Source organism: Streptomyces sp. NPDC057280, from assembly GCF_042668605.1.
Taxonomy (GTDB): Bacteria; Actinomycetota; Actinomycetes; order Streptomycetales; family Streptomycetaceae; genus Streptomyces.
In genome coordinates, this window is the sequence record NZ_JBHUYR010000004.1 from 304,649 (window position 1) to 360,893 (window position 56,245).

Consider the following 56,245-nt stretch of genomic DNA (forward strand, 5'->3'; position numbering starts at 1 on the left):
TCTACCAGGCCGTCACCATCGCGAGCATCGTCCAGGCGGAGGCCGCCGCCAAGGCCGACATGGGCAAGGTGGCCCGGGTCATCTTCAACCGCCTGGAGCGCGGGATGCCACTCCAGATGGACTCCACCATCAACTACGCGCTCAACCGCTCCACGCTGAGGACGACCGACGCCGACACCCGGATCGACAGCCCCTACAACTCGTACCAGCGCATGGGCCTGCCGCCGACCCCGATCGACAACCCCGGCGAGGAGGCGATGCGCGCCGCGATCACCCCGACGCCGGGCGACTGGCTCTACTTCGTCACGGTGAAGCCCGGGGACACCCGCTTCACCGCCGACTACCAGGAGCACCTGCGCAACGTGGCCGAGTTCAACGCCCGCCAGAAGAAGAGCGCGCAGCCCGCGAAATGACGTCCCGGGACGTCAGGCGGCGACCGGCTCCCCGGCCAGCAGCCGCCTGATGTCCCGCACGGCCGCCCGCCCCGCGCGGTTGGCGCCGACGGTGCTGGCCGAGGGGCCGTAGCCGACGAGGTGGATCCGCGGGTCGGCGACCGCGCGCGTGCCCTCGACGCGGATGCCGCCGCCCGGCTCGCGCAGCTTCAGCGGCGCCAGATGGTCGATGGAGGCGCGGAAGCCGGTCGCCCACAGGATCACGTCGGCGTCGATGTGCCGGCCGTCGTTCCAGGCCACCCCGTCCGGGGTGATCCGGTCGAACATCGGCTGCCGGTCCAGGACGCCGTCGGCGACGGCCTGCCGGATCTGGTCGTTGAGCGGCAGCCCGGTCACCGACACCACGCTCTTCGGCGGCAGCCCCTGCCGCACCCGCTCCTCGACCATCGCCACCGCCTCCCGGCCGATCTCCTCGGTGAACGGCCCCTGGCGGAAGACGGGCGGCCGCCGGGTCACCCAGGTGGTGGCGGCCGCGTACGGGGCGATCTCCATCAGGTGCTGCGTGCCGGACGCGCCGCCGCCCACGACCACCACCCGCAGCCCCGCGAACTCCTCGGGCCCCGGGTACTGCGCGGTGTGCAACTGCCGCCCCCGGAAGGTCTCCTGGCCCGGATAGCGCGGCCAGAAGGGCCGGTCCCAGGTGCCGGTCGCGTTGATCAGCGCCCGCGTCGCCCAGGTGCCGGCCGAGGTCTCGACGAGCAGCCGCCCGCCCTCGCCCTCCCGTACCGCGCGCACGTCCACGGGCCGGCGCACCCGCAGGTCGAAGGTCCGCTCGTAGGCCTCGAAATACTCGGAGATCACCTCGGAGGACGGCCGCGCGGGATCGGCGTCCGTCAGGTCCTTCCCCGGCAGCGCGTGCATCCCGTGCACCTTGCCGTACGTCAGCGACGGCCACCGGAACTGCCAGGCGCCGCCCGGGCCGGGGGAGTGGTCCAGCACGACGAAGTCGCGCTCGGGCTCGAAACCGGTCCGGCGCAGGTGATAGGCGCTGGACAGGCCGGCCTGACCAGCGCCTATGACGACGACCTCAGTGTTGTTCACCTTTCTACCAACCGGACCGGGGCCCGGGATCTTCCCTGACTAGCCCTCGCCGCGCGCCGGCGTGGTCGACGGCGGCAGACCGGCGTTGAACCGGGTGTCCACGAAGTCGGCGAAGTCGACCTTCTTCGGGATCAGCTTCAGCTGGGTGAACGTGTCGGCGATCTCCTGCTCGGAGGCGATCAGCGGCTTGTCGACGGCGACCGAGATGCGGGTGGAGTTGGTCCGCTTCACCGAGGCCAGCGCGACCTCGTAGGGCAGCCCGGTGTCCTTCGCCCAGACCTTCGCCCACTCCTCCTGGTGGTCGTGCACCCAGGTCGTGGCCCGCCGCAGCCGGTCCAGATAGTCCTTGATCGCGGCGGCCTTCTTCTTGTCCTCGAGCGCGGAGGGCGCCGCCACCTGGAAGGTGAGCCCGTTGGTGACCCCGTCGCCGGTCGTCAGGATCCGCCCCTGCTTCGCCTGGAGCACCTGTGAGGTGTACGGGTCCCACACCGCCCACGCGTCGACCTTGCCGGACGTGAACGCCGCCAGCGCGTCGGCCGGCTGGAGGTACTTGACCTTCACATCGCCCAGGCTCAGCCCCGCCGCCCTCAGGGACGCGACCAGCTGGTAGTTGGCCGACGAACCCTGCGCCACCGCAATGGACTTGCCCTTGAGCTGCTCGGGCTCCGTCAGCTTCGAGCCGTTCGGTACGAGGATGGCGTCGCCCTTGGACGTGCCGTGGAAGGCGGACACGACCGTGATCTTCGAGCCTGCCCCCGCCGCGAACACCGGCGGGGTGTTGCCGACTCCGCCGATGTCGACGGCCTTGGCGTTGACGGCCTCCAGCAGCGGCGGCCCCGAGGTGAACGTGGACCACTTGATCTTGTAGTCGAGGCCCTTGAGCTCTCCGGCGGCCCGCAGGATCGCCTCCGAACCGCCCTTCTGGTCACCGACGTTGAGGGTGAGCGACCCCTTGCCGTCGGTGTCGGAACCGGCGGAGGCGCTGCCGCCGCAGGCGGTGAGCAGGAGGGCGAGCGGGAGGAGCAGGGCGGCGGGGACGAGGCGTCGTCGCATGGCGGTTCCGTTCTGGGGGTGGGGTGGTTCAGGCGGCTTCGGCGGCGGTGTCGACGCCGAGCCGTTCCAGCAGGCCGGCGCGGAGTTCGGCGAAGCGGGGGTCGGTGATGTCGCGGGGGCGGTCGAGGTCGACGGTCTGCTCGTGGGCGATGACCCCGTCGTCCATCACCAGGACGCGGTCGGCGAGCAGGACGGCCTCCTCGACGTCGTGCGTGACGAGCAGGACCGCGCAGCCGCGCCGCTGCCACAACTCGCCCACCAGGCGCTGCGCCTTGATGCGGGTGAGGGCGTCGAGCGCGCCGAACGGCTCGTCGAGCAGCAGGAGATCGGGCTCGCGGACCAACGCCCGGGCCAGGGAGGCGCGTTGGGCCTCGCCGCCGGAGAGGGTCTTGGGCCAGGCGTCCGCGCGGTGGCCGAGGCCGACCTCCTCCAGCGCCTGGTCGGCGACGGGGCGTCCCGGCTTGCCGGGCAGGCCCAGCAGGACGTTGCGCCACACCTTCTTCCACGGCATCAGCCGGGGCGACTGGAACGCCACGGCCTTGCGGCGCGGCACCAGCACGGTGCCCTCGATGTCGCGGTCGAGACCGGCGAGGATGCGCAGCAGGGTGGACTTGCCGCAGCCGCTGCGGCCGAGGAGAGCCACGAACTCTCCCTGGCGGACGTCGAGTCGGAGGTCGTCGATGACGGTGCGGCCGTCGAAGGAGCGGGTCAGCCCCTCGACGCGCACCGCCCGGGTGGTCCGCCGGGTGGTCACCGGCCGGTGAACGTCGGTCGCCATTGCAGCAGCAGCCTTTCGAGGGAGCGGACGACGAAGTCGGCCAGCAGGCCGAGGAAGGCGTAGACGATCAGGCAGACCACGATGACGTCGGTCCGCAGGAAGTCCCGTGCCTGCACCATGAGGAACCCGATCCCGGAGTCCGCGTTGACCTGCTCGGCGAAGACCAGCGCGAGCCAGGCGATGCCGAGGGAGTACCGCAGTCCGGTCAGGGCACCGGGCAGGGCGCCCGGCAGTACGACGTGCCGCACCAGCCCCCACCTGGACAGCCCCAACGACTCACCGGCCTCGATGAGTTGGGAGTCCACGCCGCGGATGCCGGCGTAGACGTTGAGGTAGAGCGGGAAGGTCACGCCGAGCGTGATGATGGCGACCTTCGGCGCCTCGCCGATGCCGAACCAGATGATGAACAGCGGGATGAGACCGACGAACGGCACGGTCCGCAGCATCTGGACGGGCGCGTCCACCAGATCCTCGCCGATCCTGAACAGGCCCGAGACCAGGGCGAGTCCGGTGCCGACGAGCGTGCCGAGGAGCAGCCCCGCGGCGACCCGCTGGAGCGAGGTGCCCATGGCGGAGGTCAGCGAGCCGTCGGCGATCAGATCGCTCCCTACCTGGGCGATCCGGCCCGGCGAGGCCAGCACGTCGGAGGTCAGCACGCCGGTTGCGCTGAGGACCTGCCACAGCAGGACCAGGACCACGGGGCCGGTGGTGCGGCGCAGCCAGCGGGGGATGCGGGTACGGCGGGAGGAGGCGGGGACGAGGGGTTCGAGCTCCAACGAGCCGTCCTTGCCGGGTATATCGGAAATATCCGGCTCGGGAGCGCTGGGTGGGGCATGGCTGATGCTCATGAGTGCTCCACGGAGTGGGAGAGCGGGGTGCGCCGGAGCGCCGCCGCGTCAGAAACGCGGACGGACAGGAGGTGACGCGGATGCGAGAAGCGGGGAAGAGGCGGTGAAGGGCGTCAGCGGCCGCGGCGACACGCGGCGGAGGCCACCCGCAGCAGGTCGATGTGACCGCGCGTGGTGAGCAGAACTGAACGCAACATGCCGCCGAACGTAGCCAGATGGCGTGGCCATGGTCAATGGCGTCTCGCGGAATGGACCTGCCGTATCGCAGGGCGGGCGGCGGATCCCCCCGGCGGCCGGACGGATGGGTGACGATGGCGGTATGTCAGATGCGTTCACCACCCGAGTACTGAACATCACCTCCGGATCGACCGAGCGCGTGGTCGACCTCACCGGCGACTGCGCCGCCTTCCTGCGCGAGGCCGCCGCCGGCCGGGACGGCCTCCTCAACCTCTTCGTCCCGCACGCCACCGCGGGAATCGCGATCATCGAGACGGGCGCCGGCAGCGACGACGACCTGCTCTCCGCCCTGCACACCCTCCTTCCCGCCGACGACCGCTGGCAGCACCGGCACGGCAGCCCGGGCCACGGCCGTGACCACGTCCTGCCGGCCTTCGTGCCGCCGCACGCGACGCTGCCGGTGATCGACGGGCGGCTCGAGCTCGGGACGTGGCAGTCGGTGTGCCTGGTCGACACGAACAAGGACAACCCGCAGCGCAAGGTGCGCCTCACGTTCCTCGCGGGTTCCTGAGGCGGCCGGAACCAGGAGACCGGCGGTGACATCGTCCGCTACAGTCTAGGTAGACCTACCTACCTAGTTTGGATCCTGTGATGAGTGAGACCGACGCGGGCGCCGCCGGGAAGCCGCGGCGGCGCCCTGCCCGGGAACGGCTGCTGGCGGCCGCGGCCCGCCGGTTCTACGCCGACGGCGTGGCCGCGACCGGCATCGACACGATCACCGCCGACGCCGGTGTGGCCAAGATGAGCCTGTACAACAACTTCTCCTCCAAGGCCGAACTGGTCCGCGCCTATCTGGACGCCCGGCACGAGGAATGGCTCGGGCTCTACCGGGCGCGTCTGGAACGGGCCGAGGGGCCGCGCGACGGCGTGCTGGCGGTCTTCGACGCCTACGCCGACCACGCCGCGTTCGCCTACGAGCACGGCTTCCGCGGCTGCGGTCTGCTCAACGCCGCTGCCGAACTCCCGGCCGGGGATGAGGGCCGAGCCGTGGTCCGCGCCCACAAGGAGCAGGTCGAGCGGCTGATCGCCGGGCATCTGGAGCAGCTGCTGCCCGATCGTCCCGGCACCGCCCATGCCACGGCCGAGCACCTGTCCTTCCTGCTGGAGGGCGCGATGGCCCGCGCCGGCCTGGAAGGCGACGGCGAGCGCCTCCGGCACGCCCGCGCCCTCGCGGCGACCCTCCTGGACCGGCTGTGAGGGGCACCGCACACGGCGGTTCCGCCATGACGGGAACCCTGTGCGTGCTCGCGGCCTCCGTGCTGTGGGGGACGACCGGCACGGCCGCCACCCTGGCCCCGGAGGCCGGCCCGCTCGCCATCGGCGCTGTCGCGATGGGCCTCGGCGGACTCCTCCAGGCCCTCGTCGCCGCACCGCGGATCGCCCGCGACGCCGGCCGGCTGCGTGCGCGGCGCGGCATAGTGCTGCTCGGCGCCGTCTCGGTCGCGGTCTATCCGCTCGCCTTCTACAGCTCGATGCACCTGGCCGGAGTCGCCGTCGGCACCGTCGTCTCCATCGGCACCGCCCCGCTGGCCTCGGCCGTCATCGAACGCGTCCTGGACCGCCGCCGACTGACCCGGCGCTGGCTGCTCGCCGCCGCCCTCGGCCTGCTCGGCACCGTCCTGCTGTGCGTCGCCGAGGCCGCCCACGCCGACGGCGACACCGGCGCTCGGTCCATGGCGGCCACGTTGCTCGGCGTCGGCCTGGGCCTGGTCGCCGCCACGACGTACGCCCTGTACTCCTGGGCGGCGCACCGGCTCATCACCGGCGGCATCCCCTCCCGCGCGGCGATGGGCGCCGTGTTCGGAATCGGCGGGCTGCTCCTCATACCCGTCCTGTTGGCGACGGGAGGCCCGCTCGTCAGCTCCTGGTCCCATGTCGCGGTCGGTGCCTACATGGCCGTCGTTCCCATGTTCGCCGGGTACGTACTGTTCGGCTGGGGGCTGGCGCACGTCCCGGCGAGCACCGCCACGACCCTGTCCCTGCTCGAACCGGCGGTCGCGGCCGTGCTCGCCGTCCTGGTCGTCGGCGAACGCCTCCCGGCCGCCGGCTGGGCCGGGATCGTGCTCGTCGTCGCCTGCCTCGCCGTCCTCACCGCCCCGGCGCCGGCCGTCCGCCGCCGATCCGGCGGGGAAGCGGACGCTGGCCTCGCGGCGGTCGTGGCTCCGCTCGGCGACCGGGGAGCTCAGTAGACCGACAACCCGTAGGCGTTCAGGGCCTCTTGGATCGGCTGGTAGTAGGTGGTCCCGCCCGAGGTGCAGTTCCCGGAGCCGCCCGAGAGGATGCCGATGACCTTGTCGCCGGCGTAGAGCGGGCCGCCGCTGTCGCCGGGTTCCGCGCAGATGTTGGTCTGGATCAAACCGTAGACCACGTCTCCGCCGCCGTAGTTGACGGTCGCGTTCACGGCGGTGACCCTGCCACAGCGGATACCGGTGGTCGCTCCCCGGCGGCAGACCGACTGGCCGACGTAGGCGGTGGCGGTCCCGGTGATGTCGACGGTGCCGATGGTGCCGGGGTGCGGCACGGCCGAGTTGGTGTAGCGGACGATGCCGAAGTCGTCGCCGGGGAAGCTGGTGGCGGTGGTCGGGCCGATCGCCGTCGTCATGGCCGAACTGGTGTACCAGGTGGCCGCGCCGTCGGTGCAATGGCCGGCGGTGATGAAGTAATACGTGCTGCCGCTCTGGACGTTGACGCCGGCCGAGCAGCGCCAGGCGGCCGCGTAGATGCCGTCACCGCCCGACACCAGGGTGCGCAGCGGGCCGTCGAGCCGGGTGAGGGTCGCGACGCCGGTGAACCGTCCGGTGGTCTGCCGCAGTCTGGCCAGATCCGTGTCGGAGACCGTGGAGTCGGCGAACACCCGTAATCGCCCGGTGCGTTCGTCCACGGCCCAGCTCGTGCCGGCCACCCCCAGGGATTCGACGGCGGCGGCCGCCCCGGTCACCGGGACGCCGGGCGTGGGGGCCGCGGCGGCGCCCGCGCCGGAACCCGCTACGGCGGCGAGGACCGACAAGCCCAGGACCGCGGTGGATAAGCGCGAGCGCCTGAGGGTGGTGCGTCGAGTTCTGAACACCGGTGCCTCCGATGAGGACGATGGGGTGGGTGGCTACCCGGACGGGGTGATCGGGAATCCTTCGCCCCTGTGCCGTAATCTGATGCGCAATTGCTAAATTTCGCAATTCATTGGATGCTGTGTCGGCTGTGCTCGCTGATGGCCGCGGGCACGGCCTTTCGCGTCCGCCACCGGGGTGGGGCTCGCAGGGGAAGCCGAGGCGTCGTGTCCGTTCCGCGGTACCAGTCAAGTCAGCCGCACGTGCTGACCACGGCGTTCAGCCGGGCCCTGGCCCGGATCGGTGCGCTGCTGCCCGGTCGCGACGACCTCGCCGAGATGCGCCGCGATCCGCGGCGGGATCTGCTGGCCGGCTTGACGGTGGCGATCGTGGCGCTGCCGCTGGCCCTCGGTTTCGGCGTCTCCTCGGGCCTGGGCGCGGCGGCGGGGCTGGCGACCGCGGTGGTCGCGGGCGCGCTCGCCGCGGTCTTCGGCGGATCGAATCTGCAGGTGTCGGGCCCGACCGGGGCCATGACCGTGGTGCTCGTCCCGATCGTGGGCGAGTACGGTCCGACGGGCGTCCTCACGGTGGGGCTGATGGCCGGCGTCATGCTGGTCGCCCTGGCCGCGCTGCGGGCCGGCCGGTACATGCAGTACGTGCCCGCCCCGGTGGTCGAGGGCTTCACGCTCGGCATCGCCTGCGTCATCGGCCTCCAGCAGATCCCCAACGCACTCGGCGTCCCCAAACCCGAGGGCGACCGGGTGCTGGTGGTGGCCTGGCGGGCGGTCGAGGCGTTCGCGGCGGCCCCGAACTGGACCGCGGTCGGATTCGCCGGCGCCGTCGCCGTGGTCATGCTCGTCGGCGCCAGGTGGCGTCCCACCGTCCCCTTCTCCCTCCTCGCGGTCGTCGCCGCCACGGTGGTCGCCCAGGTCGCGGGCCTGGACGCGGCGCGGCCGATCGGCGACCTGCCGTCCGGGCTGCCCGCTCCCTCGCTGTCCTTCCTGGAGCCCGGCTCGCTCGGCACGCTGCTCGCCCCGGCCGTGGCCGTCGCGGCGCTGGCGGCCCTGGAGTCCCTGCTGTCCGCCTCGGTGGCGGACGGGATGACGGTGGGTCAGAAGCACGACCCGGACCGGGAACTGTTCGGCCAGGGCCTGGCGAACATCGCCGCCCCGCTGTTCGGCGGCGTCCCGGCGACCGGCGCCATCGCCCGCACCGCCGTCAACGTCCGCACCGGCGCGAGCTCCCGGCTGGCCGCCCTCACCCATGCCGCGATCCTCGCCGTCATCGTCTTCGCGGCGACCCCCCTGGTGTCGAGGATCCCGCTCGCCGCGCTCGCCGGCGTCCTGCTGGCCACCGCGGTCCGCATGGTCGAGACCGGCTCCCTGCGGGCGATGGCGAAGGCCACCCGCTCCGACGCGCTGATCCTCGTCCTGACCGCCGCCGCGACCCTGGTCCTGGACCTGGTGTACGCCGTGATCATCGGCCTGGCCGCGGCGGGCGCCCTCGCCCTGCGTGCCGTGGCCAAGCAGGCCCGCTTCGACCAGGTGCCCCTCGACCGGGGCGACCACAGCGCCGAGGAGCACGCCCTGCTGGCCGAGCACATCGTGGCGTACCGCATCGACGGCCCCCTGTTCTTCGCCGCCGCCCACCGCTTCCTGCTGGAGCTGACCGAGGTGGCCGACGTCCGGGTCGTCGTCCTGCGCATGTCCCGGGTGTCGACCATGGACGCCACCGGCGCCCTCCTCCTCAAGGACGCGGTGGAGAGGCTGCACCGGCGCGGCATCCTCGTCCTGGCCTCCGGGATACGCCCCGGCCAGCGCCAGGTCCTCGACTCCACCGGCGCGCTGGCACTGCTGCGGCACGAGGGCCGGGAGTACGCCACGACACCCGAGGCGATCCGCGCCGCCCGCGACCACCTGGAGACGGCCGGACTGCTGCCGGCCCGCGCCGAGCCTGCGTCCCGGACGACCAGCGAGGAAGCCGCCCGATGAGCACACCCCGGCCTCTTCTCTCAGCTGATTCGGTGCTGTCGGGCGTACAGGCGAGGATGGGGCGCATGGACGTGACGAGTGGGTGGACGCGAGGGGCGGCCGGGTGAGTACGCCGCTGTACCAACTGAAGGCCGAGTTCTTCAAGACGCTCGGCCACCCGGCCCGCATCCGGGTCCTGGAGCTGCTGAGCGAGCGTGAGCACTCCGTCGCCGAGATGCTGCCCGAGGTGGGCATCGAGCCCGCCCACCTCTCCCAGCAGCTGGCCGTGCTGCGGCGCGCCAACCTGGTCGTGACGCGCAAGGAGGGCTCGACCGTCCACTACTCCCTGACCAGTCCGCATGTCGCGGAACTTCTCCGCGTGGCCCGCACCATCCTCTCCGGCGTCCTGGCGGGCCAGGCCGAGCTGCTGGCCGACCTCCAGGCGACGCAGGGGGAGGCCAAGCCGCAGGGGTAGGGGCGACCTGGCGGGAGCGGCGTCACGGGGCGGCGGGGCCGGTGATGAGCCGGCCCTCGGCGTCGTACGGCCAGACGTTCGGTACGCAGCCGTGCATGCCTTTTATCTGCTGCATCATCGCGGGGGCCGGCTCGCCCTTGCCGGGACAGGTGACATGGCCGTGGTGGAGGAAGTGGCCCACCTCGTGGTTGATGATCAGCGCGCGGTAGGCGGTGACGTCCTGCGCGTAGACGGGGGTCGCCAGGACCCAGCGGTCGAGGTTGACCATGACCTGGTCGTTCGCGGAGCAGTTGTACCTGCCGCCCGTGTCGAGGCCGCTCCGGCCGCAAACCTCGTCGACGGTCGCGGGGGTGGCCAGGCGGACGACGAAGTCGGCGGGGCCGTCGGCGACCCGCTGGAACGCCGAGTGCCCGTCGGCGGTCCAGCCGCGGGGGTCGGCGAGGATGCGGTCCACCGTCTCGGCTACCCCCGAAGCGGACAGGTCGACGTTCTCCTCCACCTCGACGCGGTAGCGAAACGGCGTTCCCTTGCCCGCCTTGGCGCTCCCGCCAGGTGCCGTGACGTACGTTCCGGGACCCTGCCGGGGGAGGGCGGGGGGCTTTGTGGCGCTCGGGGACGTGCTGGGTCGGGGCTTGCTGCTCGGTGTCGGCGTCGGCGTCGGCGTCGGCGTCGGAGTAGGTGTCGGTGACGTGCTTGTGGTCGGTTCCGACAGGGAGTTGTCCGACGACCGCAGGGGCGGGCTCGAGGGCGGCCATGCCACCACCGTGCAGCCGACGGCCCCGAGGACGGTCAACACGGCCAGGCCGAAGGCCAGTTGGCCTTTGTGGCGGCTCCCGGAGGCTTCCCGGCGATGGCTGCTGGCGGGTTTTCGCTTGTGCTTGGTCACGGTCACTCACGCTGTGATCGAAATGTGATCGGACCTGGCCCGGCAGATAACGAAAGGGTAACTCCCGTGGCTGGTGGTGCCCTTGTGATACTGACCCCATGTCACGTGTGTTGTTGATCGAAGACGACCGTGCCGTCCGTGAGGGCGTCGCCCTCGCCCTGCGCCGCCAGAACCACGACGTCGCCGCCGCCTCGACAGGGGAGGAGGGCCTGGAGCAACTGCGCTCGTTCCGGCCGGACATCGTGGTCCTCGATCTGATGCTGCCCGGGATGACCGGACTCGACGTCTGCCGCGCGATACGCGCCGTCGACCAGGCGCTGCCGATCATCATGGCCACCGCCCGCGGCGACGAGGTGGACATCGTCATCGGTCTGGAGGCGGGCGCCGACGACTACGTCGTCAAACCCGTGACCGCCCGGGTGCTGGACGCCCGCATCCGCGCCGTCCTGCGCCGCTCGGGCGCTGCGCCCGTCGGCGAAGGGCTGCCGAAGATCGACACATACGGCGAACTGACCGTCGACCGCGCCGGGTTGACGGTCAGACTGGGCGGTGAGCCGATCGCGCTCGCCCCCTCCGAACTGCGGCTGCTGCTCACGCTCTCCGCCTCGCCGGGGCAGGTGTTCAGCCGGCAGCAACTGCTGGAGGCGGTCTGGGAACACGACTTCCACGGAGACGCCCGGCTGGTGGACGCCTGCGTCAAGCGGCTGCGCACGAAGATGTCCGAACCGCCGCGCGCCCCCCGCTACATCCACACGGTCCGCGGTTTCGGCTACCGCTTCGCGGCCCCGTGAAGCGCCGCCGACTGCGCGGGCTGCGGCCGCGTCTCGTCGTCGCCTTCGGGCTGGTCGCCGGTGTCGCCGCCGCCACCACCGGTGCGCTGACCTTCCGGGAGGCCCGTATCGGGGTCCTCCAGCAGAGCCAGGACGCGGTGATCGGGCAGTTGCGGGCGCAGTTGAACGAGCGGGCCCCCGAACTCCCCTACCCTCCCGGCGAGTCCGCGCTGCGACAGCTCGCGACGGACGTGGCGGCCGCCGACGCGTCGGGCAGCCGGCGGGTGCTGGTGACGTACCGGGAGCTGAGCGCCTCCTCCGTGCCCGGTGACCGCTTCCCCGAGCTGACGCCCGCCGTCCGCAGGGCCGTCGCCTCCAGCCGGGCCACCGTCTTCCAACGGGTGAACGAAGGCGGCCGTCCCTCCCTGGTCGTCGGCATGTCGGTCACCTTCGGCGACCCGGACGGGTCCCGGCTGGCTTCCGGGGTGCGGGTGTTCCTGGTCGTGCCGCAGACCACGGAACAGGCCTCCGTCGACGCCCTGGTCAGCGCCGTCGAGCGGGCCATGGTGCCGGCCCTGGGCCTCGCCGTGGCGCTCGCGCTGTTCGCCGCCCGGGGCGTGCTCGTGCCGGTGCGGGCGCTCCGGCAAGCCACCCGACGGATGGCCGAGGGACGCCTCGACACCCGGCTCGACGTCCACGGTTCCGACGAACTCGCCGAGCTGTCCCACGCGTTCAACGAGACGGCCGCCGCACTGGAGACGTCGGTGGCGGAGCTGCGCGAGATGGAGGCACGGGCCCGGCGCTTCGCCGCGGACGTCTCGCACGAACTGCGCACGCCGCTCGCCGCGATGTCGGCCGTCACCGACGTCCTGGACGAGGACGCCGCCCGGCTGGACCCCGACACGGCCACCGCGGTCCGGCTGATCAGCGAGGAGACCGTCAAACTCACTCGTCTCGTCGACGACTTGATGGAGATGTCCCGATTCGACGCGGGAGCGGCGGTGCTGCACCTCGACGAGATCGACCTCGCCGAGTCGATCCGGCGCACCCTCGCCGCCCGCGGCTGGTCGGACACGGTGGACACGCGGTTGCCGCCTCCCGGCACGGCCCGCGGACGCGTCGACCCGCGCCGCCTCGACGTGGTCGTCGCCAACCTGGTCGGCAACGCGCTCAGACACGGCGGCGCACCGGTGCGGGTGTGCCTGGACGTGCACGGCTCCGACGAACCCGGCGCGGTCATCGAGGTGCGCGACAGCGGTCCCGGCATCCCGGACGACGTCCTGCCGCATGTCTTCGAGCGGTTCTACAAGTCCGACACCGCCCGCAGCCGCTCCGAGGGCAGCGGCCTCGGCCTGGCGATCACCGCCGAGAACGTCCGCATCCACGGCGGCACCGTCCGCGCGGCGAACCATCCGGCGGGCGGTGCCGTCTTCACCGTGGAACTCCCTTTGCAGCGGGACGAGTCGTCCGAGGAGCACCCGTCATGAACGCCCCACGCCGTCGCGCGCTGCTCGCGGTGCCGGCGCTGCTCGCGCTCGCCTCCTGCGACATTCCCACGACAGGCGTGGTGGAGGCCGGTGCGCCGGCGAGCGGTGTCCGGCCGATCACGCCGGTCTACTTCCTTCACGACGACGCGCTCGTCGCGGTCCCGCGTACGACCGCGTGGCCGGGGGATGCCGGGGACGCGGTGCGGCTGCTGCTGCGGGGGCCGACGCCCGGGGAGGCGGGCAAGCGGCTGACCACGGCGATCCGGGAGCGCCGGGCGACTCCGGCGTCGCCGGTGCCGACCGCCCCCGAGCCGGGAGGTCAGCCGGTCCCCAGCGATCCGCCGCGGCAGCCGCCGACGGGCGAACCCATCGATCCGCAGGGACAGCCGCCGACGGGCGAGGCCACCGACCAGCAGGGGCAGCCGCCGACGGGAGAGCCCACCGGCCTGAAAGGGCAGCCACCGACGGACGAACCCGTCGCCGACGTGCGCGGTGACCGCATCACGCTCCGGCTGCCCCTCGGCACCGGCCCGTTGAGCCGCATCGCGACCCGGCAGGTGATCTGCACGGCCGCGGCCGCCCACCGCGTCACCGCCCCGTCCGCCGCCCCGGTCACCGTCGAGGTGACCGACGGCAGCGGATGGCGTGTCGGCGGAACCGACCAGGGCTGCCCCGCCCTCTAGCGCCCGTCGCCCGGGTGCGCGAGGTCGTACGGGCGCAGGTACGGCGTCGGCCGGTACGTCACATAGCGGGCCGGAGTCGTGGAATCGGCGGCTGTGGCCCGGGAGTTCAGGGAGGAGGCGTCCGTGGCGGGCCACTTGCCGGTGCCGATGCGGTCCTCCAGCGTGTGCAGGGCGCCCAGTTGCTCGGCCGGGCTGAACGTGCAGTGCCCGGCGTTGTCGACGTACGCCTGCCGCAGCAGGGCGGACGTTCCGGCGGCGGTGACCGTGCGCTTCAGGGCGCTCTCCGTCTGGACCGGGACGAGGGCGTCGCCGATGGTGTGGATGTCCAGCTGCGGCTTGGTCAGCTTGCCGGTGAACGTGCTCGTGCCGCGCATCCAAGCCACGGCGGACGGATCGGCGGAGATCCGCGGCGCCTTGTTGAGGGCGGCGAGGTCCTTGCCCAGCGACAGGCCGGCCTTCTTGTACAGCTCGGTGACCTCCTTGTGGACGGAGGACCGGCCGAGGAGCCGCGCGTAGTCCACCCCGGTGTTCCAGGACATGTTGCCGCCGGCCCGCGTCTCGGCCTCCTGCCGCCAGCTGAACGCGGGGAACTGCACGAGGCCCTTGAGGGCGGTGTACTGGTTGGCCTCCCGGCTGTCCCAGTCGGTCTCGGCGGGCCGGGGCTGTGCGGGGTCGTTCCAGCCCGGGATGTTGTGCAGGGCGGCGGCCAGCGCGATCCGGGCCCGCCCGGCGGCCGTGGTCTGGGCCGAATCCACCGCGGACGTCAGGGTGTTGGCGGCGTTGGCGGCCGCCGCCTGGTCCGGGAAGCCGACGAGCGGGATGCCGGAGTCGGGCGCGAGGAGCGTCTTGAGGGCGAATACCGGGTCGAGGGTGTTGTTCCAGTTGGCTACGCCGCCGTGGACGAGTCCGCACATCGCCAGGGAACCGTCGATGCGCCCTGGGGCGCGCTCGGCTATGGCGGTGGTGACGAGCCCGCCGTACGACTGCCCCCACGCGAGGGTGCGGCGCGCCGTCCCGAAGCGGTCCTTGAAGGCGCCGAGGGTGGCGAGCTGGTCCGGCACCGCGTCCGTGACCGCCCAGCCGGTGCTCGCGTAGGAGGAGCCGATGAGGGCGTAACCCTGTTGCAGCAGAAGGGACTTGGTGCGGTCGTCCGGCGCGTTCTGGGCGGGGTTGGGGCCGCCCTTGGCGCGGTAGCCGTGGCTGAAGAGCAGGACCGTGCCGTTCCAGTCGGCGGGCACGTCCATCATGTAGGTCGCGCCGGAGGGGAGTTGGCCCTCGATGTGGCTGGTCTCCGTGGTGGCCGCCGCTGCCGTGGCGGGCAGGGCGGCGACGGCGAGCAGGAGTGCCAGAGCTGACGCCGTGCGGGTACGGGTCGTCATGCGGAGATCTCCTCCGTGTGGGGGGTGGTGGGCTGTGCGGTCGGCTCGGTGAGGGTGGTGCGGTGGGTCTCGCGGACGAAGCACACGGTCAGCGCGGTGATCGCGGCGCCGCCGCACAGCAGCCAGGCGACGGGCGTGCCGCTGTCGCTGCCCGCCACCAGGCTCCCGGCGATCATGGGGGAGAAGCCGGCGCCGATGAGGGTCGCGCCCTGGTAGCCGAGCGAGGCGCCGGTGTAGCGGACCCTGGTGCCGAACATCTCGGTGAGCAGGGCGCCCAGCGGGCCGTACATCGTGGACTGGGCGATGCCGTGGCCGAGGACCACGGCCAGGATCAGCAGTCCCGGCGACTTCGAGTCGACCAGCGCGAGCACGGGGAAGGCGAGCGCGGCCGAGGCGACGGCTCCGGCGAGGACGACCGGGCGGCGGCCGACGCGGTCCGAGAGCGCGGAGGCGCACGGCAGCACGACAAGGGCGACACAGGCGGAGACGGTGAGGGCGTCCAGCACCTGCGGACGGGCGTATCCGATGCCCGTGGCGTACGCGATCATGTAACTGGTCAGCAGGGACTGGGCGGTGAAGGCGCCGATGCCGACGCAGCAGGCCAGCAGCACCGGGCGCGGGTTGCGCAGCACGTCGAGGATCGGCAGCCGCGACTCGGCGCTGTCCTTCTTCACCTCGGCGAACAGCGGGCTCTCCACCACCTTCAGCCGGACGAACATGCCGACGCCGAGCAGGACGACGCTCAGCAGGAACGGCAGCCGCCAGCCCCAGGCCGCGAACTCGTCCTTCGGCAGCGTGACGACGTACGCGACGACGGCCGTGGACAGCAGCGAGCCGAGCGGGGCTCCCATCTGCGTGAAGCTGGACCACAGGCCGCGGCGCCGCTCCCCGGCGTGCTCGACGACCATCAGGGTGGCGCCGCCCCACTCGCCGCCGATCGCGATGCCCTGGACCACGCGCAGGGCGATCAGCAGGACCGGCGCCCATACGCCGATCGTGTCGTACGTGGGCAGCAGACCGATGAGGAAGCTGGCGCCGCCCATCAGGCCCATCGTGAGCAGCAGCATCGACTTGCGGCCGAGCCGGTCGCCGAAGTGGCCGAAGAGGACGCCGCCGAGCGGGCGGGCGACATAACCGGCGGCGAAGGTGCCGAAGGCGGCGATCGTGCCCACGGCCGGGTCGGCGCCGGGGAAGAACAGTTCGCCGAAGACGAGCGCGGCGACGGTGCCGTAGACGAGGAAGTCGTAGAACTCCACGGCGGTGCCGAGCAGCCCGGAGAGGGCTACTCGGCGCAGCTGGCGGGTCCGTTCGGAGGCCGTGGGCGGTGCGGCGACGGGGGACGAGGGCATCGCGGTCTCCCATGAGAGCGGGGAAGGACACCGCGAAATTAGGCTCTCACGCGACTGCCGTCAATAAAGTGCACAACATTGGGTCGAGGTCTCCTGCGGCCCACGTCGTGCCGATCGGCTCGCCTGGCCCGTCGGCGTGGGCCGTGACCTGCTGGACGTTCACCCGAGGCATGGTCCTGGAGTTCGGTGCCGACGATGCCGGGCTCGACCGCCGGGACACGGACACAGACGGCGGAGGTCGGGTCCGACCGCTCCGCTCCGCCTGCTCGACGCCAGGAGCATCCGCTGAACGGCGCGTGAGGGCTCAGGCGGGTTCGTACGACTCGACGACGTACCGCTCCTCGTCGTCGACCGCGTTCTCGTCCCGGTCCAGGAAGATCAGCTCCGGGTGCCCGTCGGCCGCGTACTCCGCCTCAGCGGTGTCCGCGTCGTCGCTCCGGGCCTGTTCCAGCTCGTCCAACAGGGCGCCGAGCGTGGGCACTTGGTCCGGTGTCCGCTCGACGAACCGGCGTGCGCCTGCGTCCAGGCCGACCGCCTCCGTGACCTTGCCGTCCTTGACGGTGACCCGGAACCTGCCGATGAGGGACCGTTCGCCCTCGCTGGACGTCAGGGTGTAGGTGTACGCGGCGGGCTCCTCCCACGTCACCTCCTCCCGGGCCGAGGCCGAGGGGGCCTCCGCGCCGCAGGCGGCCACCGTGCTGATGAGTCCGGCCGCGGCGAGCAGCCCGGCGCACCTGCGTACGACCGTCATCGTGATCCTTTCGTTCGTCGCCCCCCGCGGGGCACGTCACTCCTGGGACGCCGATCGCCCCTCGGACGTTCAGGCTCCGGCAGGCGGGGGCGAGGTCGCCCGCGTCCGCGTGATGAGGTTGACTCGTGCACCGGCCACCCTCGAAGGAGCTGCACGTGACGTACGACATCGCCGCCCTCCGCTCCCGGTTTCCCGCGCTCGCGGCCGGCACGGCCCACTTCGACGGCCCCGGCGGCACCCAGACACCCCGGCCCGTCATCGACGCGATCGCCGAAGCCATGTCCCACCCCTTGTCGAACCGCGGTCACGGCGTGCCGGGGGAGCGCAACGCCGAGGCGATCGTCACCGAGACCCGCGCCGCGCTCGCCGACCTGCTGGGCGCGGAGGCGTCCGGGATCGTCTTCGGCCGCAGCGCCACCCAGCTCACCTACGATGTCTCCCGCACCCTCGCCAAGACCTGGTCACCCGGCGACGAGGTGGTCGTCACCCGGCTCGACCACGACGCCAACATCCGCCCGTGGGTACAGGCCGCCGAACGCGTCGGAGCCGTCGTGCGCTGGGCCGACTTCGACCCGGCCACGGGCGAGCTGACCGCCGACGACATCCGTGCCGTGCTCTCCGAGCGGACCCGGCTCGTCGCCGTCACCGCCGCCTCCAACCTCATCGGCACCCGCCCCGACATCCCCGCGATCTCCCGACTGGCCCACGAGGCGGGGGCGTTGACCTACGTCGACGGCGTCCACCACACCGCGCACGCCCTGCTCGACCTGGCGCAGCTCGGCGCGGACTTCTACGTCTGCTCCCCGTACAAGTTCCTGGGCCCGCACCACGGAGTCCTCGCCGCCCGCCCGGAGTTGCTGCAGACCCTGCACCCCGACAAGCTCCTGCCGTCCACCGAGGTGGTCCCGGAACGCTTCGAACTGGGCACACTGCCCTACGAGTTCCTGGCCGGCACCCGGGCCGCCGTCGACTTCCTCGCGGGTATGGACGCCGAGGCCACGGGAACGCGACGACAGCGCCTGGAGGCGTCGTTCGCGGGACTCGAAGCACACGAGCAGGTCCTGCGCGCGCAGTTGGACAAGGGGCTGGCCGCGCTCGACGGGATCACGATCCACTCCCGGGCGGCCGACCGCACGCCGACCCTGCTGCTGACCTTCGAGGAACACGGCACGGTGGACGCCTACCGGTTCCTCGCCGACCGTGGCGTTCACGCGCCGTCCGGCTCCTTCTACGCCATCGAGGCCTCCCGGCGGCTAGGCCTCGGCGACACCGGCGGCCTGCGCATCGGCCTCGCCCCCTACAACGACGCGGACGACGTCGAGCGGCTCCTGACAGGCCTGGCCGACTTCCTGGCGCCGAGGCCATGAACGCCTGGCCGACTTCCTGGCGCGCTGAGGCCATGGACGGCACGCTCACCGGACGCCGCACACCGCGGGTCGTCATCGCCGGCCATGACGACCCGCGGGTGGCGGGCGAGATCGCCGAACTGCGGGCCCGGGGCGCAGAGGTGGTCCGACTCGACGGACGGCAACTCTCCGATCCCGCGGCCATGTTCGCCGCCTTCGCCGAAGCGCTGTCCCTCCCCGGTTGTCCCGGCCGCAACCGGGACGCGCTCGTGGGCTGTTTGGCCAGCCTGCGACTGGACGCCGACGGCATGCCACAAGACCTGCCCACCGACAGGGGACGTCTGGCGGCGACCCTCAGCGGCGGGGACCCGGCCCGCCTCCCCGAACCCCGGCCGGAAGTGTGATGAGCGTTCTCGGATCGTTCCCGTTGGGTGCCGCGACGACGCTCGCCGAGCTCGCCGACGACCCCCACCCCCGCCTCGCCCTGCTCCGCGCCCACGAGCCCGTGTCCTGGCTGCCCGAGCTCGGCGGCTGGCTGGTGACCCGCCGGGATCTCGCCCTGACCGTGATGCGGGACGCCCGGACCTTCACCGTCGACGACCCCCGCTTCTCCACCGCCCAGGTCGTCGGCCCGAGCATGCTCTCCCTCGACGGCCCCGAGCACGCCCGGCACCGCGAACCCTTCGCCGCCCCCTTCCGGCCGCGGCAGACCCACGACCGGTTCGCCGCGTTCGTCGAGCAGGAGACCGACCGGCTCGTCACCGCCCTCGAACCGGCCGGCGCCGCCGAACTGCGCCGGTCCTTCGCCGGCCCGCTCGCGGTCGCCGTCGTCACCGAGGCGCTCGGCCTGTCCGGCGTCAGCACCGACACCGTCCTCGCCTGGTACGAGGCCATCGTGGCGTCGGTCTCCGACATCACCGCCGGACACGCCCCCAGCCCGGCCGGCAACGCCGCCTACGCACAGCTGCGGGCCGCGGTCGACGCCACCCACGGCACGTCCTCCCTGCTCGGCGCCGCCGCTGGCCGGCTGTCCCTGCCCGAGGTCGCCTCCAACGCCGCGGTCCTGATGTTCGGCGGCATCGAGACCACCGAGGCGATGATCGCCAACGCCCTCCTCCACCTCCTGCGCCACCCCGGTCAACTCGCCCTCGTCCAGGCCGAACCCGGCCTCCTCGACGGTGCGATCGAGGAGTCCCTGCGCCTCGAACCCGGCGCCGCCGTCGTCGACCGCTACGCCACCCGCGACACCGCCCTGGGCCCGGCGACGATCCGCCGCGGCGACCTGGTCACCGTTTCCCTCGCCGGCGCCAACCGCGACCCCGCCGTCTTCCCCGACCCCGACCGCTTCGACGTCCGCCGCGACAACGCCCGCCTCCAACTGGCCTTCGCCCACGGTCCCCACCACTGCATCGCCGCGCACCTGGCCCGCCTGGAGACCCGCGTCGCCCTGCGCACGCTCCTCGCCCGCCTCCCGGGCCTGCGCCTGGACGAGGAGCACGCGGCGGCACCGTACGGTCTGGTCTTCCGGAAGGCGGCCGCGCTCCACGTTCTGTGGGGTCGGAACCGGCAAACAGGTTAAATCTCCGTTTCCGAGTGACCCGCCTCTCATGGCACCCGGAGGCCATAGCCGCGACCATGGTGTCCGTCACCGGCAGGCCGAAGGGATCGGGAATGCTCCGCAAGGTACTGGTAGCCAACCGAGGCGAGATCGCGATTCGCGCCTTCCGCGCCGGCTATGAACTGGGCGCGAGGACCGTCGCCGTCTTCCCGCACGAGGACCGCAACTCACTGCACCGGCTCAAGGCCGACGAGGCGTACGAGATCGGCGAGCCGGGGCACCCGGTGCGGGCCTACCTCTCCGTGGAGGAGATCGTCCGCGCCGCCCAGCAGGCCGGTGCCGACGCCGTCTACCCGGGCTACGGGTTCCTCTCCGAGAACCCCGAGCTGGCCCGCGCCTGCGAGGAAGCCGGGATCACCTTCGTCGGACCCAGCGCGGAGATCCTCGAACTCACCGGCAACAAGGCGCGGGCGGTCGCCGCGGCCCGCGCGGCCGGCGTGCCCGTCCTCGGTTCCTCCGAGCCCTCCAGCGACGTCGACGAACTGGTGCGGGCCGCCGAGGACATCGGCTTCCCGGTGTTCGTGAAGGCCGTCGCCGGTGGCGGCGGACGCGGTATGCGGCGCGTCGAGGACCCGGCCCAGCTGCGGGAGTCCATCGAGGCGGCGGCCCGTGAGGCGGCCTCCGCGTTCGGCGACCCGACCGTCTTCCTGGAGAAGGCCGTCGTCGACCCCCGCCACATCGAGGTGCAGATCCTCGCCGACGGCCAGGGCAACGTCATCCACCTCTTCGAGCGCGACTGTTCCGTCCAGCGCCGCCACCAGAAGGTCATCGAGCTGGCCCCGGCGCCGAACCTCGACCCGGAGCTGCGCGACCGGATCTGCGCCGACGCCGTCCGCTTCGCCCGCGAGATCGGCTACCGCAACGCCGGCACCGTGGAGTTCCTGCTCGACCCGCAGGGCAACCACGTCTTCATCGAGATGAACCCGCGCATCCAGGTCGAGCACACGGTCACCGAGGAGGTCACCGACGTCGACCTCGTCCAGTCCCAACTCCGCATCGCCGCCGGTGAGACCCTCGCCGACCTGGGACTGTCCCAGGAGACGGTCACCCTGCACGGCGCCGCCCTCCAGTGCCGGATCACCACCGAGGACCCCGCCAACGGCTTCCGCCCGGACACCGGCCGCATCAGCGCTTACCGCTCGCCCGGCGGCTCCGGCATCCGCCTCGACGGCGGAACCACCCACGCCGGTACGGAGATCAGCGCCCACTTCGACTCCATGCTGGTCAAGCTCACCTGCCGGGGCCGGGACTTCTCCACCGCCGTCAAGCGCGCCCGGCGCGCGGTCGCCGAGTTCCGCATCCGGGGCGTCGCCACCAACATCCCGTTCCTCCAGGCGGTGTTGGACGACCCGGACTTCCAGGCGGGCCGCGTCACCACGTCGTTCATCGAGCAGCGCCCCCACCTGCTGACCTCCCGCACCTCCGCGGACCGCGGCACCAAGCTGCTCACCTACCTCGCCGACGTCACGGTCAACAAGCCGCACGGCGAGCGCCCCCAGCTCATCGACCCCACCACAAAGCTCCCGCGCCACACCGGCGAGTTGCCGGCCGCCGGTTCGAAGCAGCGGCTCACCGAGCTCGGCCCGGAGGGCTTCGCCCGCTGGCTGCGCGAGTCCCCGACCATCGGCGTCACCGACACCACGTTCCGCGACGCCCACCAGTCGCTGCTCGCGACCCGCGTGCGCACCAAGGACCTCCTCGCCGTCGCCCCGGTCGTCGCCCGCACCCTGCCCGAGCTGCTGTCCCTGGAGTGCTGGGGCGGCGCCACCTACGACGTGGCGCTCCGCTTCCTCGCCGAGGACCCGTGGGAGCGGCTGGCCGCCCTGCGCGAGGCCGTCCCCAACATCTGCCTCCAGATGCTGCTGCGCGGCCGCAACACCGTCGGCTACACCCCGTACCCGACCGAGGTGACCGACGCCTTCGTCGAGGAGGCCGCCGCCACCGGCATCGACATCTTCCGCATCTTCGACGCGCTCAACGACGTCGGCCAGATGCGCCCCGCCATCGAGGCCGTACGCGAGACGGGCACCGCGATCGCCGAGGTCGCCCTCTGCTACACGAGCGACCTGTCCGACCCGAACGAGCGGCTCTACACCCTCGACTACTACCTGCGGCTCGCCGAGCAGATCGTCGAGGCCGGCGCGCACGTCCTGGCCGTCAAGGACATGGCCGGTCTGCTGCGGGCGCCGGCCGCCGCCACCCTCGTATCGGCGCTGCGCCGGGAGTTCGACCTGCCGGTGCACATCCACACCCACGACACCGCGGGCGGCCAACTGGCCACCTACCTGGCCGCGATCCAGGCCGGCGCGGACGCCGTGGACGGGGCGGTGGCCTCCATGGCCGGTACGACGTCCCAGCCGTCGCTGTCGGCGATCGTCGCCGCCACCGACCACTCCTCCCGGCCCACCGGCCTCGACCTGCTCGCGGTCGGCGACCTGGAGCCGTACTGGGAGAGCGTCCGCCGGATCTACGCGCCCTTCGAGGCGGGCCTCGCCTCGCCGACCGGCCGGGTCTACGACCACGAGATCCCCGGCGGCCAGCTCTCCAACCTGCGCACCCAGGCCGTCGCCCTCGGGCTCGGCGACCGCTTCGAGGACATCGAGGCGATGTACGCGGCCGCCGACAAGATCCTCGGCCATCTGGTGAAGGTCACCCCGTCGTCCAAGGTGGTCGGCGACCTCGCCCTGCACCTGGTCGGTGCCGGGGTGTCGCCGGAGGAGTTCGAGACGACCCCGGAGCGGTTCGACATCCCCGACTCAGTCATCGGCTTTCTCCGCGGCGAGCTGGGCACCCCGCCCGGCGGCTGGCCGGAGCCGTTCCGCAGCCGGGCCCTGGAGGGCCGCGCCGCCCCCAAGCCGGCGCCGGAACTGACCGCCGAGGACCGCGACGGACTGGAGAAGGACCGCCGCGCCACCCTCAACCGGCTCCTCTTCCCCGGCCCCACACGGGAGTTCGAGACGCACCGCCACACCTACGGCGACACCAGCGTCCTCGACAGCAAGGACTTCTTCTACGGGCTGCGCCCCGGCCAGGAGTACGCCGTCGACCTGGAGCCGGGCGTCCGGCTGCTGATGGGTCTGGAGGCCGTGGGCGAGGCCGACGAGCGCGGCATGCGGACCGTGATGTCCACGCTCAACGGCCAGTTGCGGCCCATCCAGGTCCGCGACACCGCCGCCGCCTCCGACCTCCCCGTCACCGAGAAGGCCGACCGCTCCAACCCCGGCCATGTCGCTGCCCCGTTCGCCGGCGTGGTGACCCTCGCGGTCGCCGAGGGCGACGAGGTCGCGGCCGGCGGCACGGTCGCCACCATCGAGGCGATGAAGATGGAGGCCGCGATCACCGCGCCCAAGGCGGGCAAGGTCTCCCGGCTGGCCATCAACAAGATCCAGCAGGTGGAGGGCGGCGATCTGCTGTTCGTGATCGGCTGATCCGCGCCGGCGGATTTCCCGATCGAGTGGTGACGGGCGTCACACCGGCGTACGGTCGTCTAGTGGACGGCACCGTTCACTGACCCGTGGTGACGGTGCCACTCCCGAGAGTGCGACGCCCATGACCAGCTCCAGTTCCGCGGCGAAGACGGCCGCCCCCGGCACCGGGGGCGGCGGAAACGCCATGGCATTGCTGGTCATCGCCTCGTGTCAGCTGATGGTGGTCCTCGACATCACCATCGTGAACATCGCCCTCCCGGACATCCAGCGCTCGCTGGACTTCTCCACCACCAGCCTGTCGTGGGTGGTCAACGCCTACACGCTCACCTTCGGCGGGCTGCTGCTGCTCGGGGGCCGGACCGGTGACATCCTCGGGCGGCGGCGGATGTTCATCGTGGGCGTGCTGCTCTTCGTGCTCGCGTCCCTGCTCGGCGGGCTCTCCCAGAACGAGGCCCAACTCCTCGCCGCACGCGCCTTCCAGGGCGTCGGCGGCGCCATCGCCTCCCCGACCTCGCTCGCCCTGATCAGCACCACGTTCCGCGAAGGACCCGAACGCAACCGGGCGTTCGGGGTGTTCGCCGCGGTGTCGGCGGGCGGCGGCGCGATCGGACTGCTGGCCGGCGGCATCCTCGTCGAGTATCTCAACTGGCGCTGGGTGCTGTTCGTCAACGTCCCCATCGGACTGCTCATCGCGGCCGCCGCACCTCGCTGGATCAAGGAGTCCGAGCGCCATCCCGGCCACTTCGACATCGCCGGCGCCCTGACCTCCACCGTCGGCATGGTCCTGCTGGTGTACGGGTTCATCAGAGCCGCCCAGGAGGGCTGGCGCGACCCGTACACGCTGGGCTCGTTCGGCGCGGCGATCGTCGTCCTCACCGCGTTCGTCCTCATCGAGCGGCGCTCCCGGCAGCCCATCACGCCGCTGCACATGTTCGCCGACCGCAACCGGGCGGGGACGTACGGCATCATGCTCTGCCTCGCCGCGGCGATCTTCGGCATGTTCTTCTTCCTGACCCTGTTCGTGCAGAACGTGCTGGACTTCAGCCCGTTGCAGGCCGGGTTCGCGTTCCTGCCCGTCAGCGCGGTCATCGCGGTCGGCGCCGGGCTGGCCTCGCGGTTCCTGCCCGTCTACGGGCCGAAGCCGTTCATGGTGGTGGGCGCGATCCTCGCCGCGGCCGGTCTCGCCTGGCTGACGCTGACCGACATCCACTCCACCTACGCGGGCAGTGTCCTCGGCCCGATGCTGGTGTTCAGCCTCGGCATGGGCATGGAGTTCGTGTCGCTGACGCTGATGGCGCTGTCCAACGTGCCCGTGCAGGAGACCGGCGCGGCCTCCGGACTGCTCAACGCCACCCAGCAGGTGGGCGGTTCGCTGGGGCTGTCGATCCTGGTGACGACGTTCGGCACGGCCAGCGGCAACGAGACCGACAAGTTCTTCGAGCAGGCCACCCCGGCCGAGCAGCGCTTCTTCCAGCGCACCGGACAGCTGCCCGGCAAGTGGGCCGACCAGGTCCTCACCGCCGGTGTCTCGGCCGCGTTCATCGTCGCGGCGATCTTCACCGCGGTCGCCGCGCTGATCGCCGTACTCGCCATTCAGGTACGGCCGTCCGACCTGGAGCGGCTCCAGGGCAACGGCGGCGGGATGCCCTCAGCGGAGTGAGACGGCGGATGCCCTCACCTCCGTGCGGCGGCGGATGCCCTCACCGCCGTGCGGCGGGCGTCGGGACCAGCCCCAACTGCTGGGCGCGCAGGACGGTTCCGAGCCGGTCGTGGGTGCCGAGCTTGCGGTAGATGTTCGCGACGTGCTTGTGGACCGTCCGCTCCGAGATGCCGAGCCTGCGGCCCATGGCGGCGGCGGTCAGCGCGTCGGTGAGCAGGAGCAGCACGGTCGTCTCCCGGGGTGTCAGCCCCGCCGCGGCCGTTTCCGCGTCCGGTACCGCCGTCCGCCGCAGGCGTTCCAGGAGCTGCCGCTGCTGCTCGATCCCGGAGAGCAGGGGCTGGAGCCGCCCGGCGGACCGCACCTCGTCCTCGCTGAAGTCCCGGCCCGAGCGGTAGACGAGACAGCCGGTGATGGGCGAACCGGACTCCGGAAGCGGTATCCCCAGCACATGGTCGACGTCCAGGACCTCGTCGAGCAACCGCGCGGTCCGGCTGGTGCCCCACGCCCGCCCCGCCGCCGTCCGCGCCGTCACCGGCGCCCGGTCCGGCACGGCCGCGTAGTGCCCGGCGAAGGGGTAGCCCGCGCGCAGCAGCCCCATCGCCTCCTCCCCGAGCCCGCCGAACTCCGGCGCGACGTCGGCGGACAGGCCCAGGGTGCCGCCGTCCTCGCTCCACTCGTCGAGCTTGTAGATCAGCGCCTCGCCGCCGCACAGCTCCGGCAGCGCGGCCGCCACCAGCGGCCACAGCAGGTCGGGGTCCCGCTCGTGGAGTGCGGCCACGGCCACCGACAGCATCCGTTCGTAGGCCCCGCCCCGCCCCTGTGCCACGTTCCCGCTCCGCCCGCTCACGTACGCAGTTCTACCCATACCTGCGTGTCATTCCGCCGTTCCAGAATGCAACAGCGGGGGAGAACAGGCCCGGAGGGGGTGCCTGGTTCTCTCCCTCTTCCGTGCGGGCCGCCGGAACGGGGGACCGGCGGCCCGCACGGCAGGCCCGCCTACGAGGCGTCCGGCCGCGTCGCGTCCGAGAGGGACTTGACCCCTCCGTGGGCTGTGAGGCCGCCGTCCACCGGAATGTCCGCGCCGGTGATGAACGACGACTCGTCGGAGATCAGGAACACCACGAGCGGGCGATGTCGTCGACGCTCCCGCCGCGCCCCAGCGGTGTCTCCCGCAGGATCGCCTCGCGGAAGGCCTCCGTGGAGGCGGCGGTCATCTCCGTGTCGATGTACGCCGGGTGGATCGTGTTGACCCGGATGCCGCGCGGCCCGAGCTCCGTCGCCGCGATCTTCGACACGGCGCGCAGCCCCCACTTGCTGGCGGTGTAGGCGACCGGGTAGTAGCCGGTCAGGGCGGCGGACGAACCGACGTTCACGACGGAGGAACCCGCCGGCATCAGCGGGGCGAGGTACTGGATGCCGAGCAGCGGACCGGTGGTGTTGACCGCCTGCACCCGTGCCATGTCCGCGGCGCTCACCTCCCCGATGCGGCCGCGCTGGATGATCCCCGCGTTGTTGACCAGGCCGTGGACGTGCCCGTACGTCTCCTTCAACTCGGCGGCCAGTTCGGCCCAGTCGCTCTCGTCGCTCACGTCGAGGCGACGGCAGCCGTCGCCCTCGGGACGTACGTCGGTGGCGACCACCTGGGCTCCGGCCCGGGCCAGGGCGGCCGCCTGCGCGGCACCCTGACCACGGGCCGCGCCCGTGACGACAACGACCTTCCCGGCCAGCCGGGTCGTGCTCTCGCTCATGCCGGACGACGTACTGGCGTGTCGACCACGAGCTGGTTCACCAGATGTGCCGGTGATGTGCGGAACCGAGCGTGCTGTGTCAGTCCCGCTCGGCGCGGGCCGCCTTCTCGGCGTGCAGCTTCTTCACGCGGGCGCCTTCCTTGCGGACCTCGGCCTGCGTGGCGCGCTCCTTGACCAGCCACTCGGGCTGCTCCTGCTTGAGCGCCTCGATCTGCTCCGTGGTGAGCGGCTCGGTCACGCCACCGCGCGCCAGACCGGCGATGGACACGCCGAGCTTGGCCGCGACCACCGGACGGGGGTGCGGGCCGTGGGCGCGCAGGTCCTGGAGCCACTGGGGCGGATCGGCCTGGAGCTGGTTGAGCTCGGCCCGCGAGACGACACCCTCACGGAACTCGGCGGGGGTGGCCTCGAGGTACACACCCAGCTTCTTCGCCGCGGTCGCGGGCTTCATCGTCTGGGTGCTCTGGTGCTGCGTCATGGTGTCCAGGGTATCGACTGGGTGAACCTTCGCCGACCACGGCGGGTAACCTGGCCAGGTGACAGGCGTGGACGAACCCCCGAAGACAGGCCCGGCGGCACCCCCCGCGTTCCGGCTCGCCTACGTCCCGGGAGCGACCCCCGCGAAGTGGGTGCGGATCTGGCAGGAGCGGCTGCCGGACATCCCGCTGACCCTCCTGCAGCTGTCCGGCGCCGAGGCGGTGGCCGCGCTGCGGGACGGCTCCGCGGATGCCGGTCTGGTACGGCTGCCGGTCGACCGTACGTTCTTCAGCGCCATCCCCCTCTACACCGAGACCACGGTCGTCGTCGTCCCGAAGGACCACGTCATCGCCGCGGTCGAGGAGATCACCCTGGAGGACCTGGCCGACGAGACGGTGCTGCACCCCCTCGACGACGTCTTCGACTGGGAGCGGCCGCCGGGGGAGCCCGCCTTCGAGCGGCCCGCGACGACCGAGGACGCGATCGAGCTGGTCGCGGCCGGTATCGGGGTGCTCGTCGTCCCGCAGTCCCTGGCCCGTCTGCACCACCGCAAGGACCTCACCTACCGGCCGGTCACGGACGCCCCCGAGTCCTCCGTCGCCCTGTCGTGGCCGGAGGAGGCGACCACGGACCTGGTCGAGGACTTCATCGGCATCGTCCGCGGGCGCACGGTCAACAGCACGCGCGGCCGTGCCAAGGAGCAGCCCGAGGCGAAGCCCGCGAGGGCCAAGGCGTCCGGTCAGCCCAGGAAGCCCCAGCAGAAGCGGGCGGCCCCGGCCGGTGGACGCCGCAAGCCGCCCGCCGCCAAGCGCGGCAAGCCCAAGCGCAGGTCCTAGTTCTGGCCGTCGGCCGTGCCGACCCACATAGGGTGCGGGCATGATCTCGCAGGCCTACCTCTCGGAACTGTTCTCCCTCGCGAACCGCGTCGCCCTCGTCACCGGCGGCAGCTCGGGCATCGGCCGGGCCGTCGCCGGAGCCCTGGCCCGCGCCGGAGCGAGTGTCGTCGTCGTGGCCCGCAAGGAGGCGGAACTGGCCGCCACCGTCGATGAGTTGACCGCCGACGGCTGTCGTGCCGCGTGGGTCGGCGCCGACCTCGGCACCCGCGACGGCGTGCGCGCGGCGGCCGAGGAGGCGGTGCGGGCCTTCGGGGAGCCCGACATCCTCGTCAACTCCGCCGGCATCAACCTGCGGCCCCCGATGAGCGAGCTGGCCGAGGACGTGTGGGACACCACCCTGGCCGTCAACCTGGAAGCCCCCTTCCTGCTGGGGCAGCGTTTCGGCCCGGGCATGGCCGAGCGCGGCTTCGGACGGATCATCCACATCAGCTCCCAGCAGGCCCACCGCGCCTTCGTGCAGAGCGGTGCCTACGGCGTCTCCAAGGGCGGCCTCGAATCGCTCGCCCGGTCCCAGGCGGAGGCCTGGTCCCCGTACGGCGTCACCAGCAACACCCTCGTCCCGGGCTTCGTGATGACCCCCCTCAACGCCCGCCTCGCGAACGACCCGGAGAAGGTCGAGGCGCTCGCCGCCCGCACGATGGTCGGGCGCAACGGCCTCGCCGAGGACTTCGAGGGCGCGGCGGTCTTCCTCGCGAGCCGCGCCTCCGCGTACATCACCGGCCAGTCGATCTTCGTCGACGGCGGACTCTCCGTGCACTGACGCGGGCGCGACCGGTCCCGACGCCGCCGCGTCCGGTGCCGACCCCGTGCGACCGGTCCCTACGCTGCCGCGTCCGGTGCTGACCCTGTGCGAAGGGTTTTGGTGCTGCCGTGTCCGGCGGATGGCCGTTCCGGTGCTGCCCCCGCGCGACCCGTCCGACGCTGACGCAACCGGTGCTGACCCGTGCGACGGGTTTCGGCGCTGCCGTCTCCGGCTGATGGGCGTCTCCGGTGCTGACCCCCGTGCGACCGGTCCCGACGCCACCGCAACCGGTCCCGGCGCTGACGCGACCGGCAGAATGGCCGCATCCGGCGCCTTCCTGGCCCCGCTCCGCGGCGGTGCGCTCTGGCAGAATCGGCCCGTGGATCGGTGGATCCTCGAACGCGAGCGCGAGCTGACGCGACTGGCCGCGGCCGCCCAGGAGGCGGCAGCCGGTGCCGGTTCGGTGGCGCTCGTCTTCGGCGAGGCGGGCATCGGCAAGTCCAGCCTGGTGAAGGCCATGCCGGAGCGGCTGCCCGCGCAGGCGCGCGTCCTCGTCGGCCAGTGCGACGACCTCGCCACCCGCCGCCCCCTCGGCCCGCTCCGCGACCTCGTCGGCAGCGTCGGCGCCGACCTCGCCCGCGCCGTCATGGAGGGCGGCGACCGCCACCGCGTCTACGAGGCCCTGCACGCCGAACTCGCCGGCACCCCGCACCCGGCGGTCCTCGTCGTCGAGGACGTCCACTGGGCCGACGAGGCCTCCCTGGACGCCCTGCGCTTCCTGGTCCGCCGGATGGAAGGGCTGCCCGCGCTGCTCGTCCTCACCTACCGCGACGACGAGTTGAGCCGCGAACACCCTCTGCGCCATCTGCTGGGCCAGGTCTCCCGCACGTCCCGGGTGCACCGGCTGCCCCTCGCCCGGCTCTCCCTCGACGCGGTGCGGGCGCTGAGCGCCTCCCGCCGGCTCGATGCCGCCCAGGTGTACGAGGTGACGTCCGGCAACCCGTTCTTCGTCGCCGAGATCGTGGCCGCGGGCGGCACCGGGGGAGTGCCCCCGACGGTCGTGGACGCCGTCCTGGCCCGGCTGCGGGGCCTGGACCCGGCGACGGTGGACGCGCTGGAGCAGCTCGCGGTCGTGCCTTCCGCCGTCGAACGGCCGTTGGTCGACGCGCTGTTCACGGACGGCGTGACCGTGCTCGCCGACGCCGAGCAGCGCGGCCTGCTCACGGTGGAGCCGGACCGGGTGACGTTCCGGCACGAGCTGATCCGGCGGGCCGTCGCCGACTCCCTGCCCGCCGCCCGCCGCATCGCCCTCAACCGCGAGGTCCTCGCCGCGCTCGTCGCCCGGCCCGGCTGCGACGCCGCCCGCATCGTCCACCACGCCGACCAGGCAGGCGACCAGGACGCCATCGCCCGGTACGGACCCGACGCCGCCAAGGACGCCGCGTGTGCCGGCGCCCACCGCGAGGCCGCCGCCCAACTCCGGCTCGTCCTGCGCGGGCGGCACCGCTACGGGCCCGCCGACCTCGCCGACCTGCTCGAACGCTACGCCGTGGAGAGCTACACCATCGCCGACTCGGCCGCCGCCGTCACCGCCCAGCGCGAGGCCGTCGCCCTGCGCCGCTCCCTCGGCGACACCCTCGGGCTGGGCGCCGACCTGCGCTGGCTGTCCCGCATCCACTGGTGGGCCGGCGACGCCGACCAGGCCCAGGAGGCCGCCCGTGAAGCCGTCGCCGTCCTGGAACACGCCGGCGACGACCGGCTCCTCGCCCTCGCCGTCAGCAACACCGCCCAACTGCGCATGCTCTCCGACCGCTACGCCGAGGCCGTCGAACTCGGCGAACGCGCCATCGCCCTGGCCCGCAAGGCCGACGACGCGGCGATCCTCTCCCACGCCCTCAACAATGTCGGCACGGCGCGCTGGCGGGGCGGCGACCCCGGCGGGCGGCTCCAGCTGGAGGAGAGCCTGGAGGTGGCGCTCGCCGCGGGGGAGGTCGAACACGCCTGCCGCGCCTACGCCAATCTCATCTGGACCCTCCTCGACAACCTCCGGTACGCCGAGGCCGACGTGTTCCTGCCCCCGGCGATGGACCTCGCCGACCGCGCCGAACACCTCGGCTTCCTGAACTACCTCCATGTGGAGCTGGCGGTACGGTGTCTCGCCGCCGCCGACTGGGAGGCCGCCGAGAAACACGCAGAGTACGGCATGCACGACTTCGTCCCCGCCCGCTGCCCCGCGCTCACCGTGCTCGCCCGGGTCCGCGTCCGCTGCGGCCGCCCCGGCGCCGGTGAACTCCTCGCCGAAGCCCGCCGGATCGCCGTACGCACCAGGGAACTCCAGCGCACCGGGCCCGTCGCGGCGGCCCTCGCCGAGGCGGCCTGGCTGCGCGGCGACCTCGCCGGCGTGACCGCCGCCGCGGGGCCCGTCCACGCCCAGGCCGACCGGCTGCCCGGTGTCCCCTACCGCGCCGAGCTCGGCTACTGGCTCACCAAGGCCGGCCACCCCGTCCGGCTCGACGACTCGGACCACCCGTACGCCCTCCAGGCCCGCGGCCTCTGGCGGCAGGCCGCCACCCGGTGGCTGGAGGCGGGCTGCCCCTACGAACATGCCGGCGCCCTCGCCGAGAGCCCCGACCCCGCCGACAAACTCACCGCGCTCACCACCCTCGACGCCCTCGGCGCCGGACCACGGGCCCGGCTGCTCCGCACCGAGCTGCGCCGGATCGGCGTACAGCACATCCCGCGCGGCCCGGTCGCCGCGACCCGGGAGAACCCCGCCGGCCTCACCCGGCGCCAGCTCCAGGTCATGCGGTTGCTCGCGGACGGACTGACCAACGCGGAGATCGCCGCCCGGCTCGTGGTGTCGGTACGGACGGTCGACAACCACGTACGGGCCGTCCTCGACAAACTGGACGCCCCCACTCGAAGGCACGCGGCCGACCGTGCGGCACGCCTCGGACTCCTGGCGGACGGCGAAAGCCCGCCTCCGGAGCCCGAGGGGCCGCTTCCGCACGCCGAAACGTAGGTACCCGGCGGCCCCGAGCTGGGTGACGCACACGGATGTCCGGTCGGTGGCGACGCGAGTAGAACGGGCGAATCGACACGAATTTCCGAAACGGGGGACCGCATGTCCAGCACCATCGCCCACGCGGCACGCACCGAACTCACCGCCTTCAACGGTGAGTTGATCGGCCCCGACGACACCGCCCACGAGCAGGCCCGAGGCGTCTACAACGCGATGATCGACCGCCACCCCGCCCTCGTCGCCCGCTGCGCCGACGCGGACGCCGTCGCCCGCGTCATCGCCTTCGCCCGCGCCCACGACCTGCCCCTCGCCGTACGGGGCGGCGGCCATCACGGCGCCGGCCTCGGCACCGTCGACGACGGCGTCGTCCTCGACCTGTCCCCGCTCAAGGACATCGAGGTCGACCCCGACTCCCGCACCGTCCGGGTCGGCGGCGGCTGCGTCTGGGGCGAGGTCGACCGCGCCACCAACGCCCACGGCCTCGCCACGCCCAGCGGCATCATCTCCACCACCGGCGTCGGCGGCCTCGCCACCGGCGGCGGGCTCGGCCACCTGACGCGCAAGTGCGGGCTGACCATCGACAACCTGCTGGAGGCCGAGGTCGTCCTCGCCGACGGCAGGAAGGTGACCGCCAGCGGCTACGAGAACAGCGACCTGTTCTGGGCGGTCCGTGGCGGCGGAGGCAACTTCGGGGTCGTCACCTCTTTTCTGTTCCGGCTCCACGAGATCAGCACGGTCGTCGCCGGGCCCACCTTCTGGGCGGTGGAGGACAGCGCCGAAGTCCTCGCCGCCTACCGGGACTTCATCCTGAACGCGCCGCGCGAGCTCAACGGCTTCTTCCTGCACGGCACCGTGCCGCCCGCCCCGCCGTTCCCCGAGGAGATCCAGCTCCGCAAGACCGCCGGCATCGTCTGGTGCTGGACCGGCGCCGATCCCGAGGCCGCCGCCCGGGAGATGGCCCCGCTGCTCGACGCGCTGCCCGCGCCGCTGCTGCACGCGCCCATGGTGCTGCAACACCCCGAACTCCAGACGATGTTCGACGGGCTCTACCCGCCGGGCCACCAGTGGTACTGGCGCGCCGACTTCGTCGAGACCATCCCCGACGACGCCGTCTCCCTGCACGCGAAGTTCGGTGCCGAGGTGCCCACCATGCAGTCGACCATGCACCTCTACCCGATCGACGGTGCCGCCCACGACGTCGGCCAGGACGCCACGCCCTGGGCCTACCGCCACGCCAACTGGGCGTCCGTGTACGCCGGAGTGGACCCCGACCCCGCCAACGCCGAGCTGATCACACGCTGGACGGTCGACTACTTCGACGCCCTGCACCCGTACTCGGCGGGCGGTGCCTACGTGAACATGATGATGGACGAGGGGCAGGAACGGGTCCGGGCCAGCTACCGCGACAACTACGCCCGCCTGGCCCGCATCAAGGCCGACCGCGACCCGGACAACGTCTTCCGCCTCAACCAGAACATCCAGCCGGCGCCGAAGCCGACGCACGGGGCACGACCGTAGTCCGTGCGCGTCGGGCGAGCGGTGCCCCGGCTGCGGGGCGGGGCACCGCGGCGACCGCCGGCCGGTCAGGATCCGAACAGGAGCCGGTCAGGACGAGCGGGCCGAGGCCGCCAGCCAGTCGTACGCGGCCCTGGCCGTGAACTCCTCCTGACCGCCGCGCAGCAGCAGGTCGGCGGTGGCGAACTCCGGGGCGTCGGCCTGGGCGGCGACGTACGGGATCGCGACGCAGCGCATCCCGGCCGCGTGCGCGGCGGCCACGCCCGGGGCCGCGTCCTCCAGGACCACGCAGTCGGCCGGGGCCGCGCCGAGCCGGCGGGCCGCCTCCAGGAAGACGTCCGGGGCGGGCTTCCCGCGCTCGACCTCGTCCGCGGAGACGACGGTGTGCAGGAAGCCGTCCAGGCCGGTGCCGGCCAGGATCGCCGCGATGGCCTCCGGCGACGAACCCGACGCCACGGCCATCGGGACGCCCTCGCCCGCCAGCAGCTCGACGAACTTGCGCATCTCCGGGTACGCGCGCGTGGCGGCGCGGGCCAGCTCCAGATAGCGGCGGTTCTTCGCCTCGAACAACTCCGTCACGGAGGCCGCGAGTCCGTACTCCCGCTTCCAGATCCCGGCCGTCTCCAGGGTGCTGATGCCGACGTACCGCTCGTGGTCCGCCCAGCTGTAGCCGGGGACGCCGTACTCGGCGAGGACCTGACGGCCGGCTTCGTAGTAGTTCGGCTCGCTGTCCACGAGCGTTCCGTCGAGATCGAAGATGACCGAGGTCGGGCCGAGACTGCTCATGGCGTCCAGGATGTCAAAAGGCCAGCCGGCATGGCGGAGACCAGAGGTCAGTTCCGGGCTGCGCGGCCGATCGACTCCACCAGCGGCAGCAGCCGGTACGGCACCCGCTCGCGCAGGGCCACCTCGGTGCGGGTGCGGACCACGCCCGGCAGGCTGATCACCTTCTGGATCACGTCCTCCAGATGCGCGTTGTCCCGCGCCACCACCCGCGTCAGCAGGTCACCGCCGCCCGCGATCGAGAACGCCTCGACGATCTCCGGTACGGCGGCCAGCGCGTCGCCCACGTCGTCGAGCCGCCCCTGGGTGACTTCGATGTGCACGAACGCCAGCACCGGGTGGCCGAGGGCGGCGGGGGAGAGCGAGGGCCCCGTGCCGGTGATCACCCCGTTGCGTTCCAGCCGGTCCAGGCGGGCCTGGAGGGTGCCCCGGGCGACCCCGAGGATGCGGGCGTACTCGCGCACGCTGGTGCGCGGCTGCTCCAGCAGCAGCCGCAGGATGCGGGTGTCGAGCTCGTCCACGGCCATCGCGCCCGGCCTCCTCGTTCATGGTCCGTTGGCCCGCCGGTGGACGGGCCGGGTCCCTTTTGGCTGTGCCAATGGCCCATCCTAATCGAGGCCACTTGAGCCAGTAGCGGGGCTGATGCTGCAATGAACCCGTCGATGGCGCTGCGGACCCCCGCGGCGCCTTTTTCATGCCGGTGTGCCGAATCCGGTGTGCCGAATGACGCAGGGGGCGGGAAACAGTGCTGAAGAGGGTGTTCGTGGCTCCGGACCCGGGCCGGGTGCGGCTGCGCTTCGCGGCGCGGGCCGTCGTCGGCATCGGGCTCGCGGTCGTAGTGTGCGGGCTCGCCGGGCACTCCCTCGTCGGCGCCGTCACCGGCGGGCTCGCCGCGCTGCTCGCCCTGTTCACCGTCACCGACGCCACCGTCCGCGGCCAGGCGGTCACCACCGCGCTGCTGCCCGCCGTGGGCCTGCCCGTACTGGCCGCCGCGGCCGAGCTGCACGACCACCCCGTCGCCCGCGACCTCACGTTCCTCGCCGTGATCGGCGCGGGCGTGTACGCGCGCCGCTGGGGCCCGCGCGGGCACAGCCTCGGGGTGTTCGCGTTCATGACCTTCTTCGTCGCGCAGTTCCTGCACGCCACGAGCGACCGACTGCCCGAGCTCTACGCCGCCGTCCTGCTCTCCGTGGCCACCGCCGCGGCCGTGCGCTTCGGCCTGTGGTGCTACGAGCGCCGCCTGCCCCCGTCCGCCGTGCCCGCCCCGCCCGCCGGCACCGGCCTCGCCCGGGTGACCACCCGCCAGGCCGTCCAGGCCACCGTCGGCGCGGCCTTCGCGCTCGTCGTGGGCCAGCTGGTGTCCGGAGACCGCTGGTACTGGGCCGTCGGCGCCACCTGGTGGGTCTTCGTCAACACCACCTCCCGTGGCGAGACCCTCGTGCGCGGCTTCCGCCGGGTCCTCGGCACCGTGATCGGCATCGGCCTCGGCCTGCTCGTCGCCGTCCCGCTGCACGGCGCCGGGCTCCCCACGGCCCTGCTCCTCACCGCCTGCGTCTTCGGGATCTTCTACTCGGCCGCGGTCTCGTACACCTGGATGATGCTCTGCGTCACCGTCCTCGCCGAGCTGCTCTACGGCCTCCTCGGCGTCCTCACTCCGGACCTGCTCGCGCTGCGCCTGGCGGAGACCGGCGTCGGCGCGCTCGGCGCGGTCCTCGCCGTGCTGTTCGTCCTGCCGGTCACCACCCACACCACGACCGACGCCTGGATCCAGCGCGCCCTGCGCTGCGTCCACGCCTGCACCGCGGAGGCCGCCGCGCGCCTCGCCGGGGCGGACGCCGACCCGGCCCCGCGCGTGGCCGAACTGGAGCAGCTGCTGGCCCGGGTACGGCTCTCCGTGGCCCCGCTCGTGCACCCCCTGAACCCGATGCTCGGCCGCAAGCGGCGCGCCCGCCGGGTCCTCACGCTCCTCGACGACTGCGCCCGCGAGATCCGCGGCCTGGTGGCCGTCGCCGCCGACCCCGAGGCGTCCCACGACGCCCGCCTGGCCGCCGCCTGCTGGCGTGTGGAGGCGGCGGTCGAGGCCCTCACGGGCGGCACCCACGGCGACCTGACCGTCACGGACCACCCGCCCGCCGAGGGCCCGGCCCTGGCCCACCTGCACGGCCTGGAACGAGCACTCGCCGACCTGGCGACACCCCTGCGCACCCCGCCCGGTTCACCGCTGGTCGGAGCCTGAGGCTCTCGGGGCGGGCGCCCCGCCACCGACCGGGCCCCTGTACTGGCGTCCGCCATGGCGGGGCGAAACCGTCGCCGTATGGTCTAGACCGCTGCTACCGTCAGCCCCAACGGCTCAGGACCGAGAGGGGACAGCGGTGGCAGACGGTGGCGAGCGGCAGCGGAAGGCCTACATCGGGTCGTTCACGGCGGCCGGAGGCCCCGGCATCGTGGCGGCGGCCGTCACCCCGGACACCGGCGCGCTCACGCTCCTGAGCGCTTACGACGGCCTCCCGGACCCCTCCTACCTGGCCCTCGCGCCGGACGGCGGCACGCTCTACGCCGTCAGCGAGACCGCCGAGGGCACGGTGGCCGCCTTCCGCGTCACCGGCGACCGCCCCGAGCCCGCCGGACGCCCGGTGCCGGTCGGCGGCGGCCCCACTCACCTCGGTCTGTACGACGGCCACGTCCTGACCGCCGACTACGGCTCCGGCAGCGTCACCGCCGTACCGCTGCGCCCCGACGGCACCCTCGCCGGCCCCGCCTCCGGCACCCTGCGCCACACCGGCTCGGGGCCGCACACCCCGCGGCAGCAGGCCCCGCACGCCCACCAGGTGCAGGCCGACCCGAGCGGCCGGTGGGCCGTCAGCGTGGACCTCGGCACGGACTCCGTACGCGTCTGCACCCTGACCGGCGGCGCGCCCGCCCCGCACCGCGAGATCGCCCTGCGCCCCGGCTCGGGACCGCGCCATCTGGCCTTCCACCCGGACGGCGAGTACGCCTACGTCCTCAACGAGCTCGCCCCCACCCTCACCGTCTGCCGCTGGGACGCCGCGGAAGGCCTGCTCAAGCCACTGAGCGAGGTCCAGGTGCTCGCGGACGCCCCGGCCGGGGACGCCTACCCCTCCGGCGTCGTCGTCTCGCCCGACGGCCGCTTCGTGTGGACCGCCACCCGCGGCGAGGACGTCATGTCCACGTTCGCCGTCGCCGGTGACGAACTGCGGCTCGTCGCCACCGTTGCGTGCGGCGGCCACTGGCCCCGGGCGATCGCGGAGTCGGGCGGTTTCCTGTACGTCGCCAACGAGCGCTCCGGCGAGGTCACCTGGTTCGCCCTGGACCCGGAGACGGGGCTGCCGGCCCGCGCCGGCGCGGTGAAGGTCCCGGCGGCGTCCTGCGTGGTGTTCGACTGAGACGGCTACGGCTCCGACCATCGGACGCCGTATGCCGAAGGGCCCGCCTCCCGCAGTGGGAGCGGGCCCTTCGGCGTTGCTCACGTCGTACTCATGCCGTACGCGCGTCTCAGCGCGTCGGCGCCCCCTGCGGCTGGGGGGCGATGCCCAGCGCCGTCGTGTACTTCGCCAGCGCCAGCTTGCCGATCGCCGGGTACGGGCCGAGCGCCTCGGCCGCGGAGCAGCCCACCTCCTTGGCCGCCTCCTCGACCAGGCCCGGGTCGATCTCCGGCCCTATCAGGTACGGCGCCAGCGCCAGCTGCTGCGAACCCGACGCCCGCAGCTGCTCGGCCACCGACGCGATCGAACCCTCCTGGTCGAGCGCGGCCGCCATCACCGGCACGGCGAGGCGCGCGGCGAGCAGCATGCCGGTGATCCCGGCCGCCTGCACGGCCTCCTCACCGCCCACGGAGGCCAGGATGATGCCGTCCGCGGCGGTCGCCACGGTGAACAGCCGGGCGCGGTCGGCACGGGCCAGACCGGCCTCGGACAGCCTCACGTGCAGCGCCTCGGCGAGCAGCGGGTGCGGACCGAGCACATCGGTGAGGTCGGCCGCGACGCGGCTGTCCATCACGGCCTGGCGGACCACCCTCAGCAGCGCGCTGTCCGGACCGGCCAGCAGCGGCACGACGACGGCGACGGGGCCCTCGGGCTCCTTGACGTCGACTCCCGCGGCCTTGGCCTGCTCGTAGCGGGCGGTGCGCTCCTCGCCCGCGTGCGCGAGCACGGACTGGAGCGTGGGGAACTCCGCGTCGTCCCCGTCGAGGTAGCCGATCCGCGCGTCGAGGCCGGGGAGCTCGGAGCGGGCGATGCTCACGACCTCCTCGGCGAGGCTGCGCGTGGCAGCGCTCGGCGTGCCCGGCACCGCGAGGACGAGCGCGGGCGCGCCCTCGGGAGCCGCCAGCGGCTCGGGACGGCGGTGCCGTCCGGGCTGGCGGGGGCGCGGCATTCGTACAGGCAGGCCGGCGGGCCCAGTGGGGGAGCTCATGGCGCCGCATGTTACTGGCTCACTGGGCTTCCCTGTTCGGGGAGGGTGCAGGTGAGCGGTATCCGTCCGGTTTTGTCTGATGAGTTACGTACGGATCGGAAGCGGGTGCCCTGTCGGGATCAGTCGCCCGTTCCGGTCATCACGTGTACCAACGACGCATCACTCGGCAGAGTGAGCACCCCTGTCGCCAGGTCCGCCGCGATCCGCACCGCCCCCCGCAACGGGTCCCCGGCGGCCTCGACCCGGCGCGCGTGCGGCAGCCGTTGCGCCAACTCCTCTTCCAGGGGTACGAGGAGCGGGGCGCCCATCTTGAACAGCCCGCCGGTGACGGCCACATGGGGTTCGCCGCCGGCCGGGCAGACCGCGGCCGCCGACTCGGCGATGTGCCGCGCGGCCGTGCGCAGGATGCCGGTGGCCACCGGGTCGCCGTCGGCGCAGGCGGCGACGTGCGGGGCGAAGGAGGCGAGGACGGCGGGCCGGTCCGGGCGGGGATAGAGCAGCCCGGGCAGCCCGGGCATCGGCCCGAACTCGCCCTCGGCGCGGGCCAGCAGCCCGGCGGAGCCGCCCGGCCGCCCGTCGTGCGCCCGTAGGGCCGCTTCCAGCCCCGCCCGGCCGATCCAGGCACCGCTGCCGCAGTCGCCCAGCAGATGCCCCCAGCCGTCCGCCCGGCGCCAGCCGGTCAGATCCGTGCCGACGGCGATGAGCCCCGTACCGCCCGCGACCACCGCCCCAGGCCGCGGCCCGAGGGCGCCCACGTAGGCGGTGACGGCATCGGCGACGAGCGCGACCGACCCGACCCCGAACTCCCGCCGCAGAGCGCCCGGCAGTTCGGCGCGCAGGTCGTCACCGAGCGTGGTGAGCCCGGCGGCCCCGACCACGGCCGTGCCCGGCCGGGCCACACCCGTCTCGGCAGCCAACTCCCGGACCATCGGCACCAGTTGCTCCATCAGATGCGCGGCGTCGATGCCCCGCGCACCCGTACGCACCGGCACCCGCGACTCCCGCAGCCCCAGCGCACCGCGCCGCGCCGTACCGAGGGCGACCCGCAGACCGGAACCGCCGGAGTCGACGGCGAGGATGCCCGGGCCGGCCGGGGCCGGGAGGCCCTGGTTCTCACCCGCGTCGACCCCAAGTCCCCCGTCGCCCGCGCCCGTCGTGGTCACGGCAGGCGCCAGTCCACCGGTTGTCCTCCCTGGCGGACCAGCAGGTCGTTGGCCCGGCTGAACGGGCGGGAGCCGAAGAAGCCGCGGTCCGCCGACATGGGGGAGGGGTGGGCCGACTCCACGGACGGCAGGTCCCCCAGGAGCGGACGCAGATTGCGGGCGTCGCGCCCCCAGAGGATCGACACGAGCGGCTTGCCGCGCGCGGCGAGCGCCCGTATCGCCTGCTCGGTGACCTCTTCCCAGCCCTTGCCCCGGTGCGCGGCCGGCTTGCGCGGAGCCGTGGTGAGCGCCCTGTTGAGCAGCAGCACACCCTGCTGGGTCCACGGCGTCAGATCACCGTTGGAGGGCTGCGGCAGCCCCAGGTCGGTGTTCAGCTCGCGGTAGATGTTGATCAGACTGCCGGGCAGCGGACGCACCTCCGGCGCTACCGAGAACGACAGTCCCACCGCGTGCCCGGGCGTCGGGTAGGGATCCTGTCCGACGATCAGGACGCGGACTTCGTCGAAGGGCTGCTGGAAGGCCCGCAGGACGTTGGGTCCGGCCGGGAGATAGGTGCGTCCCGCGGCGATCTCCGCCCGCAGGAAGTCGCCCATCTCGGCGATCCGCCCGGCGACGGGTTCGAGGGCCTTCGCCCAGCCCGGTTCGACGATCTCATGCAAGGGTCGTGGTGCCACGGGCGTCACCCTACTGCCGTACAGGCAACGGCGATCAACCGGTGGCCAAGGCCCGGTGGTCCCCCCCTCGTCGCTCATCCCACCACCGCGGCCCGCACACACAGCACGTCCGGCAGATGCGAGGCGAGCTCCTGCCAGCTGTCGCCGTCGTCGGCCGAGGCGAAGACCTCGCCGTTGCGGTTGCCGAAGTACACCCCGGCCGGGTCCGCGTCGTCGGTACAGAGCGCGTCCCGCAGCACCGTGCCGTAGTGGTCGCCCTGCGGCAGGCCGGCGGACAAGGGCTCCCAGCTCTTGCCCGCGTCCGTGGTACGGAACACCCGGCAGCGGCGGTCGGCGGGCACCCGGTCCGAGTCGGCGTTGATCGGGAACACGTACGCGGTGTCGCCGCGGTGCGGGTGGACGGCCATCGCGAAACCGAAGGTGGACGGCAGACCCTCGCCGATGTCGGTCCAGTGCGCGCCCGCGTCGTCACTGCGGTAGACGCCCCAGTGGTTCTGCAGATACAGCCGGTCCGGGGTCACCGGGTCCTGGGCGACCTTGTGCACGCACTGTCCGAACTCCGGGTCGGGATCGGGCAGGAACACCGCGGAGACACCGGAGTTGGAGGGTGCCCAGCTCGCGCCGCCGTCGGACGTCCTGAACACCCCGGCGGTCGACACGGCGACCGTCACCGACCGGGGGTCACGCTTGTCCGTGACGACCGTGTGCAACCCCTCCCCGCCGCCGCCCGGGACCCATTTCGACCGGGTCGGGTGCTCCCACAGCGGGCGGACCAGTGTGAAGGTCTCGCCGCGGTCCTCGGAGCGGTAGAGCGCGGCCGGTTCGGTGCCCGCGTACACCACGTCCGGCTCCGCGGCCGCCGGATGCAGCTGCCACACCCGCTCCAGCGAAGCCCCGGTGTCCTTCGGGAACTTGACGGCGGGCTGGGCCGGTTCGGTCCAGGTGCGGCCGAGGTCGTCGGAGTGGAACACCGACGGCCCCCAGTGCGCGCTGTCGCCGCCCGCCAGCAGTCGTGGCCGCTCGCCCCGGGTGTCGATCGCGACCGAGTACACGGCCTGCGCGTTGAAATACGGACTCTCGTCGAACTCCCAGGTCCCGCCCCGCCTGCGCCCGATGAACAGGCCCTTGCGGGTTCCCACGGCGAGCAGTACCTCGGTCATGCCGATCACCTCCGCGACGTCCTTGTCTCAGATATCGGCCAGTCTGCACCCAGCCACTGACAGTCACCCCCGGAAAGGGCTCCGCCGCAGGTCAGGGCGGTGATGGTAACCCGTGTCGGCGATCCGCGGGCCGCTTTCGCGAAGACGCGACGGGACCGTGGCACCTGTGCGACGGTCGAGTCGGGGGAACTCGCCGTGAGCACCTCGGCGACGTCCCCCGTATGGAAGGGCGGCCCGGCATGTTCATGCGCACATGAGGAGGAAGCCTTCGATGGCGTTCCGTGGTTCGAAGGTGTGGCTGTGGCGTTGGCGGCGCAATCCGCTCCGGCGTCGCGCCGACAAGGTGGAGGCCTGGGTCGTGCTGGGTGCCTGGCTGCTCACCGCCCTCGCGGGAGTGGTCGCCGGTCTGGCGACGAGCCGGTCCGTCGAGGGCACCCTCGCCCGCGAACGCGTCGAGTGGCGGCAGGTCGAGGCCCGGCTCGTGGCGAAGGCGCCCGGCACCTTCGCCGGGCAGACCGGCACCGCGAGCAGCGACCAGGTATGGGCGAAGGTCCGCTGGGCGGCCCCCGACGGCTCCTCGCACACCGGCCAGGTCCGCGTCCGCCCCGGCAGCGTCGCCGGTACCCCGGTCGCCGTCTGGACCGACGCGGAGGGCCGCCTGGTCACCCGCCCCACGACCCCGGCACAGGCGCACCTCCGCGCCGCCCTGATCGGCGCCCTCGTGGGCGCGAGCGCGGCGATCGTGCCCTTCGTCGGCGGCCGCACCCTCTGCGCCCGCCTGGAACGCCGCCGGATCGACCAGTGGGACGCGGACTGGGCCCGCTTCGGACAACAGCGGGGCCGGACGACGGGCTGATCCCACGGAGGCCGCGGAGCAGCAGCGGCACGGCGGCCTGAGCAACCGGCGCCGCCGAAGAACGCCGGCACGCCACTCGGCCGCCCCGCGCAACTGCCTCCGCCGAAGGCGCCGCACGCCATTGAGCCGTCCCGCCCAGCTGCCCCGTCGAAGACGTAGCCACGCCACTCGGCCGCCCCCCGCAGCTGCCTCCGCCGAAGGCGCCGCACGCCATTGAGCCTCCCGCCCAGCTGTCCCCGCCGAAGACGTAGCCATGCCACTTGGCTGCCCCGCGCAGCTGCCCCCGTCGAAGGCGCCGCACGCCATTCAGCTGTCCCGCCCAGCTGCCCCCGTCGAAGGCGCAGTCACGCCACTCGGCCACCCCGCCCAGCTGCCCCTGCCGAAGACGCAGCCACACCACTCAGCCGCCCCGCCCAGCGATCCACGCCCCCTCGGCAACCCGCCCCCTCGCACCCGCCCACCCCCACTCACCCCAAACCCGCCGAACCACCCCCGCTCACCCCACCCCGAGCACCCCCCGGCAGATCCCCAGCAGCCGCTCGTCCGACAGGACGGCCATCGGGCCGAACCCCCCGGACGGAGCCGTGTACCGCTGCGGAGCCGCCAGTTCCGTGCGCAGCAGGTCATGCAGCGGTGCTCCCGCCGGCCCCAGGTCCGCGACACACTCCGCGATGGGCTGCCGCAGGTTCGGCGTCTCCGTCCACGTCCTGCGCAGCAGCGGAAGCACCCGCGCCGCCTCCGTCTCGCCGCCGATCCGCCACAGCGCGCATGCCACCTTGGTGCGCTCCCACTCGTGCGGCGAGTCGAGCATCCGCCGGAGTCCGGCCACGGCGGGAGCGGCTGCCGAGCCCATGCGGCCCAACACCTCGGGTGCGTCGCGGTGCGCGACGACGCTCCCGTCCCGTGTCGTCAGCACGGGCAGTACGGCGTCGGCGTCCCCCGCGATCGCCCAGAGCGCGTCCGCCGCCCCGACCGCGCTGTCCCCCTCCAGCAACCCGCGCACCACGGGTATCGCCTCATGCGCCGCTGCTCCGAACCCCCGCAGCGTGCGCAGCGCGTCGTGGACGACGAACGAGCGCAGCCGGTGTTCCGGGAGATCGGTCAGCAGGCGCAGCACCAGCGGCACGCTCTCCGTGTCGTCGAGCGCCCCGAGCGCGGACAGCAACGCCTCCGCACGGTCGTGGACGTCCGGGGCGTCCAGGGGAATGCGGGCGAGGCTCTCCCGCAGGGCGGGTGCGAGGCGGCCGGCGCTCGGGCCCAGATGGCCGACGACATGCCCCAGGTCGGAAGGGGTGCCGGGGGTGTCGAGGAGCTCCGCCAGCACCGGCACCGCGCGCGGATCCCCGCTCCTGGCCAGCGCCTTGAGCGGCCCGCCCAGCGCCGGCCCGCCGTGCTGCCGGTGCTGTACCCACAGGTCGGGGCGGGCCGCCACCAGCCGGTGGAGGTCGTCCGCGGCGGGTGCGGCCAGGTGGTAGAGGTCATCCAGGACGGATGTCGCCGCGTAACGCAACTGGTCTTCGTCGGCCGCCAGTTGGGCGCCGATCAGGGCGACGGGCGTGCTGTAGTCGGCGCGCCAGTCGAGGAAGAGTCCCAGGGACATCCACATCGCGTTGCACCGGACAGTCGGGTCGGCGCTGGTCAACTGCCCGTTCAGCAGGGCAATCCGGTCGGCCACCCGCCCGTCGAGCGCGGTGTGCAGGGTGCGCAGCAGCTGGGAGCCCTCCTCGTCCGAAGGGCGCAGTCGCCGCAGTCGGCCGACCAGCGTGTTCGTGTCGGGGCGGTCGGGTTCGCACGACGGGCGGGCGCGTTGCTCGGACCGCTGCCGGAGCAGGCCGAGGACCGTGGGCACCAGGTCGGCCGGGAGCCGATCGGGGGCGCGGCCCGCCAACTGTCCGAGCGCGGCCAGCCGTTGACCCGGTCCGTAAGGCGCCATGCCCAGGGTGGTGAGGAGATCCACGGCCTCGGTCGCGTGTCCGGGATGCCGACGGGCCAGCAGGCCCAGGCTCTCGGTGAGCGCGATCAGGACCCGGTCGTCCCGCTCCACGGTGATCCGCTCGCGGAGCAGACCGAGCACCCGCCCGGGCTCGTCGAGGAACCGCACGACGGCATCCGCGGCCGTCCGGCGCACCCCCGGGTCCGGGTCCCCCGTCAACCGGGCGAAGACCTCGGCGTCGGCCCGGACCGCCGCGTACGCCATGGCGTGATTGGCGCTCATGCCCTCGGGCGCCTCCCCCTCGCCGCCGATGCTGACGAGGAGCTCCACGATCCCGCCCCGGTCGCGCACTTCTTCGCGCGCGGCGAGCGCGAAGAGAAACGGAACGCAGGCGAGCGTCGAGTCGTACACGTCTCCCTGGTGGTGCACGGCGCCGTACATCCCGTCGAGTGCGATCTCCCGCTCGGCCGGGTCCGCGGAGGCCAGCCCCCGCAGCAGCCCGGGAACGTCTTCCGCACTGCCGTACGCATGCCGCATCGAAGCCCAGTCGACCTCGTCGATCCCCGTGAACACGCTGCCCTCCCCAGGCGTAGTGCCAAGTGATCCCGAGTCTGCACCACGGCACTGACAACGAAGCGGAATCGCGGGGTGACGGTCTGTCGGCCATGCCGACATCGGCCAAGGGGCAGCGCCCTGTCAGCCAGTGCCCGGCAAGGCCCGCTCCAGGATGGCCCTGACGTCCGCCGTATCCGGCAACGTCCCGAAGGCGTGCCCCCAGTCGCCGCCGAGCCGGGTCGCGCAGAACGCGTCGGCGATCGCGGGCGGGGCGTGCCGGACCAGGAGCGAGGCCTGGAGGGTGAGGGCCATGTGCTCGACCAGGCGCCGCGCCCCGGCCTCCGAGCCCTCGCGCAGCATGCCCTTCAGACGGTGCACCGCGGCGTCCAGGCGGGCGTCCGCCCCTTGCGCCAGGGCCAGTTCACCGAACAGGGCCTCGGCGGTCCCCGCCTCCCGAATCAACGCCCGCAGTACGTCGAGGGCGTTGACGTTCCCCGAGCCCTCCCAGATCGACAGCAGGGGAGCCTCCCGGTAGTGGCGAGGCATGCCGGAGTCCTCGACATAGCCGTTGCCGCCGAGGCATTCCAGAGCCTCCGCGGTGAAGGCCGGGCCCCGCTTGGTGACCCAGTACTTGCCGACGGCGGTGGCGATCCGCCGGAACGCCTGCTCACCGGCGTCCCCGCGCACCGCCCGGTCGGCGGCGCCCGCCAGCCGCAGAGCCAGGGTCGTGGCCGCCTCCGACTCCAGGGCGAGATCGGCGAGAACGTTGCGCATCAGCGGCTGGTCGATCAGCCGGGCCCCGAACGCGGTGCGGTGCCGGGCGTGGTGCCCCGCCTCGACGAGCGTCTTGCGCATCAGCGTGGCCGACATCATCACGCAGTCGAGGCGGGTGCAGTTGACCATGTCGATGATGGTCTTCACCCCCCGCCCCTCGGGCCCGACCAGCCACGCCACGGTTCCGTCGAACTCCGGCTCGGAGGAGGCGTTCGAGCGGTTGCCGAGCTTGTCCTTCAGCCGCTGGATGCGGAAGGTGTTGCGGCTGCCGTCGGGAAGGACGCGCGGCACCAGGAAACAGGAGAGCCCTTCCGGCGCTTGCGCCAGCACCAGGAACACGTCGCACATCGGCGCAGACGTGAACCACTTGTGCCCCCGCAGGGTGTAGACGCCCGCCTCCGACGTCGGCGCGGCCACCGTCGTGTTCGTCCGGACGTCGGACCCGCCCTGCTTCTCGGTCATCCCCATGCCCGCCAGCAGCCCGCGCTTCTCGGTGGGCACCCGAAGTCCGGGCTCGTACTCCCGGCCGGTCAGCAGCGGCTCGTAGACCTTCGCCAGGTCCGGCTGGTGACGCAGCGCGGGGACGGCGGCGTACGTCATCGAGGTCGGACAGCCGTGCCCGGCGTCGGTGTGCCCCCACGCCAGCCCGCCCGCCGTGCGCGCCACATGGGCGCCGGACCGGTCGTCGGCCCAGGGGGCGCCGGCCAGTCCCTCGGCGACCGCGGTCCGCATCAGGTGGTGCCAGCTCGGATGGAACTCGACCTCGTCGACGCGATGCCCGTACCGGTCGTGCGTCCGCAGCTCGGGCTCGTGCCGGTTGGCGAGATCGGCCCATTCCTGCGCCTGCACGCTGCCCGCGATCCGGCCGATCCGCCGTACGTCCTCCTCGGCCCAGCCGGCGCCCTCCCGGCGCAGCCCCTCCAGCAGGGCCGCGTCCTCCGACGCGTCGTACGGGGCCAGGGGAGGGGGCTGATTGGTGACGTCGTGCGTCGCGCTGCCCTCGTGCGCCAGTGAGAAGACCATGGATCGAGTGTTGCACTACCGCTACGGCTGTAGCAATGATGCAATACGCAATACAGTACGTGACCATGCGGACGAACCAGGCTGAGCAGCCCGACCAGCTCGAACTGCGTCCCCTGTCCGCCCGCTCGGTGGTCCTGAGCCTGCTGCTGGGTGCTCATCCGCCCGAGCTGCCGGTGAAGGAGCTGGTCCGCCGGGTGGAGCCCTTCGGTGTCGGCGGCTCCACCGCGCGGGCCGCGCTCAGCCGCATGGTCGCGGCCGGTGACCTGCGCCGCACCGACACCGTCCACCGCCTGAGCGACCGGCTCCTGGAGCGTCAGCGGCGCCAGGACGATGCCGTGCATCCCCGCACGCGCGCGTGGGACGGCGACTGGGAGATGTTCGTGATCACGGCGACGGGCCGCGGCCCCGCCGAACGGGCCGACCTGCGCACCCGGCTGGCCGCGCTGCGGCTCGCCGAGCTCAGGGAGGGTGTCTGGCTGCGCCCCGCCAATTTGAGCCGCCCCCTGCCGGACGACCTCGCCCAGGTGGGGGAGCGGTGCGCGGCCCGCCCCGACCGCCCGGCGGCCGAACTCGCCACCATTCTCTGGCCGTTGGACGCCTGGGCCGCGAAGGGCAGGGCCCTGCTCGCCCATACCGCGCGCGTGGAAGGCCCCGCAGACCGTTTCACCGCCTTCGCGGCCGTCGTCCGCCATCTGCTCGCGGACCCCGTGCTGCCCGCCGAACTCCTGCCCGCCGACTGGCCGGGAACCGCCCTGCGGACCGCGTACGCCGACTACCGGCGCGAACTCGGGACGCCGTGACGGCACGTGATGGGGCGGCCGTGCGAAGCGCCGTGCGGGGACGCTTCGGACGGCCGCCTGCACCGTGCGGGGACGCGCGCTGACGGGGCTACTTGTACGTGATGTCCGAGGACGAGTACTTGCAGTAAGTCCCGTCAGGACCCGCACCGTTGGTGGTCGGTTCCTTGCCCGTGTTGTTGCCGATGTACTTCTGGCACGGGACGATCTTCTTGCTGGAGTCCCCGACGATCGTGATGCCCCGCAGGGTCGCGCTGTCGCCGTAGTTGGTGTTGATGCCGACGAGCTTGCCGCCCTTGTAGGTCGCCTCGATGGTGTTGAGGTTGATCGTCCGCTTGTACTGCGTCGAGCAGTTGCCGCACGAGCGGACGAAGGTGCCGAAGTTCTTCACGGCGAAGTTCGAGACGTTGAGCGTCCCGGCGCCGTTGAACTGGAACACCTTGTCGCTGGCTTCCTTCGCGCCGCCGCCGGAGATGGTGTACACGTTCGACGACGAGGAGCCGCGGAACGTCGCCGCGTCCTCGCCGACGTCCTCCCACCAGACGTTCTGCAGCGTGCAGCTGCCCTCGCAGTGGATGCCGTCCGCCGCGGGCGCACCGATGATGACGTTCTTCAGAACCGTGCCGGCCGCCAGCTTCAGGATCGGGCCCTGATCCTCGCCCTGGTTGTCGGTGCCCAAGGGGCCGTCGCCGTAGAGGCGCTGCATCCCGTAGTCCTTGGTGCCGGACAGCGAGATGGTGGCGGTGACCGCCTTGCTGCTGGTGGGGGTGGGCCAGGTGGCGGCGCTCGCCGTCGGCGCGTCGATTGCCATGATCATGCCAATCGACAGGCCGAGCGCGGCCATCGTGCCGGTCAGTGCGCGCCGGCGTGCGCGGGGAGGTGGCGAAGAAGTCATGTCCCGATTCCTTCTCTGTGGGGATGGGTTCGTTGATCGTGTACATGAACGCTGATTGTGATGACGGACGACGCGCACAGGTTCGCGCGGCTCTTCCATGGGGAGGCGCGCCGTTCGGTCACCCTGCTGAACGGAACGTAGGGGGTAAGCGCTTTCTGGTCAACGCCTCGCGCAGACCGTTTCTGTGGCGTGGGAGCGCTTCCATGACGGCCATGTGCATGCCACCATTCCTGGTGCTCCCCTCAGCGATGCCCCCACGAGCCGTCATCACGAAGGGACCCCGACGTGTCCGCCACTGCCGGCACCATCGCGAGGAGACCGCTGCGCGCGGTCCTTGTCGCGCTCCACGGAATGCTGGTGGCGTTCCTCGCCGCCGCACTCCTCACCGCACCCCCGGCCGCCGCCGGGGAGGCCGCCCCGACCGCGACCCTCACCGAGGTCACCGACTTCGGCACGAACCCCAGCAACCTGCGGATGTACCTGTACGTCCCCGCGACCGTCACCGCGCATCCGGCGGTCCTGGTGGCCGTCCACTACTGCACCGGTTCCGGCCCGGCGATGTACTCCGGCACCGAGTACGCCTCGCTCGCCGACCGGTACGGGTTCATCGTCGTGTATCCGTCCGTCACCCGCTCCAGCAAGTGCTTCGACGTCTCCTCGCCGCAGGCCCTCAAGCGCGGCGGCGGCAGCGACCCGGTCGGCATCAAGTCGATGGTCGACTGGACGGTCGCCCGCTACGGCGCCGACACCAGCCGCATCTTCGCCACCGGAATCTCCTCCGGCGCGATGATGACCAACGTCCTGCTCGGCGACTACCCGGACGTCTTCGCCGCGGGCGCCGCCTTCGCGGGCGTGCCGTTCGGCTGCTTCGCCACCAGCGACGGCTCCGAGTGGAACAGCGCCTGCGCGCAGGGCACGATCACCCACACCGCGCAGCAGTGGGGTGACATCGCCCGCGCCGCCTACCCCGGCTACACGGGCCCTCGCCCGCGGATGCAGCTGTGGCACGGCACCGCGGACGACACACTGCGTTATCCCAACTTCGGCGAGGAGATCAAGCAGTGGACGAACGTGCAGGGGGTGAGCCAGACCCCGGCCGCCACCGACTCGCCCCAGTCCGGCTGGACCCGTACCCGCTACGGCGGCACCGGTGACCGGGCCCAGGTGGAGGCGATCAGCCTCCAGGGCGTCGGCCACGGTGTGTACGCCTCAGGGATGGGCGCCCGCGTGCTCACGTTCTTCGGCCTCGACGGCGGCGGCAGCACCCCTCCGCCCCCGGCCGGCCCCTGCAAGGTGACCGTGACCACCAACGCCTGGAGCGGCGGCCTGACCGCGTCCGTGACGATCACCAACACCGGCACGAGCACGGTCAACGGCTGGCAGCTCGCCTTCACGCTGCCCGGCGGGCAGACGATCACCAGCGGCTGGAACGCCACCTACGCGCCGAGTTCCGGCGCGGTGACGGCGGCGAACGTCTCGTACAACGCGACGCTCGCCCCAGGCGCGAGTGTCGGCATCGGCTACCAGGCGAACCACACCGGGAACAGTGCGGCACCGGGCGCCTTCAGTCTCAACGGGAAGGCCTGCACGGTCGGTTGAGGTAATACAGCCTCAACGGATCGGCCCACGAAGTCGGTTGACGTGAACCGGCCGCAGGCGCCGTCAGTACGGCAGCAGTCGTCCCGACGGTGTCCTGCGGTCGATCGTCTCGTCCCGGCGGGGAACGGGCCTGCGGATGACACGGATACGGGTCTGGCCCTTCATGACGCCCTCCTCATGCCTGATACCAACAGCCTCGCTGTCGCGGGCGCCTGGCACATCGTGCCTGGGAAGGCATTACCCCTGACCTGGGGGGAGCAACCGCCGGGGCCGCCCTACATCTTCGGGAGGACCGGGAGATACTCCCCAGGTCCCGGTCCCCCCCCCCGAAGCCGCGGGCCGCCGGCTCAGACCGACCGGTGGTACTGGTCCGGCACGTGCACGTCCCCGCCCAGCTCGCGCGCGGCCTGCCGCGCCCAGGACGGGTTGCGCAGCAGTTCACGGCCCAGGAGCACGGCGTCCGCCTCGCCGTTGACCAGGATCTTCTCGGCCTGCTCGGGCTCGGTGATCAGGCCGACCGCGGCGACCGGCAGCGTGGTCTCGGCCTTGACGCGGGCCGCGAACGGCACCTGGTAGCCAGGGCCGATCGGCATCTGCACGCCGGAGGCGTTGCCGCCGGAGGAGACGTCGAGGAGGTCGATGCCGTGGGCCTGGAGATCGGCGGCGAACCGGACGGTGTCGTCCGGCGTCCAGCCGCCCTCCTCCAGCCAGTCGGTCGCCGAGATCCGGAAGAACAGCGGCTTGTCCTGCGGCCACACCTCCCGTACGGCGTCCACGACTTCGAGCGCGAAGCGGGTGCGGTTCTCGTACGAGCCGCCGTAGGCGTCGGTGCGGTGGTTGGAGTGCGGGGAGAGGAAGTTGCCGATCAAGTAGCCGTGGGCGCCATGGATTTCGGCGACCTCGAAGCCCGCCGCGAGGGCTCGGCGGGCGGCATCCGCGAACTGACCGACGATGTCCTGGATCTGGGTGACCGTCAGCTCGGTCGGGACCGGGTGCTTCTCGTCGAACGCCAGCGGGCTCGGCCCGAGCGGTTGCCAGCCGTAGCCCTCCGGCCCGACCGGCGCGCCGCCCTTCCAGGGCCGTTCGGTCGATGCCTTGCGGCCGGCGTGCGCGAGCTGGATGCCCGCGACCGTGCCCTGCCCCGCCAGGAAGCGGGTGATCCGGCGAAAGGCCTCGACCTGGGTGTCGTTCCAGATGCCGAGGTCGTACGGCGAGATCCGGCCCTCGGGGCTCACGGCCGTGGCCTCGACGATGACCAGGCCCGTGCCGCCGGCCGCGCGCGCCGCGTAGTGCGCGAAGTGCCAGTCGTTGGGCGCCCCGGTGTCCGGGCCCTCGGCCGCCGCGGAGTACTGGCACATCGGCGGCATCCACACCCGGTTGGGGATCGTCAGGTCACGCAGGGTGCAGGGCTCGAAGAGTGCGCTCACGGCGGGCTCCAATTCATCACGGGACCAGTGGCCGACTCGTACGATAGGCATCGTAGTACGGCGGATGTCAAACTACGAAGGGTTTCGTACAATGGCCTCCCCGAGGACTTCCCGTAGGCTGCCTGCCCCGAAGACCGACTGCGCTGAAGACTGACTGAAGCCTTGTCGAAGGCTTCCCTGAGAGGTGGAGCCGCCGTGACCTCGCCCGCTGCCAGCAGCCGCGACCTGCCGCATCCGGCCCGGGACGAGATCCGGCTGGAGCCGATCCTCCACGCGCTCTCCGACCCGATGCGTCTCGCGATCGTGCGAGAGCTCGCCACCGTCTGTGGCGAGCTCACCTGTTCGCAGTTCGAGCTGCCCGTCACCAAGTCCACCACCACGCACCACTTCCGGGTGCTGCGCGAGGCGGGGGTGATCCGGCAGATCTACCGGGGCACGGCCAAGATGAACGGCCTGCGCAAGGACGACCTAGACGACCTCTTCCCGGGACTCCTGGACGCCCTTCTCGGCGCCGCCGACCGCCAGGCCGTCCGCCTCGGCTGAACCCGCCTTCGAGGGAAGGTGGTTGAAGAGCAGGTTCAGCACGATCGCCGTCAGGCAGCCCGCGCTGATACCGCTGTTCATCACCGTCTGGAACCAGTCCGGGAACTTCTCGTAGACCGTCGGTACACCGACCGGCAGCATGCCCATCGCCACCGAGACGGCCACCACCGTCAGGTTGTTGTTGCCCTTGAAGTCGACGGTCGCGAGGGTCCTGAGGCCGCTCGCGGCCACCGTCCCGAACATCACCAGCCCCGCACCGCCGAGCACCGGCGCCGGTATCGCCGCGACCACGGCGCCCAGCTTGGGCAGCAGGCCGAGCAGCACGAGGATGCCGCCCGCCGCGGCGACCACCCAGCGGCTGCGGACGCGGGTCATGCCGACCAGGCCGACGTTCTGCGCGTACGCCGTGTACGGGAAGGTGTTGAAGACACCGCCGAGGACGGTCGACAGGCCGTCGGCGCGCAGGCCGTCCGCCAGCGCGCGCGGCTCGACCTTGCGGTCCGTCATCTCCCCGACCGCGATCAGGTCGCCGGTCGTCTCCGTCATCGTCACCAGCGCCACCACCAGCATCGACGCGATCGCCGACGCCTCGAAGGCGGGCGCTCCGAAGTGGAACGGCGTGCTGATCCCGAGCCAGTCGGCGGCACCGACCCCGTCGAAGTCCGTGAACCCGAGCGGCACGGCCACGGCGAGGCCCACCACGATGCCGATCAGCACCGCGATCCGGCTGAGGAAGGCGGGCGCGAACCGCTGCACACCCAGCACCACCAGCAGCACGAACAGGGCCAGGCCGAGGTTCTTCGGCTCCCCGAAGTCCGCCGAACCGACCCCGCCCGCCGCCCAGTTGCCCGCGACCGGGAGCAGCGACAGGCCGATGATCAGGATCACGGTGCCGGTGACGAGCGGTGGGAAGAAGCGGAGGAGTCTGCCGAACACCGGCGCGAGCAGCATGATCGCGAGGCCCGCGACGATGACGGAACCGTAGATCGCGGGGAGGCCGCCGCCGGTCGTGCCGATGAGCACCATGGGGGAGACGGCGGCGAACGTGCAGCCCTGCATGATCGGCAGGCGTACGCCGAAGCGCCAGAAACCGATGCACTGGATGAGGGTCGCGATACCGCACACCAGGAGATCGGCGGTGATCAGGTAGGCCAGATCCGCGGGCGACAGTTTCATCGCGCTGCCGACGATCAGGGGGACGGCGACGGCACCGGCGTACATGGCGAGTACGTGTTGGAGGCCGAAGGCGAGGAGGTGGCGGGCGGGTGGGACTTCGTCGACGGGGTGCGTGGTCATGGGTGGGACCGTAGGCTCCTTAAACAGATTGTTGATTTCGGGGGTGTTGCCGGTTCGTTTCCCGGTGCGGGCCGTGTGTGGTTGGTTGCGCCCACGCGGCGGAGCCGCACATTGATACAGCCCCGCGCCCCTAAAAGCCTCGACCGCGCGCGGCGTTCATCAGTGACTGCCAGTCGGGGAGCTTGACCACCGCCCGCCCCAGCGACGCCCCCCATGCCGCCTCCGCCCTCTCGATCGACTGCCAGCCCGACCACTCCACCGGCTCTGCCCCCGCGGCCCGCAATGCCTCCAGCGGGTCACCCCGCCTTTCCTCTCGTACGAGGGTGGCGGCGTCCTCCAGCAGCGACGTCACCGTCTCCTTCGCGCACGGGCGGTTCGTGCCGATGACGCCTGTGGGGCCGCGCTTGATCCAGCCGGCCACGTACTCGCCCGGCGCCACCACGCCCTCGCGCAGGACGCGGCCGGACAGATGGGGGACCGTGCCGGTCCGCTCGTCGAACGGCAGGCCCTCCACGGGTACTCCGCGGTAGCCCACCGAACGCAGCACCAACTGGGCCTCCATCTCCTCGTACCGGCCCGTGCCGGTCACCCCGCCCCGGCCGTCCGGCACCGTTCGCTCGAAGCGCACCGCGCCCACCCGCCCCGCCTCGGCGAGGAGTTCGACGGGGCGCAGGAAGAAGCGGAGGTGGATGCGGCGCGGAGTGTCGCTCGGCGGGGAGCCGGCCCACCCCCGCAGCACCTCCACGTTGCGGCGCTGGGCGGCGGGCAGGCCTGACGGGTCCAGGTAGGCCGGGTCGAGGGCCAACTCCTCGCAGTCCACCGCCACTTGCGTGTCCGGGAGTCCGCCCAGCTCGCGCAGCTCCTTGGTGGTGAAGCGGGCCTGGGAGGGGCCGCGGCGGCCCACCATGTGGACGTCCGTCACCCGGCTCGCGGTCAGGGTGGTGAGGGCCGACTGGGGCATGTCCGTGGGGCTCAGTTCGGCGGCGCCGCGGGCCAGCATCCGGGTCACGTCGACGGCGACGTTCCCCACGCCGATCACGACCGCCGAGCGGGCCGCGCGGACGAAACCGTCGTCGACGGCGTCCGGATGGGCGCTGTACCAGGACACGAACCGGGTCGCCGAGAAGCTGCCCGGGAGGTCCTCGCCGGGGATGCCGAGGTGCCGGTCGGTCGCCGCGCCCACGCAGTACACGACGGCGTGGTACAGCTCCCGCAGCCGGGCGGTCGGCACTCCGCCGGCGCCGATTCCGACGCCGCCGAGGAAGCGGACCCGCTCGTGCTCCAGGACCGCGCGCAGGTTGTTCTGGAGGGACTTGATCTTCTCGTGGTCGGGGGCCACGCCGTAGCGGACGAGTCCGTACGGGCACGGCAGACGGTCCAGGACGTCGACGTACACCGCGGGGTCCAGCTGGACGAGGCTCTGGGCGGTGTAGCACCCGCTCGGCCCGGAGCCGACGACGGCGACACGAAACACGGCGGTACTCCTTACCCGTGGGGATCAGAGCAGATCGCTGATGTCTCCAGCATCGCACCGTGGCTGCTGCGCTGACAGGGTGCTGTACGCGACCGGGGACGCGTGTCCGTTGGTATGGAAAGTGATCATGCGGTTACGTTGCGTGTGTGCTAGAAGCATCGTTTCTTAATCTTTCTGATCGTTGTCCGGCGGACGGTGCCGTGTCCGTGTGGCCCGCGTGGGAAGTGCGGGAGGACGAGGGCGCCGCCTCGTGGTTCAATGTCCGGCTGGCGTTCACCGACGGGGCCCGGGTCGATCTGCTGGCCGTGGTGGCCGACGGCTGCGCCTCCCTGGAGGACGTGCGCGCCCAGCCGGCGCTCTCCCTCGACGACCTCGCGGTCCTCGCCGACTGGATCGAGGGCCCGCTGTTCGAGGCGTGCGGCCTCGGACCGGTGCCGGAGGAGGGTGAGCCGGGCGCCGCGCGGCGGGCCCGGCCCGCGTGGCCGCGGGGTGTCGAGGGGCGGTGGCTCGTCGCGCAGGAGTACCGGGCGGCCCAGGAGGACGGCGTCGACCCGGTGCTCGCGGTGATGTGCGCGACCGGGCACAGCCGCCGCAAGTCGCTCAGGATGATCGCGCAGGCGCGCGACGCGGGCTATCTGACGCCCCGTCATGCGCGCCGCTGAGTAAGCCGGGTAAGCCCGTCACAGCATGTCCCGCATCCGGGAGATCTCGCTCGTCTGCTGGGCGACCACGTCGTCGGCCATCTCCTCGATGCGGATGTTGTTGCCCTGCCCCTTCACGTCCGTGGCCATGGTGAGCGCCCCCTCGTGATGCGTGATCATCAGGGTGAGGAAGAGCTGGTCGAAGGCCTTCCCCTCGGCCGCCTTCAGCTTCTTCAGCTGCGCCTCGGTGACCATCCCCGGCATCGAGGCGTGGTCGTGCGCCCCGCCCTTCGGGTCCTTGCCGTACGACGTCAGCCAGCTCTCCATGGCGTCGATCTCCGGCCCCTGCGCCGCCGCGATGCGCTCCGCGAGCTTCTTGACCTTGGCCGACTCGGCGCGTTCGGGGGCGAGTTCGGTCATCTCCAGGGCCTGGGTGTGGTGCACGATCATCATCCGCGCGTACGAGACGTCCGCCGAGTTGGGGGAGTCGTCCTCGGCCCGCTCGCCGGCGGCCTCCTCGGCGGACAGGGTGCGGTTCGCCTCGCCGGGCTCGCCCGGCGCGAGCA

At 72.6% G+C, this 56,245-nt stretch carries 50 protein-coding genes and 1 pseudogene (2 of these 51 cut by a window edge); 25 read left to right on the forward strand and 26 right to left on the reverse strand.

The window, feature by feature from the left end:
- Positions 1-413, forward strand: the 3' end of a protein-coding gene (gene mltG, locus ACFUO4_RS25265; RefSeq protein WP_383488585.1) for an endolytic transglycosylase MltG. It extends 430 nt beyond the left edge of the window; 413 of the gene's 843 nt are visible here — the last part of the coding sequence; the start codon falls outside the window, past its left edge; the stop codon is at positions 411-413.
- Between the two features lie 12 nt (positions 414-425).
- Here mltG and ACFUO4_RS25270 read toward each other — a convergent pair whose 3' ends face one another.
- From ACFUO4_RS25270 to ACFUO4_RS25290, 5 genes are all read right to left on the reverse strand, one after another.
- Entirely contained in the window at positions 426-1,493 is a 1,068-nt protein-coding gene (locus tag ACFUO4_RS25270; RefSeq protein WP_383488588.1) for an NAD(P)-binding domain-containing protein, read from the reverse strand.
- Positions 1,494-1,532: 39 nt separating this feature from the next.
- Positions 1,533-2,546, reverse strand: coding sequence for an ABC transporter substrate-binding protein (locus ACFUO4_RS25275; protein WP_383488591.1), 1,014 nt, complete (start codon positions 2,544-2,546; stop codon positions 1,533-1,535).
- 28 nt (positions 2,547-2,574) lie between these two features.
- The gene (locus ACFUO4_RS25280) at positions 2,575-3,324 is read right to left on the reverse strand and encodes an ABC transporter ATP-binding protein (RefSeq protein ID WP_383488594.1); all 750 of its coding nucleotides are present in this window, start codon (positions 3,322-3,324) and stop codon (positions 2,575-2,577) included.
- Complete coding sequence (locus ACFUO4_RS25285) at positions 3,297-4,172, reverse strand: ABC transporter permease (protein WP_383488596.1); 876 nt, start codon at positions 4,170-4,172, stop codon at positions 3,297-3,299. The genes ACFUO4_RS25280 and ACFUO4_RS25285 overlap by 28 nt, the downstream gene beginning before the upstream one ends.
- Positions 4,173-4,285: 113 nt before the next feature.
- Positions 4,286-4,369, reverse strand: a complete 84-nt coding sequence (locus ACFUO4_RS25290; protein ID WP_352340592.1) for a putative leader peptide — start codon at positions 4,367-4,369, stop codon at positions 4,286-4,288.
- Between the two features lie 122 nt (positions 4,370-4,491).
- On the opposite strand from ACFUO4_RS25290, the gene ACFUO4_RS25295 reads away from it, so the two are divergent.
- The 3 genes from ACFUO4_RS25295 (at position 4,492) to ACFUO4_RS25305 (ending at position 6,598) form a co-directional block, all read left to right on the forward strand.
- Positions 4,492-4,920, forward strand: coding sequence for a YjbQ family protein (locus ACFUO4_RS25295; protein ID WP_079309552.1), 429 nt, complete (start codon positions 4,492-4,494; stop codon positions 4,918-4,920).
- Between the two features lie 80 nt (positions 4,921-5,000).
- The gene (locus ACFUO4_RS25300; protein WP_079309553.1) at positions 5,001-5,606 is read left to right on the forward strand and encodes a TetR/AcrR family transcriptional regulator; all 606 of its coding nucleotides are present in this window, start codon (positions 5,001-5,003) and stop codon (positions 5,604-5,606) included.
- 26 nt (positions 5,607-5,632) lie between these two features.
- Positions 5,633-6,598 carry a DMT family transporter gene (locus ACFUO4_RS25305; RefSeq protein WP_383488600.1) on the forward strand — a complete coding sequence of 322 codons (966 nt, stop codon included), beginning with the start codon at positions 5,633-5,635 and terminating at the stop codon, positions 6,596-6,598.
- Here ACFUO4_RS25305 and ACFUO4_RS25310 read toward each other — a convergent pair.
- The gene (locus ACFUO4_RS25310; RefSeq protein WP_383488603.1) at positions 6,592-7,476 is read right to left on the reverse strand and encodes a S1 family peptidase; all 885 of its coding nucleotides are present in this window, start codon (positions 7,474-7,476) and stop codon (positions 6,592-6,594) included. The two genes, ACFUO4_RS25305 and ACFUO4_RS25310, sit on opposite strands and share 7 nt — an antisense overlap.
- A gap of 243 nt (positions 7,477-7,719) precedes the next feature.
- Here ACFUO4_RS25310 and ACFUO4_RS25315 point away from each other — a divergent pair, with 243 nt between their 5' ends.
- Together ACFUO4_RS25315 and ACFUO4_RS25320 are read left to right on the forward strand one after the other, a co-directional pair.
- Positions 7,720-9,444 carry a SulP family inorganic anion transporter gene (locus tag ACFUO4_RS25315; protein ID WP_383489767.1) on the forward strand — a complete coding sequence of 575 codons (1,725 nt, stop codon included), beginning with the start codon at positions 7,720-7,722 and terminating at the stop codon, positions 9,442-9,444.
- Between the two features lie 103 nt (positions 9,445-9,547).
- On the forward strand, positions 9,548-9,898 hold the full coding sequence (locus tag ACFUO4_RS25320) for a metalloregulator ArsR/SmtB family transcription factor (protein ID WP_079309555.1): 351 nt from the start codon (positions 9,548-9,550) through the stop codon (positions 9,896-9,898).
- Between the two features lie 22 nt (positions 9,899-9,920).
- Here ACFUO4_RS25320 and ACFUO4_RS25325 read toward each other — a convergent pair whose 3' ends face one another.
- On the reverse strand, positions 9,921-10,790 hold the full coding sequence (locus tag ACFUO4_RS25325) for a DUF3152 domain-containing protein (RefSeq protein WP_383488606.1): 870 nt from the start codon (positions 10,788-10,790) through the stop codon (positions 9,921-9,923).
- A gap of 92 nt (positions 10,791-10,882) precedes the next feature.
- On the opposite strand from ACFUO4_RS25325, the gene ACFUO4_RS25330 reads away from it, so the two are divergent.
- Genes ACFUO4_RS25330 through ACFUO4_RS25340 form a run of 3 tightly spaced genes read left to right on the forward strand, consistent with a single transcriptional unit; the run spans position 10,883 to position 13,724 of the window.
- The gene (locus ACFUO4_RS25330) at positions 10,883-11,575 is read left to right on the forward strand and encodes a response regulator transcription factor (RefSeq protein ID WP_079309556.1); all 693 of its coding nucleotides are present in this window, start codon (positions 10,883-10,885) and stop codon (positions 11,573-11,575) included.
- Complete coding sequence (locus ACFUO4_RS25335) at positions 11,572-13,041, forward strand: ATP-binding protein (protein ID WP_383488610.1); 1,470 nt, start codon at positions 11,572-11,574, stop codon at positions 13,039-13,041. Before ACFUO4_RS25330 ends, ACFUO4_RS25335 begins: the two co-directional genes overlap by 4 nt.
- Positions 13,038-13,724 carry a hypothetical protein gene (locus tag ACFUO4_RS25340; protein WP_383488613.1) on the forward strand — a complete coding sequence of 229 codons (687 nt, stop codon included), beginning with the start codon at positions 13,038-13,040 and terminating at the stop codon, positions 13,722-13,724. Before ACFUO4_RS25335 ends, ACFUO4_RS25340 begins: the two co-directional genes overlap by 4 nt.
- Here ACFUO4_RS25340 and ACFUO4_RS25345 read toward each other — a convergent pair.
- From ACFUO4_RS25345 to ACFUO4_RS25355, 3 genes are all read right to left on the reverse strand, one after another.
- Positions 13,721-15,103: an alpha/beta hydrolase family protein gene (locus tag ACFUO4_RS25345; RefSeq protein ID WP_383488616.1), complete on the reverse strand. Its 1,383-nt coding sequence runs from the start codon at positions 15,101-15,103 to the stop codon at positions 13,721-13,723. The two genes, ACFUO4_RS25340 and ACFUO4_RS25345, sit on opposite strands and share 4 nt — an antisense overlap.
- Complete coding sequence (locus ACFUO4_RS25350) at positions 15,100-16,452, reverse strand: MFS transporter (RefSeq protein ID WP_383488619.1); 1,353 nt, start codon at positions 16,450-16,452, stop codon at positions 15,100-15,102. The genes ACFUO4_RS25345 and ACFUO4_RS25350 overlap by 4 nt, the downstream gene beginning before the upstream one ends.
- 304 nt (positions 16,453-16,756) lie before the next feature.
- Positions 16,757-17,203, reverse strand: coding sequence for a DUF6174 domain-containing protein (locus tag ACFUO4_RS25355; RefSeq protein WP_383488622.1), 447 nt, complete (start codon positions 17,201-17,203; stop codon positions 16,757-16,759).
- A 155-nt stretch (positions 17,204-17,358) separates the two neighbouring features.
- Here ACFUO4_RS25355 and ACFUO4_RS25360 point away from each other — a divergent pair, with 155 nt between their 5' ends.
- The 5 genes from ACFUO4_RS25360 (at position 17,359) to ACFUO4_RS25380 (ending at position 25,255) form a co-directional block, all read left to right on the forward strand.
- Positions 17,359-18,570: a cysteine desulfurase-like protein gene (locus ACFUO4_RS25360; protein WP_383488624.1), complete on the forward strand. Its 1,212-nt coding sequence runs from the start codon at positions 17,359-17,361 to the stop codon at positions 18,568-18,570.
- A 32-nt stretch (positions 18,571-18,602) separates the two neighbouring features.
- On the forward strand, positions 18,603-18,953 hold the full coding sequence (locus ACFUO4_RS25365; protein ID WP_383488626.1) for a barstar family protein: 351 nt from the start codon (positions 18,603-18,605) through the stop codon (positions 18,951-18,953).
- Positions 18,953-20,128: a cytochrome P450 gene (locus ACFUO4_RS25370; protein WP_383488629.1), complete on the forward strand. Its 1,176-nt coding sequence runs from the start codon at positions 18,953-18,955 to the stop codon at positions 20,126-20,128. The genes ACFUO4_RS25365 and ACFUO4_RS25370 overlap by 1 nt, the downstream gene beginning before the upstream one ends.
- 92 nt (positions 20,129-20,220) lie before the next feature.
- Entirely contained in the window at positions 20,221-23,595 is a 3,375-nt protein-coding gene (locus tag ACFUO4_RS25375) for a pyruvate carboxylase (RefSeq protein ID WP_383488632.1), read from the forward strand.
- Positions 23,596-23,716: 121 nt separating this feature from the next.
- Positions 23,717-25,255, forward strand: a complete 1,539-nt coding sequence (locus ACFUO4_RS25380; protein ID WP_383488635.1) for an MFS transporter — start codon at positions 23,717-23,719, stop codon at positions 25,253-25,255.
- A 40-nt stretch (positions 25,256-25,295) separates the two neighbouring features.
- On the opposite strand, the gene ACFUO4_RS25385 is transcribed toward ACFUO4_RS25380, so the two are convergent.
- The 3 genes and pseudogenes from ACFUO4_RS25385 to ACFUO4_RS25395 all read right to left on the reverse strand — a co-directional run bounded on the left by ACFUO4_RS25385 (position 25,296) and on the right by ACFUO4_RS25395 (position 27,481).
- A complete protein-coding gene (locus tag ACFUO4_RS25385; protein WP_383489770.1) occupies positions 25,296-26,048 on the reverse strand; it encodes a response regulator transcription factor in 753 nt (250 codons plus the stop codon).
- 203 nt (positions 26,049-26,251) lie between these two features.
- Positions 26,252-27,003: pseudogene (locus ACFUO4_RS25390) on the reverse strand (SDR family NAD(P)-dependent oxidoreductase).
- Positions 27,004-27,082: 79 nt separating this feature from the next.
- Complete coding sequence (locus tag ACFUO4_RS25395; RefSeq protein ID WP_383488638.1) at positions 27,083-27,481, reverse strand: DUF5997 family protein; 399 nt, start codon at positions 27,479-27,481, stop codon at positions 27,083-27,085.
- A gap of 67 nt (positions 27,482-27,548) precedes the next feature.
- Between ACFUO4_RS25395 and ACFUO4_RS25400 the strand changes: the two genes are divergently transcribed.
- From ACFUO4_RS25400 to ACFUO4_RS25415, 4 genes are all read left to right on the forward strand, one after another.
- Complete coding sequence (locus ACFUO4_RS25400; protein ID WP_079309563.1) at positions 27,549-28,316, forward strand: LysR family substrate-binding domain-containing protein; 768 nt, start codon at positions 27,549-27,551, stop codon at positions 28,314-28,316.
- 40 nt (positions 28,317-28,356) lie between these two features.
- Entirely contained in the window at positions 28,357-29,136 is a 780-nt protein-coding gene (locus ACFUO4_RS25405; RefSeq protein WP_383488641.1) for an SDR family NAD(P)-dependent oxidoreductase, read from the forward strand.
- A gap of 361 nt (positions 29,137-29,497) precedes the next feature.
- Positions 29,498-32,140 carry an AAA family ATPase gene (locus ACFUO4_RS25410; RefSeq protein ID WP_383488644.1) on the forward strand — a complete coding sequence of 881 codons (2,643 nt, stop codon included), beginning with the start codon at positions 29,498-29,500 and terminating at the stop codon, positions 32,138-32,140.
- Positions 32,141-32,242: 102 nt separating this feature from the next.
- On the forward strand, positions 32,243-33,658 hold the full coding sequence (locus ACFUO4_RS25415; protein ID WP_383488647.1) for an FAD-binding oxidoreductase: 1,416 nt from the start codon (positions 32,243-32,245) through the stop codon (positions 33,656-33,658).
- A gap of 87 nt (positions 33,659-33,745) precedes the next feature.
- Here the strand turns inward: ACFUO4_RS25415 and ACFUO4_RS25420 are convergent, their stop codons facing one another.
- Both ACFUO4_RS25420 and ACFUO4_RS25425 read right to left on the reverse strand, forming a co-directional pair.
- A complete protein-coding gene (locus tag ACFUO4_RS25420; RefSeq protein ID WP_383488649.1) occupies positions 33,746-34,441 on the reverse strand; it encodes an HAD family hydrolase in 696 nt (231 codons plus the stop codon).
- Positions 34,442-34,488: 47 nt separating this feature from the next.
- Complete coding sequence (locus ACFUO4_RS25425) at positions 34,489-34,965, reverse strand: Lrp/AsnC family transcriptional regulator (RefSeq protein ID WP_079309566.1); 477 nt, start codon at positions 34,963-34,965, stop codon at positions 34,489-34,491.
- Positions 34,966-35,183: 218 nt separating this feature from the next.
- Between ACFUO4_RS25425 and ACFUO4_RS25430 the strand changes: the two genes are divergently transcribed.
- Positions 35,184-36,674, forward strand: a complete 1,491-nt coding sequence (locus ACFUO4_RS25430) for an FUSC family protein (protein WP_383488652.1) — start codon at positions 35,184-35,186, stop codon at positions 36,672-36,674.
- 136 nt (positions 36,675-36,810) lie between these two features.
- Positions 36,811-37,842: a lactonase family protein gene (locus ACFUO4_RS25435; RefSeq protein WP_383488655.1), complete on the forward strand. Its 1,032-nt coding sequence runs from the start codon at positions 36,811-36,813 to the stop codon at positions 37,840-37,842.
- Positions 37,843-37,951: 109 nt separating this feature from the next.
- Here the strand turns inward: ACFUO4_RS25435 and ACFUO4_RS25440 are convergent, their stop codons facing one another.
- The 4 genes from ACFUO4_RS25440 to ACFUO4_RS25455 all read right to left on the reverse strand — a co-directional run bounded on the left by ACFUO4_RS25440 (position 37,952) and on the right by ACFUO4_RS25455 (position 41,866).
- On the reverse strand, positions 37,952-38,869 hold the full coding sequence (locus tag ACFUO4_RS25440; protein ID WP_383488658.1) for a sirohydrochlorin chelatase: 918 nt from the start codon (positions 38,867-38,869) through the stop codon (positions 37,952-37,954).
- A gap of 119 nt (positions 38,870-38,988) precedes the next feature.
- Positions 38,989-39,948: an N-acetylglucosamine kinase gene (locus ACFUO4_RS25445; RefSeq protein ID WP_383489773.1), complete on the reverse strand. Its 960-nt coding sequence runs from the start codon at positions 39,946-39,948 to the stop codon at positions 38,989-38,991.
- Between the two features lie 80 nt (positions 39,949-40,028).
- Positions 40,029-40,706 (reverse strand): uracil-DNA glycosylase, encoded by a 678-nt coding sequence (locus ACFUO4_RS25450; RefSeq protein ID WP_383488661.1) that lies wholly within the window; start codon positions 40,704-40,706, stop codon positions 40,029-40,031.
- A gap of 74 nt (positions 40,707-40,780) precedes the next feature.
- Complete coding sequence (locus tag ACFUO4_RS25455; protein ID WP_383488664.1) at positions 40,781-41,866, reverse strand: WD40/YVTN/BNR-like repeat-containing protein; 1,086 nt, start codon at positions 41,864-41,866, stop codon at positions 40,781-40,783.
- Positions 41,867-42,137: 271 nt separating this feature from the next.
- On the opposite strand from ACFUO4_RS25455, the gene ACFUO4_RS25460 reads away from it, so the two are divergent.
- The gene (locus ACFUO4_RS25460) at positions 42,138-42,722 is read left to right on the forward strand and encodes a hypothetical protein (protein WP_383488667.1); all 585 of its coding nucleotides are present in this window, start codon (positions 42,138-42,140) and stop codon (positions 42,720-42,722) included.
- A gap of 496 nt (positions 42,723-43,218) precedes the next feature.
- Here ACFUO4_RS25460 and ACFUO4_RS25465 read toward each other — a convergent pair whose 3' ends face one another.
- Both ACFUO4_RS25465 and ACFUO4_RS25470 read right to left on the reverse strand, forming a co-directional pair.
- On the reverse strand, positions 43,219-45,228 hold the full coding sequence (locus ACFUO4_RS25465; protein WP_383488670.1) for a HEAT repeat domain-containing protein: 2,010 nt from the start codon (positions 45,226-45,228) through the stop codon (positions 43,219-43,221).
- Positions 45,229-45,351: 123 nt separating this feature from the next.
- A complete protein-coding gene (locus ACFUO4_RS25470; protein WP_383488673.1) occupies positions 45,352-47,007 on the reverse strand; it encodes an acyl-CoA dehydrogenase family protein in 1,656 nt (551 codons plus the stop codon).
- A gap of 65 nt (positions 47,008-47,072) precedes the next feature.
- On the opposite strand from ACFUO4_RS25470, the gene ACFUO4_RS25475 reads away from it, so the two are divergent.
- Positions 47,073-47,807 carry a PaaX family transcriptional regulator C-terminal domain-containing protein gene (locus ACFUO4_RS25475; protein ID WP_383488676.1) on the forward strand — a complete coding sequence of 245 codons (735 nt, stop codon included), beginning with the start codon at positions 47,073-47,075 and terminating at the stop codon, positions 47,805-47,807.
- Between the two features lie 88 nt (positions 47,808-47,895).
- Here ACFUO4_RS25475 and ACFUO4_RS25480 read toward each other — a convergent pair whose 3' ends face one another.
- Positions 47,896-48,699, reverse strand: coding sequence for a pectate lyase (locus tag ACFUO4_RS25480; protein WP_383488679.1), 804 nt, complete (start codon positions 48,697-48,699; stop codon positions 47,896-47,898).
- 351 nt (positions 48,700-49,050) lie between these two features.
- Between ACFUO4_RS25480 and ACFUO4_RS25485 the strand changes: the two genes are divergently transcribed.
- A complete protein-coding gene (locus ACFUO4_RS25485; protein WP_383489776.1) occupies positions 49,051-50,298 on the forward strand; it encodes a PHB depolymerase family esterase in 1,248 nt (415 codons plus the stop codon).
- Between the two features lie 347 nt (positions 50,299-50,645).
- Here the strand turns inward: ACFUO4_RS25485 and ACFUO4_RS25490 are convergent, their stop codons facing one another.
- The gene (locus ACFUO4_RS25490) at positions 50,646-51,725 is read right to left on the reverse strand and encodes an NADH:flavin oxidoreductase/NADH oxidase (protein ID WP_383488682.1); all 1,080 of its coding nucleotides are present in this window, start codon (positions 51,723-51,725) and stop codon (positions 50,646-50,648) included.
- A 195-nt stretch (positions 51,726-51,920) separates the two neighbouring features.
- Between ACFUO4_RS25490 and ACFUO4_RS25495 the strand changes: the two genes are divergently transcribed.
- Positions 51,921-52,268 carry a helix-turn-helix transcriptional regulator gene (locus ACFUO4_RS25495; protein ID WP_126270392.1) on the forward strand — a complete coding sequence of 116 codons (348 nt, stop codon included), beginning with the start codon at positions 51,921-51,923 and terminating at the stop codon, positions 52,266-52,268.
- Here ACFUO4_RS25495 and ACFUO4_RS25500 read toward each other — a convergent pair.
- Together ACFUO4_RS25500 and ACFUO4_RS25505 are read right to left on the reverse strand one after the other, a co-directional pair.
- A complete protein-coding gene (locus ACFUO4_RS25500) occupies positions 52,194-53,564 on the reverse strand; it encodes a nucleobase:cation symporter-2 family protein (RefSeq protein WP_383488685.1) in 1,371 nt (456 codons plus the stop codon). The two genes, ACFUO4_RS25495 and ACFUO4_RS25500, sit on opposite strands and share 75 nt — an antisense overlap.
- 130 nt (positions 53,565-53,694) lie before the next feature.
- Positions 53,695-55,038, reverse strand: a complete 1,344-nt coding sequence (locus tag ACFUO4_RS25505; RefSeq protein WP_383488688.1) for an FAD-dependent oxidoreductase — start codon at positions 55,036-55,038, stop codon at positions 53,695-53,697.
- A gap of 200 nt (positions 55,039-55,238) precedes the next feature.
- Here ACFUO4_RS25505 and ACFUO4_RS25510 point away from each other — a divergent pair, with 200 nt between their 5' ends.
- Positions 55,239-55,700 carry a DUF6214 family protein gene (locus ACFUO4_RS25510; protein ID WP_383488691.1) on the forward strand — a complete coding sequence of 154 codons (462 nt, stop codon included), beginning with the start codon at positions 55,239-55,241 and terminating at the stop codon, positions 55,698-55,700.
- A gap of 18 nt (positions 55,701-55,718) precedes the next feature.
- Here the strand turns inward: ACFUO4_RS25510 and ACFUO4_RS25515 are convergent, their stop codons facing one another.
- Positions 55,719-56,245: the 3' portion of a DUF305 domain-containing protein gene (locus ACFUO4_RS25515; RefSeq protein WP_383488694.1), read on the reverse strand. The gene runs 112 nt beyond the window's last position; 527 of the gene's 639 nt are visible here — the last part of the coding sequence; the start codon falls outside the window, past its right edge; the stop codon is at positions 55,719-55,721.

What these genes read in the sequence shown, in the direction of transcription:
- ACFUO4_RS25275 (WP_383488591.1), bottom strand. Translation starts at nt 2,546, where the DNA reads ATGCGACGACGCCTCGTCCCCGCCGCCCTGCTCCTCCCGCTCGCCCTC.
- ACFUO4_RS25280 (WP_383488594.1), bottom strand. Translation starts at nt 3,324, where the DNA reads ATGGCGACCGACGTTCACCGGCCGGTGACCACCCGGCGGACCACCCGG.
- ACFUO4_RS25285 (WP_383488596.1), bottom strand. Translation starts at nt 4,172, where the DNA reads ATGAGCATCAGCCATGCCCCACCCAGCGCTCCCGAGCCGGATATTTCC.
- ACFUO4_RS25290 (WP_352340592.1), bottom strand. Translation starts at nt 4,369, where the DNA reads ATGTTGCGTTCAGTTCTGCTCACCACGCGCGGTCACATCGACCTGCTG.
- ACFUO4_RS25295 (WP_079309552.1), top strand. Translation starts at nt 4,492, where the DNA reads ATGTCAGATGCGTTCACCACCCGAGTACTGAACATCACCTCCGGATCG.
- ACFUO4_RS25300 (WP_079309553.1), top strand. Translation starts at nt 5,001, where the DNA reads ATGAGTGAGACCGACGCGGGCGCCGCCGGGAAGCCGCGGCGGCGCCCT.
- ACFUO4_RS25305 (WP_383488600.1), top strand. Translation starts at nt 5,633, where the DNA reads ATGACGGGAACCCTGTGCGTGCTCGCGGCCTCCGTGCTGTGGGGGACG.
- ACFUO4_RS25330 (WP_079309556.1), top strand. Translation starts at nt 10,883, where the DNA reads ATGTCACGTGTGTTGTTGATCGAAGACGACCGTGCCGTCCGTGAGGGC.
- ACFUO4_RS25340 (WP_383488613.1), top strand. Translation starts at nt 13,038, where the DNA reads ATGAACGCCCCACGCCGTCGCGCGCTGCTCGCGGTGCCGGCGCTGCTC.
- ACFUO4_RS25345 (WP_383488616.1), bottom strand. Translation starts at nt 15,103, where the DNA reads ATGACGACCCGTACCCGCACGGCGTCAGCTCTGGCACTCCTGCTCGCC.
- ACFUO4_RS25350 (WP_383488619.1), bottom strand. Translation starts at nt 16,452, where the DNA reads ATGCCCTCGTCCCCCGTCGCCGCACCGCCCACGGCCTCCGAACGGACC.
- ACFUO4_RS25355 (WP_383488622.1), bottom strand. Translation starts at nt 17,203, where the DNA reads ATGACGGTCGTACGCAGGTGCGCCGGGCTGCTCGCCGCGGCCGGACTC.
- ACFUO4_RS25365 (WP_383488626.1), top strand. Translation starts at nt 18,603, where the DNA reads ATGGACGGCACGCTCACCGGACGCCGCACACCGCGGGTCGTCATCGCC.
- ACFUO4_RS25370 (WP_383488629.1), top strand. Translation starts at nt 18,953, where the DNA reads ATGAGCGTTCTCGGATCGTTCCCGTTGGGTGCCGCGACGACGCTCGCC.
- ACFUO4_RS25375 (WP_383488632.1), top strand. Translation starts at nt 20,221, where the DNA reads ATGCTCCGCAAGGTACTGGTAGCCAACCGAGGCGAGATCGCGATTCGC.
- ACFUO4_RS25380 (WP_383488635.1), top strand. Translation starts at nt 23,717, where the DNA reads ATGACCAGCTCCAGTTCCGCGGCGAAGACGGCCGCCCCCGGCACCGGG.
- ACFUO4_RS25385 (WP_383489770.1), bottom strand. Translation starts at nt 26,048, where the DNA reads ATGCTGTCGGTGGCCGTGGCCGCACTCCACGAGCGGGACCCCGACCTG.
- ACFUO4_RS25395 (WP_383488638.1), bottom strand. Translation starts at nt 27,481, where the DNA reads ATGACGCAGCACCAGAGCACCCAGACGATGAAGCCCGCGACCGCGGCG.
- ACFUO4_RS25405 (WP_383488641.1), top strand. Translation starts at nt 28,357, where the DNA reads ATGATCTCGCAGGCCTACCTCTCGGAACTGTTCTCCCTCGCGAACCGC.
- ACFUO4_RS25415 (WP_383488647.1), top strand. Translation starts at nt 32,243, where the DNA reads ATGTCCAGCACCATCGCCCACGCGGCACGCACCGAACTCACCGCCTTC.
- ACFUO4_RS25420 (WP_383488649.1), bottom strand. Translation starts at nt 34,441, where the DNA reads ATGAGCAGTCTCGGCCCGACCTCGGTCATCTTCGATCTCGACGGAACG.
- ACFUO4_RS25425 (WP_079309566.1), bottom strand. Translation starts at nt 34,965, where the DNA reads ATGGCCGTGGACGAGCTCGACACCCGCATCCTGCGGCTGCTGCTGGAG.
- ACFUO4_RS25440 (WP_383488658.1), bottom strand. Translation starts at nt 38,869, where the DNA reads ATGAGCTCCCCCACTGGGCCCGCCGGCCTGCCTGTACGAATGCCGCGC.
- ACFUO4_RS25455 (WP_383488664.1), bottom strand. Translation starts at nt 41,866, where the DNA reads ATGACCGAGGTACTGCTCGCCGTGGGAACCCGCAAGGGCCTGTTCATC.
- ACFUO4_RS25460 (WP_383488667.1), top strand. Translation starts at nt 42,138, where the DNA reads ATGGCGTTCCGTGGTTCGAAGGTGTGGCTGTGGCGTTGGCGGCGCAAT.
- ACFUO4_RS25470 (WP_383488673.1), bottom strand. Translation starts at nt 47,007, where the DNA reads ATGGTCTTCTCACTGGCGCACGAGGGCAGCGCGACGCACGACGTCACC.
- ACFUO4_RS25475 (WP_383488676.1), top strand. Translation starts at nt 47,073, where the DNA reads ATGCGGACGAACCAGGCTGAGCAGCCCGACCAGCTCGAACTGCGTCCC.
- ACFUO4_RS25480 (WP_383488679.1), bottom strand. Translation starts at nt 48,699, where the DNA reads ATGACTTCTTCGCCACCTCCCCGCGCACGCCGGCGCGCACTGACCGGC.
- ACFUO4_RS25485 (WP_383489776.1), top strand. Translation starts at nt 49,051, where the DNA reads ATGCTGGTGGCGTTCCTCGCCGCCGCACTCCTCACCGCACCCCCGGCC.
- ACFUO4_RS25500 (WP_383488685.1), bottom strand. Translation starts at nt 53,564, where the DNA reads ATGACCACGCACCCCGTCGACGAAGTCCCACCCGCCCGCCACCTCCTC.